The organism is Streptomyces sp. NPDC027189, from assembly GCF_055566975.1.
Map to the genome: position 1 here is coordinate 1 of NZ_JBVHRI010000037.1, position 57,671 is coordinate 57,671.

Annotated in this window: 43 protein-coding genes and 5 pseudogenes (1 of these 48 running past the window's edge); 23 read left to right on the forward strand and 25 right to left on the reverse strand. The window is 69.4% G+C overall.

Going from position 1 to position 57,671, the window contains the following annotated elements; genetic code table 11:
- Nucleotides 1-141: 141 nt before the first annotated feature.
- A pseudogene (locus ACZ4RZ_RS45080) lies at nucleotides 142-813 on the reverse strand (CoA transferase).
- Here ACZ4RZ_RS45080 and ACZ4RZ_RS45085 point away from each other — a divergent pair.
- Complete coding sequence (locus tag ACZ4RZ_RS45085) at nucleotides 722-3,946, forward strand: tetratricopeptide repeat protein (protein WP_467753379.1); 3,225 nt, start codon at nucleotides 722-724, stop codon at nucleotides 3,944-3,946. The pseudogene ACZ4RZ_RS45080 and the gene ACZ4RZ_RS45085 overlap by 92 nt on opposite strands.
- 68 nt (nucleotides 3,947-4,014) lie before the next feature.
- On the forward strand, nucleotides 4,015-5,427 hold the full coding sequence (locus ACZ4RZ_RS45090) for an FAD-binding oxidoreductase (RefSeq protein WP_467753380.1): 1,413 nt from the start codon (nucleotides 4,015-4,017) through the stop codon (nucleotides 5,425-5,427).
- 450 nt (nucleotides 5,428-5,877) lie between these two features.
- On the opposite strand, the pseudogene ACZ4RZ_RS45095 reads toward ACZ4RZ_RS45090, so the two are convergent.
- Nucleotides 5,878-5,968, reverse strand: a pseudogene (locus tag ACZ4RZ_RS45095) (IS5 family transposase); the annotation flags it as partial.
- A gap of 174 nt (nucleotides 5,969-6,142) precedes the next feature.
- Between ACZ4RZ_RS45095 and ACZ4RZ_RS45100 the strand changes: the two are divergent.
- Nucleotides 6,143-6,271, forward strand: coding sequence for a hypothetical protein (locus ACZ4RZ_RS45100; RefSeq protein ID WP_467753381.1), 129 nt, complete (start codon nucleotides 6,143-6,145; stop codon nucleotides 6,269-6,271).
- Nucleotides 6,268-8,427, forward strand: a complete 2,160-nt coding sequence (locus ACZ4RZ_RS45105) for a recombinase family protein (RefSeq protein ID WP_467753382.1) — start codon at nucleotides 6,268-6,270, stop codon at nucleotides 8,425-8,427. Before ACZ4RZ_RS45100 ends, ACZ4RZ_RS45105 begins: the two co-directional genes overlap by 4 nt.
- A gap of 142 nt (nucleotides 8,428-8,569) precedes the next feature.
- Here the strand turns inward: ACZ4RZ_RS45105 and ACZ4RZ_RS45110 are convergent, their stop codons facing one another.
- Nucleotides 8,570-8,770 (reverse strand): type II toxin-antitoxin system VapB family antitoxin, encoded by a 201-nt coding sequence (locus ACZ4RZ_RS45110; RefSeq protein WP_467753383.1) that lies wholly within the window; start codon nucleotides 8,768-8,770, stop codon nucleotides 8,570-8,572.
- A gap of 419 nt (nucleotides 8,771-9,189) precedes the next feature.
- On the reverse strand, nucleotides 9,190-9,873 hold the full coding sequence (locus tag ACZ4RZ_RS45115; protein WP_467753384.1) for a hypothetical protein: 684 nt from the start codon (nucleotides 9,871-9,873) through the stop codon (nucleotides 9,190-9,192).
- 657 nt (nucleotides 9,874-10,530) lie between these two features.
- Between ACZ4RZ_RS45115 and ACZ4RZ_RS45120 the strand changes: the two genes are divergently transcribed.
- A complete protein-coding gene (locus tag ACZ4RZ_RS45120; RefSeq protein WP_467753385.1) occupies nucleotides 10,531-11,496 on the forward strand; it encodes a nitronate monooxygenase in 966 nt (321 codons plus the stop codon).
- 160 nt (nucleotides 11,497-11,656) lie between these two features.
- Here the strand turns inward: ACZ4RZ_RS45120 and ACZ4RZ_RS45125 are convergent, their stop codons facing one another.
- From ACZ4RZ_RS45125 to ACZ4RZ_RS45140, 4 genes and pseudogenes are all read right to left on the reverse strand, one after another.
- Nucleotides 11,657-12,160 (reverse strand): hypothetical protein, encoded by a 504-nt coding sequence (locus ACZ4RZ_RS45125; RefSeq protein ID WP_467753386.1) that lies wholly within the window; start codon nucleotides 12,158-12,160, stop codon nucleotides 11,657-11,659.
- A gap of 281 nt (nucleotides 12,161-12,441) precedes the next feature.
- Nucleotides 12,442-13,295 (reverse strand): annotated as a pseudogene (locus tag ACZ4RZ_RS45130) (IS3 family transposase); the annotation flags it as partial.
- A gap of 43 nt (nucleotides 13,296-13,338) precedes the next feature.
- Nucleotides 13,339-13,662 (reverse strand): resolvase, encoded by a 324-nt coding sequence (locus ACZ4RZ_RS45135; protein ID WP_467753432.1) that lies wholly within the window; start codon nucleotides 13,660-13,662, stop codon nucleotides 13,339-13,341.
- Between the two features lie 199 nt (nucleotides 13,663-13,861).
- A pseudogene (locus ACZ4RZ_RS45140) lies at nucleotides 13,862-14,263 on the reverse strand (recombinase family protein); the annotation flags it as partial.
- A 282-nt stretch (nucleotides 14,264-14,545) separates the two neighbouring features.
- Between ACZ4RZ_RS45140 and ACZ4RZ_RS45145 the strand changes: the two are divergent.
- The 3 genes from ACZ4RZ_RS45145 (at nucleotide 14,546) to ACZ4RZ_RS45155 (ending at nucleotide 17,298) form a co-directional block, all read left to right on the forward strand.
- Complete coding sequence (locus tag ACZ4RZ_RS45145) at nucleotides 14,546-15,460, forward strand: NADP-dependent oxidoreductase (protein WP_356011282.1); 915 nt, start codon at nucleotides 14,546-14,548, stop codon at nucleotides 15,458-15,460.
- Nucleotides 15,461-15,496: 36 nt separating this feature from the next.
- A complete protein-coding gene (locus tag ACZ4RZ_RS45150) occupies nucleotides 15,497-15,976 on the forward strand; it encodes a MarR family winged helix-turn-helix transcriptional regulator (protein WP_356011279.1) in 480 nt (159 codons plus the stop codon).
- Between the two features lie 248 nt (nucleotides 15,977-16,224).
- Nucleotides 16,225-17,298: an alkene reductase gene (locus tag ACZ4RZ_RS45155; RefSeq protein WP_399095232.1), complete on the forward strand. Its 1,074-nt coding sequence runs from the start codon at nucleotides 16,225-16,227 to the stop codon at nucleotides 17,296-17,298.
- 58 nt (nucleotides 17,299-17,356) lie between these two features.
- Here the strand turns inward: ACZ4RZ_RS45155 and ACZ4RZ_RS45160 are convergent, their stop codons facing one another.
- Complete coding sequence (locus ACZ4RZ_RS45160) at nucleotides 17,357-20,482, reverse strand: Tn3 family transposase (protein ID WP_467753387.1); 3,126 nt, start codon at nucleotides 20,480-20,482, stop codon at nucleotides 17,357-17,359.
- 367 nt (nucleotides 20,483-20,849) lie between these two features.
- Between ACZ4RZ_RS45160 and ACZ4RZ_RS45165 the strand changes: the two genes are divergently transcribed.
- From ACZ4RZ_RS45165 to ACZ4RZ_RS45175, 3 genes are all read left to right on the forward strand, one after another.
- A complete protein-coding gene (locus tag ACZ4RZ_RS45165) occupies nucleotides 20,850-21,974 on the forward strand; it encodes a tyrosine-type recombinase/integrase (RefSeq protein ID WP_467753388.1) in 1,125 nt (374 codons plus the stop codon).
- Nucleotides 21,971-22,306, forward strand: a complete 336-nt coding sequence (locus ACZ4RZ_RS45170) for a helix-turn-helix domain-containing protein (RefSeq protein WP_467753389.1) — start codon at nucleotides 21,971-21,973, stop codon at nucleotides 22,304-22,306. Before ACZ4RZ_RS45165 ends, ACZ4RZ_RS45170 begins: the two co-directional genes overlap by 4 nt.
- Before the next feature lie 305 nt (nucleotides 22,307-22,611).
- A complete protein-coding gene (locus ACZ4RZ_RS45175; RefSeq protein WP_467753390.1) occupies nucleotides 22,612-23,838 on the forward strand; it encodes a hypothetical protein in 1,227 nt (408 codons plus the stop codon).
- 38 nt (nucleotides 23,839-23,876) lie between these two features.
- On the opposite strand, the gene ACZ4RZ_RS45180 is transcribed toward ACZ4RZ_RS45175, so the two are convergent.
- The 5 genes from ACZ4RZ_RS45180 to ACZ4RZ_RS45200 form a co-directional block, all read right to left on the reverse strand.
- On the reverse strand, nucleotides 23,877-24,512 hold the full coding sequence (locus ACZ4RZ_RS45180; protein ID WP_467753391.1) for a hypothetical protein: 636 nt from the start codon (nucleotides 24,510-24,512) through the stop codon (nucleotides 23,877-23,879).
- 496 nt (nucleotides 24,513-25,008) lie between these two features.
- Nucleotides 25,009-25,407, reverse strand: a complete 399-nt coding sequence (locus ACZ4RZ_RS45185) for a transposase (protein WP_467753392.1) — start codon at nucleotides 25,405-25,407, stop codon at nucleotides 25,009-25,011.
- Between the two features lie 136 nt (nucleotides 25,408-25,543).
- The gene (locus tag ACZ4RZ_RS45190) at nucleotides 25,544-26,407 is read right to left on the reverse strand and encodes a glycoside hydrolase family 16 protein (protein WP_467753393.1); all 864 of its coding nucleotides are present in this window, start codon (nucleotides 26,405-26,407) and stop codon (nucleotides 25,544-25,546) included.
- Between the two features lie 455 nt (nucleotides 26,408-26,862).
- Complete coding sequence (locus ACZ4RZ_RS45195; protein ID WP_467753394.1) at nucleotides 26,863-27,672, reverse strand: SAM-dependent methyltransferase; 810 nt, start codon at nucleotides 27,670-27,672, stop codon at nucleotides 26,863-26,865.
- Between the two features lie 602 nt (nucleotides 27,673-28,274).
- On the reverse strand, nucleotides 28,275-29,045 hold the full coding sequence (locus ACZ4RZ_RS45200; RefSeq protein WP_467753395.1) for an SDR family NAD(P)-dependent oxidoreductase: 771 nt from the start codon (nucleotides 29,043-29,045) through the stop codon (nucleotides 28,275-28,277).
- 203 nt (nucleotides 29,046-29,248) lie between these two features.
- Here ACZ4RZ_RS45200 and ACZ4RZ_RS45205 point away from each other — a divergent pair, with 203 nt between their 5' ends.
- The 4 genes from ACZ4RZ_RS45205 (at nucleotide 29,249) to ACZ4RZ_RS45220 (ending at nucleotide 34,879) form a co-directional block, all read left to right on the forward strand.
- On the forward strand, nucleotides 29,249-29,854 hold the full coding sequence (locus tag ACZ4RZ_RS45205; RefSeq protein ID WP_467753396.1) for a TetR/AcrR family transcriptional regulator: 606 nt from the start codon (nucleotides 29,249-29,251) through the stop codon (nucleotides 29,852-29,854).
- Between the two features lie 167 nt (nucleotides 29,855-30,021).
- A complete protein-coding gene (locus tag ACZ4RZ_RS45210; protein ID WP_467753397.1) occupies nucleotides 30,022-30,384 on the forward strand; it encodes a peptidase inhibitor family I36 protein in 363 nt (120 codons plus the stop codon).
- A gap of 1,178 nt (nucleotides 30,385-31,562) precedes the next feature.
- The gene (locus tag ACZ4RZ_RS45215; protein ID WP_467753398.1) at nucleotides 31,563-32,417 is read left to right on the forward strand and encodes a hypothetical protein; all 855 of its coding nucleotides are present in this window, start codon (nucleotides 31,563-31,565) and stop codon (nucleotides 32,415-32,417) included.
- A gap of 158 nt (nucleotides 32,418-32,575) precedes the next feature.
- Nucleotides 32,576-34,879, forward strand: coding sequence for an FUSC family protein (locus ACZ4RZ_RS45220; protein ID WP_467753431.1), 2,304 nt, complete (start codon nucleotides 32,576-32,578; stop codon nucleotides 34,877-34,879).
- Between the two features lie 21 nt (nucleotides 34,880-34,900).
- Here ACZ4RZ_RS45220 and ACZ4RZ_RS45225 read toward each other — a convergent pair whose 3' ends face one another.
- The 3 genes from ACZ4RZ_RS45225 to ACZ4RZ_RS45235 all read right to left on the reverse strand — a co-directional run bounded on the left by ACZ4RZ_RS45225 (nucleotide 34,901) and on the right by ACZ4RZ_RS45235 (nucleotide 38,360).
- Nucleotides 34,901-35,341 (reverse strand): Lrp/AsnC family transcriptional regulator, encoded by a 441-nt coding sequence (locus tag ACZ4RZ_RS45225; RefSeq protein WP_467753399.1) that lies wholly within the window; start codon nucleotides 35,339-35,341, stop codon nucleotides 34,901-34,903.
- Between the two features lie 44 nt (nucleotides 35,342-35,385).
- Nucleotides 35,386-36,735, reverse strand: a complete 1,350-nt coding sequence (locus ACZ4RZ_RS45230) for a transaminase (RefSeq protein ID WP_467753400.1) — start codon at nucleotides 36,733-36,735, stop codon at nucleotides 35,386-35,388.
- 638 nt (nucleotides 36,736-37,373) lie between these two features.
- Nucleotides 37,374-38,360, reverse strand: coding sequence for an LLM class F420-dependent oxidoreductase (locus tag ACZ4RZ_RS45235; RefSeq protein ID WP_467753401.1), 987 nt, complete (start codon nucleotides 38,358-38,360; stop codon nucleotides 37,374-37,376).
- 344 nt (nucleotides 38,361-38,704) lie between these two features.
- On the opposite strand from ACZ4RZ_RS45235, the gene ACZ4RZ_RS45240 reads away from it, so the two are divergent.
- From ACZ4RZ_RS45240 to ACZ4RZ_RS45250, 3 genes are all read left to right on the forward strand, one after another.
- On the forward strand, nucleotides 38,705-39,445 hold the full coding sequence (locus tag ACZ4RZ_RS45240; RefSeq protein ID WP_467753402.1) for a class I SAM-dependent DNA methyltransferase: 741 nt from the start codon (nucleotides 38,705-38,707) through the stop codon (nucleotides 39,443-39,445).
- Nucleotides 39,446-39,856: 411 nt separating this feature from the next.
- Complete coding sequence (locus ACZ4RZ_RS45245) at nucleotides 39,857-41,947, forward strand: SpoIIE family protein phosphatase (protein WP_467753403.1); 2,091 nt, start codon at nucleotides 39,857-39,859, stop codon at nucleotides 41,945-41,947.
- A 245-nt stretch (nucleotides 41,948-42,192) separates the two neighbouring features.
- Entirely contained in the window at nucleotides 42,193-42,408 is a 216-nt protein-coding gene (locus ACZ4RZ_RS45250; protein ID WP_467753404.1) for a hypothetical protein, read from the forward strand.
- Nucleotides 42,409-42,498: 90 nt separating this feature from the next.
- Here ACZ4RZ_RS45250 and ACZ4RZ_RS45255 read toward each other — a convergent pair whose 3' ends face one another.
- The gene (locus ACZ4RZ_RS45255) at nucleotides 42,499-43,047 is read right to left on the reverse strand and encodes a PP2C family protein-serine/threonine phosphatase (protein ID WP_467753405.1); all 549 of its coding nucleotides are present in this window, start codon (nucleotides 43,045-43,047) and stop codon (nucleotides 42,499-42,501) included.
- Between the two features lie 112 nt (nucleotides 43,048-43,159).
- Nucleotides 43,160-43,747: an RsbRD N-terminal domain-containing protein gene (locus tag ACZ4RZ_RS45260; protein WP_467753406.1), complete on the reverse strand. Its 588-nt coding sequence runs from the start codon at nucleotides 43,745-43,747 to the stop codon at nucleotides 43,160-43,162.
- A 222-nt stretch (nucleotides 43,748-43,969) separates the two neighbouring features.
- Between ACZ4RZ_RS45260 and ACZ4RZ_RS45265 the strand changes: the two genes are divergently transcribed.
- Entirely contained in the window at nucleotides 43,970-45,448 is a 1,479-nt protein-coding gene (locus tag ACZ4RZ_RS45265) for a glutamate-cysteine ligase family protein (RefSeq protein WP_467753407.1), read from the forward strand.
- 226 nt (nucleotides 45,449-45,674) lie between these two features.
- Here ACZ4RZ_RS45265 and ACZ4RZ_RS45270 read toward each other — a convergent pair whose 3' ends face one another.
- The 4 genes from ACZ4RZ_RS45270 to ACZ4RZ_RS45285 form a co-directional block, all read right to left on the reverse strand.
- Entirely contained in the window at nucleotides 45,675-47,633 is a 1,959-nt protein-coding gene (locus ACZ4RZ_RS45270) for a helix-turn-helix domain-containing protein (protein WP_467753408.1), read from the reverse strand.
- A 72-nt stretch (nucleotides 47,634-47,705) separates the two neighbouring features.
- A complete protein-coding gene (locus tag ACZ4RZ_RS45275; RefSeq protein ID WP_467753409.1) occupies nucleotides 47,706-48,737 on the reverse strand; it encodes a branched-chain amino acid ABC transporter permease in 1,032 nt (343 codons plus the stop codon).
- Nucleotides 48,734-49,600 (reverse strand): branched-chain amino acid ABC transporter permease, encoded by an 867-nt coding sequence (locus ACZ4RZ_RS45280; protein ID WP_467753410.1) that lies wholly within the window; start codon nucleotides 49,598-49,600, stop codon nucleotides 48,734-48,736. Before ACZ4RZ_RS45280 ends, ACZ4RZ_RS45275 begins: the two co-directional genes overlap by 4 nt.
- A gap of 77 nt (nucleotides 49,601-49,677) precedes the next feature.
- Nucleotides 49,678-50,925, reverse strand: a complete 1,248-nt coding sequence (locus ACZ4RZ_RS45285) for an ABC transporter substrate-binding protein (RefSeq protein WP_467753411.1) — start codon at nucleotides 50,923-50,925, stop codon at nucleotides 49,678-49,680.
- 158 nt (nucleotides 50,926-51,083) lie between these two features.
- Between ACZ4RZ_RS45285 and ACZ4RZ_RS45290 the strand changes: the two are divergent.
- Nucleotides 51,084-51,857: pseudogene (locus tag ACZ4RZ_RS45290) on the forward strand (RNA-guided endonuclease InsQ/TnpB family protein); the annotation flags it as partial.
- A gap of 47 nt (nucleotides 51,858-51,904) precedes the next feature.
- On the opposite strand, the gene ACZ4RZ_RS45295 reads toward ACZ4RZ_RS45290, so the two are convergent.
- Both ACZ4RZ_RS45295 and ACZ4RZ_RS45300 read right to left on the reverse strand, forming a co-directional pair.
- Nucleotides 51,905-52,597, reverse strand: a complete 693-nt coding sequence (locus tag ACZ4RZ_RS45295; RefSeq protein WP_467753412.1) for an ABC transporter ATP-binding protein — start codon at nucleotides 52,595-52,597, stop codon at nucleotides 51,905-51,907.
- Entirely contained in the window at nucleotides 52,590-53,348 is a 759-nt protein-coding gene (locus tag ACZ4RZ_RS45300; RefSeq protein WP_467753413.1) for an ABC transporter ATP-binding protein, read from the reverse strand. The genes ACZ4RZ_RS45295 and ACZ4RZ_RS45300 overlap by 8 nt, the downstream gene beginning before the upstream one ends.
- A 241-nt stretch (nucleotides 53,349-53,589) precedes the next feature.
- Here ACZ4RZ_RS45300 and ACZ4RZ_RS45305 point away from each other — a divergent pair, with 241 nt between their 5' ends.
- The 3 genes from ACZ4RZ_RS45305 to ACZ4RZ_RS45315 all read left to right on the forward strand — a co-directional run.
- Nucleotides 53,590-55,197 carry a long-chain fatty acid--CoA ligase gene (locus ACZ4RZ_RS45305; protein ID WP_467753414.1) on the forward strand — a complete coding sequence of 536 codons (1,608 nt, stop codon included), beginning with the start codon at nucleotides 53,590-53,592 and terminating at the stop codon, nucleotides 55,195-55,197.
- A gap of 82 nt (nucleotides 55,198-55,279) precedes the next feature.
- A complete protein-coding gene (locus tag ACZ4RZ_RS45310) occupies nucleotides 55,280-56,641 on the forward strand; it encodes a tannase/feruloyl esterase family alpha/beta hydrolase (RefSeq protein WP_467753415.1) in 1,362 nt (453 codons plus the stop codon).
- A 169-nt stretch (nucleotides 56,642-56,810) separates the two neighbouring features.
- Nucleotides 56,811-57,671, forward strand: the 5' portion of a protein-coding gene (locus tag ACZ4RZ_RS45315; protein ID WP_467753416.1) for an extracellular catalytic domain type 1 short-chain-length polyhydroxyalkanoate depolymerase. 585 nt of this gene lie beyond the right edge of the window; 861 of the gene's 1,446 nt are visible here — the first part of the coding sequence; the start codon lies at nucleotides 56,811-56,813; its stop codon lies off the right edge, out of view.

Consider the following 57,671-nt stretch of genomic DNA (forward strand, 5'->3'; position numbering starts at 1 on the left):
ACATCGCCCGCAAGGGCGAGGCTGTGTGGATCGCGGGGCGTGAGTCACGCGTCCCTGCCACCCCATAGGGGTGTCTGGACGGAGGAGCCCACCCAGCAGCCAGCTGGGCGCTACCTCCAAGCCCGGCCGTTCACGGCCGGGTCAAGTTGACTCCCCCTGGGTCTGGTGCGGAGTACGGTCGAGCAGACGGGCGATCTCCGCCTCGCCGTAGCCGAGTTCGGCCAGTACGTCCTGACTGTGCTGTCCCAGCGCGGGCGGCGCGGAGCGCACGGGCGGGCGCTCGCCGCGGAAGTTCACCGGGACGGCAACCTGCTGGAGCGGGCCGACGACAGGGTGGTCTGCCTTCTGGACGATGCCGAGCGCCTCTGTCTGCGGGCAGTCGTAGACCTCGTCGAGAGTGCGGATGGGGGTGACAGGCACGCCCGCGTCCGTTCAGCAGGCCGCACCAGTGGGTCGCGGTGTCGCCGGTCAGGACCGCGTTCAGCTCGGTGTTGAGGCGCGGCGGTTGTCGACACGGTCGCGGTTGGTGGCGAACCGCGGGTCGTCGGCCCACTCGGGGTGGCCGACGACCGCGGACAGCTTGCGGAACTGGGCGTCGTTGCCGACCGCGGTCACGAAGTGCAGGCGCGGCGGGTTGGCGTCGGCGAGCCTGGGTGGGCCGCCGGAGCTGGCCCTGCGGGACCTGAATCCGGTCAGGCGGTAGGTTGACCGTGAGGCAGCTATGGCCGATGAGGTACACATCCGGCTCCTCGGCGGTTTCGCTGTGACGGTCGAGGACCGCCCGGTCGCCGCCGGGGCCTGGCGGCTGCGCAAGGCCCGGAGTCTGCTGAAACTGCTGTGCCTGTCACCGGGCCACCAGATGCACCGGGAGCGGCTCTACGACCTCCTGTGGCCGGACCTCGATCGGACGGCCGCGTCGAACAACCTGCACCAGGTACTGCACGCCGTGCGGCGTGCGCTGGCCTCCACGGGGGCGCCGGGGGACGTCCTCGTGCTCCGCGACGACATGGTGCTGCTCGGCCCTGCCGGCGGCGTCCGGATCGACCTCGACGAACTCGACGAGGCGGTCCGGCGGGCCTCGCACGGCGGCGGGACGGCGGACTATCGTGCCGCGCTCACCCTGGCCGATCCCGGGCTGCTGCCCGAGGACCGTTACGAGCCATGGGCCGGTGAGGCGGCCGCGGCGCTGGAGATGCGGCGTACGACGCTCATGCTGGGGCTGGCCGAGGCGCTCGAGCGCGATCACCGCACGGCCGAGGCCGTTGACGTGCTGCGGGCCCTGGTCGCTCAGGACCCCCTGCACGAGCCCGGCCACCGGGCGCTGATGCGGGCGCTGGCCGACGCCGGGCGGCGGCGGGAAGCGCTCGCCACGTACGAACGTCTGCGGGACGCACTCCGCCGTGACACCGGTGCCGATCCCGACCCGCAGACGCGCCTCCTCTTCCGTGTCCTGCTGGCCGACTCGGTCGAGGCGCGGGAACAGCGGCTGGACATCCCGCGGCACAATCTGCCGGCGCCGGCGACTGCCCTCATCGGCCGGGAGCGCGAGATGGCCGAGGTGGAGAAGCTGCTCGGGCGCAGCAGGCTGCTGACCCTCACCGGGGCCGGCGGCTGCGGCAAGACCCGGCTCGCGCTCGCTGTGGCATCTCGTCGGGGCGACGACTTCCGGGACGGGGTGTGGTTCGTGGACCTCGCCGCGCTGACGGAACCGCACCTCGTCCCCGAGGCGGTCGCCGCGGTCCTCGGGCTGCGGCTCCCGCCGTCCGGCCGGGCCCGGGAAGCGCTGATCGCGCAGCTGGGCGGCCGGGACATGTTGCTGGTGCTGGACAACTGTGAACACCTGGTCGACGCGTGCGCCGCCTTGGTCTCGGAGGTCATGGCACACTGCCCGGGCGTCTTCGTGCTCGCGACCAGCCGGGAGCCGTTGCGCAACTACGGGGAACGTACCTTCAGGGTGCCGTCCCTGGGTCTTCCGGATCCGCGTCGGCTGCCGGCCGTGGAGGAACTGGGCCGGTTCGCTTCCGTGCGGCTGTTCGTGGAGCGGGCCGCCGACGCGGCCCCCGGATTCCGGCTGACCGCGGGGAACGCGGCGGCCGTGGCACAGATCTGCTTCCAGCTCGACGGAATGCCCCTGGCCTTGGAGCTGGCGGCGGCTCGGGTGCCCGTGCTGGCCCCGCGCCAGATCGCCGAACGGCTCGACGACGCCCTGGCCCTCCTCGGCCGGGGCAGCCGGCACGGCGTGACCCGCCAGGAGACGCTGCTGGCCACCTTGGAGTGGAGTCACCGGCTGCTCGACGACGAGGAACGGCGCCTGTTTCGCCGGCTCGCGGTCTTCGTGGGCGGGTTCTCCCTGGCCGCAGCCGAGGAGGTATGCGCCGAGGGTACGGCCGACAGCTCGGTGCTGGACCTCCTCGGGCGGCTGGCCGATAAGTCCCTGGTGCTGGCGGAGCCCCGGCAGGACGAGGTCCGCTACCGACTGCTGGAGACGATCCGCCAGTACGCCATGGACCGGCTGCGGGCCGCCGGGGAACTGGCCGCCACCGAGTCCAGGCACCGGCGTTTCTATCTGGCACTCGCCGAGGCGCGGGACCGCGAGCCGCCCACCGGCGTTTCGGGGGCGCCATCGCTGGAGTTGGAGGCCGACTACGGCAATCTCCGGGCCGCCCTGCGCTCGTCCCTGCGCCACGAACCGGAGAGCGCGCTGCGGCTGGCCGTGGCCCTGCGGTCGTTCTGGCCGGAACGGGGACGCCTCGCCGAGGGCCGGCGCTGGCTGGAGGACACGCTGGCCGCCGCACCGGAGCCCACCCCGCAGCGGGCCAGAGCGCTGATGGGGCGGGCCGTGCTGGCGATCCGCCTCGGTGACAGCGCCTCGCTGGAGGGCATCGCCGAGCAGATCGTCGGGATCCACCAGCGGCGACCGGACCCGGCGGCGCTGGCGTCCGCGCACTGTCAGCAGGCGGTCCTGCTCTGGATGGGCGGCGCGTGGGACCGCGCCCGTACCGCTCTCGACCTGGCCCGCGCCCTGGCACGCGACGCGGGCGCCCCCTCGGTCCTCGCCGCCGTCGCACACCTCGACGGAGTCTGGGCCGTCTGCCGAGGCGAGGGCTCGGTGGCGCGCGAGGCCTACCGGGAGAGTCTCCGGCTGCTGGAGGTCGTCGACGCCGAGAGCGCCCCGTTCTTCCCGGTCATGACACCGGGGTACGCGGTCGAGGTCGACGTGGCGGGGCAGGTGTCTCTGTTCTACGAGGAGACGGTGCTCGTCGGCCGTGCGGTCGGCCCGTCCCGCGCCCGCGGCCACGCCCTGGCGAATCTGGCGTGGGCGTGCCGCCTCGACGGCGACACCGACGCCGCCGCCCTGGCGGCCGAACGCAGCGTCGACTGCTTTCGCGCGCTCGCCGACCCGCACGGCGAATCCCTGGCCCTCAACACGCTCGGCAACCTCCACCGCTGCCAGGGCGACCGCGTCGCGGCACGGACGTACCTCGACGCGGCGCTGGCGATCAGGCGCCGACTCGGCGACCGCCGGGAGGAAGGCATCACCCTCGGTTGCCTCGGTCTGCTCCACCTCGCCGACGGGGACACCGAGAGCGCCGCGGCCACCCTCTCCCGCGTCCTCGCGGGCTTCGAGGAGACCGACGACATCCCGGGCATCACCAACAGCCTGCTGCACCTCGGGCTGGTGGCCCGGACCGCGGGAGACACGGCGCGAGCACGCACGCTGCTGACCCGCGCGCAGAGCCTGGAGCATGTCGCCGGGTCGGCCTGCGCCGCCGGATGGGTGGCCCTCATGCTGGCGCGGCTCCAGTGGCAGGCGGGCGACGACGGCGCCGCAGAGGCGACGGCCGCCCGGGCCGGTGACCTCTTCACCCGCCTCGGCGACACCCGCGGCCCGGCCGTCCTGCGGCGCACGCTGCCATCGGCGACCACCTTCCAAAGCGGCTGCTGAGTGAGTGCTAAGAGGCGCTGCCTACGGTCCTGACCATCAGCACAAGCACGCACACCGAGGAGCCGACCATGTCGATCGACACGGCAAAGGGCGTTCTGGGGGATGCCACCATCGCCGAGCTGGAGTCAGGCCTTCGCGGCACCGTTGTCCGCCCCGGCGACGCCGCCTACGACGAGGCCCGGGCGGTCTGGAACGGGGCCCACGACAAGCATCCGGCGCTGATCGTGCGTTGCGCCGGGACCGCGGACGTGATCCGCGCCGTCGAGTTCGCACGCAGCCAGGACCTGCTCGTCGCCGTGCGCGGCGGCGCTCACAGTATCGCCGGGTTCTCGACCTGCGACGGCGGCATCGTCATCGACCTGTCGCTCATGAAGGGCGCCATAGTCGATCCGGTGCGGCGCCGGGTCGTCGCTCAGGCCGGTATGACGTGGGGCGACCTCGACCATGAAACCCAGGCCTTCGGCCTCGCCGTGACCGGCGGACTGGTCTCTTCGACCGGTATCGCCGGCTTCACTCTCGGCGGCGGCGTTGGCTGGCTCCTGCGCCGCCACGGTCTGGCCTCCGACAATGTGACGGCGGCCGAGGTCGTCACCGCGGACGGCCGCGTGGTGCGTGCGGACCCGCGAGAGAACTCGGAGCTGTTCTGGGCCCTGCGGGGTGGTGGCGGCAACTTCGGTGTGGTGACCTCGCTCGAGTACCAGCTGCACACGGTCGGGCCACACGTCCTGGCCGGCCTGATCTTCTACCCCCTCGCCGAGGCCCGGCAGGTGATCAAGGGCTGGCGCGAGCTGACCGGAGACATGCCCGACGAACTCACGACACTCGTCAATCTGACGACGGCACCTCCGCTGCCGTTCCTGCCCGAGGAAGTCCACGGCACCCGCGTCGTGGTGCTGGCCGGCATGTACGCGGGCGACCCCGCAGCCGGCGAGGCGGCCGTAGCTCCGCTGCGTACGCTGGGGACACCTATCGCCGACCTCATGGGCCCCATGCCGTACATGGGCATGCAGTCACTGCTCGACCCGCTGTGGACAGCCGGTGCCCACAACTACTTCACGTCGGCGTTCATCGAGCCGACCGACGCCGCGATCGACGCGTTGCTGCGACACCACCTGACGACGCCCACGCCCTTCAGCGAACTGCATCTGCACCAACTGGGCGGTGCCTACGCCCGCGTGCCCGCCGAGGCCACGGCCTTCAGCCAGCGTGAGGCGAGCACCCTGTGCAACGTGATCGCGCGCTCCCCCGACGCGACGGGCTTCGACGCCCATGTCACCTGGGCCCGCAACGCCCGCCAGGAGATCGCACGCCACGGCCATGGGACCATGTACGTCAACTTCACCGGCGACGCCGCCGAGGACAAGGTCCACGCCTCATACCCGAACGCGGTCCACGAACGGCTCGTGAGAGTCAAGGACGCCTACGATCCCACCAATCTGTTCCGCCTCAACCAGAACATCCGCCCCTCGGCCGCGGCGTGACCCGGAGCTGGTGTTCGGCGGCGGGCGGCGAGCTGCCGCAGCCTGGTGAGCCACTCGGCGGTCTCGGGCAGGTTGCGGACCTGGACGAGGTCGCCTGCGGGGCTCATCTTGGTGGGCAGGGCCCACCTCGACTGCCCCAGGTTGAAGGGGGCAGGGTCCCCATCGAAAACGATGATGGTGTCGGCACAGCCGAGTCCGTGGAGGGGCCGACATCAAGCGCAAGATCGCGACCACCGCCCCTTCGGCGCTGCTCGCCCTGCCGCCACCTGTCCCCCGCGGCGGCGCCCGACTCCCGTACCGCTCATGCCCCCTGGCCGAGCGGGCCAACGCGCTCCAGGTGCTGGCCGCGGCCGTCCTCTGGGGAGAACTCGGTACTCGCATCAACTGCCTTTCCCTCGGCATCGTCATGGCTCCGACGGTCCGCGAAGAGATGAACGGCCCCTGCGCTCAGCTTGGCTTCGGAGCAGTGCGGATGGGTCTGGGAGTCACGAGCGAGACGGCGGTGGTGCATGAGCCGGCCGAAGGTCCGCTCCATCGCCCAAGCACACTGCGCTTATGGATAGTCAATGCAGTGAGCGGACGCCGATAATCGGCCGTGAGGGCCTGCAGCGGTTGGTCGCTGTGGCCCGACGGTTGCGGGGCCGGCTGGGCGATGAGGGGAACGGGTCGTCATGCGCGACGACAGTGACGTCGGCCCCAGACAACGATTCCGGTGGTGCCGGACGGGCAAGTGTGGGCGGCGCTGCCGGAGGTGAACCGGCAGGCGGTGGTGAGGCAGTTGGTGCGGCTGGCGAGCCGCGCGTTGTCGGTCATCGCGACGGCGAGTGAGCGGGACCGGCGATGACGTCGGTGATGCCGTGGGAGCGGCCCGGCAGCAAGATCGACGACCGTCATCTGCAGCGGCTCGCGGTGATCTATGTCCGGCAGTCCACCCGCCAGCAGCTCGTCGAGCACCAGGAGTCGACCCGGTTGCAGTACGCCCTGGTGGACCGGGCGGTCGCGCTGGGCTGGCAGGCGGACCGTGTCCTGGTGATCGACGAGGACCTGGGCAAGTCGGGGTCCAGCGCAGTGGCCCGCACCGGTTTCCAGCGGCTGGTCACCGAGATCGGCCTGGACCACGTCGGTCTCGTGCTGGGGATCGAGATGTCCCGTCTGGCTCGCTCCGGCAGGGACTGGTACCAGCTGATCGAGCTGTGCGCCCTGTCGGGTGCGGTACTGGCGGACACCGACGGGGTCTACGACCCGGGCGAGTACAACGACAGGCTGCTGCTGGGGCTCAAGGGCACGATGAGCGAGGCCGAACTTCACCTGATCAAGCAGCGGATGTGGAGCGGGCGCCTGAACAAGGCCCGCCGCGGCGAGCTGGCCTTCCCCCTGCCCAGCGGTTACATCCGCCGCCCGTCCGGGGAGGTGACTTTGGACCCGGACGAACAGGTGCAGACCGTGATCCGCCTGATCTTCGCGCAGTTCGAACGGCTCGGCACGTTGCACGGTGTGCTGCGCTATCTCGTCGAGCACGACATCCAGTGGGGCATCCGGCTGCGGGAGGGGCCGGACAAGGGCACCCTGGAATGGCGCAGGCCGAACCGGATGACGCTGCAGAACCTGCTGCACAATCCCGCCTATGCCGGCATCTATGCCTACGGGCGGCGCCGGATCGACCCGCGCCGCCAGGACCCGGCCCGGCCGAGCACCGGACGGGTCGTCCGCTCCCGGGACGGATGGCATGTGATGATCCCGAACGTCCTGCCCGCCTACATCACCGTCACCCAGTTCGAGACGAACGAGGCGAAGCTGGCGGCCAACCGCGCCCGCGCGGAAGCCATGGGCACGGTCCGGGGCGGCCCCGCCCTCGCGGCCGGGCTGGTGCACTGCGGACGCTGCAACCGGCGCATGAGCGTGCGCTACCACACCCAGCACAGCAAGGCCCTGCCCGAATACGTGTGCGCCCGGGACAAGACCAACTACGGCGCGGAGAAGAACTGCCAGCTGCTCAACTCCGCCTGCGTGGACGCCTTCGTCGAGCAGCAGGTCCTCGCGGCACTGACGCCCGCCGCCGTCGAGGTGTCCCTGCGCGCGGCCGACCAGGTCCTGGCCGAGCGCGCCGAGCTGGAACGGCTGTGGTCACAGCGGCTGGAACGCGCCGCGCAGGACGCCGACCGGGCCCGCCGCAGCCACCACCTCGCCGAACCGGAGAACCGCCTGGTCGTGCGCCAGCTGGAGAAGGAGTGGGAGGACGCACTCGCCGCCCAGCAGCAACTCCGCGAGGACTACGACCGCTTCACCCGCAGCAGCCCGCACGTCCTCACTCCGGCCGAGCGGCAGACCCTCACGGCTCTGGCCGGCGACATCGAGGGTTTATGGCGTGCGCACAGCACCACGACAGCGGACCGCAAGGAGATCGTCCGCGCGGTCGTCGACAAGGTCGCCGTCACCGTGCTCGGCACCAGCGAGCGGGTGAAGGTCACGATCGTCTGGGCCGGCGGGACCACTACGGCAGAAGAGGTCATCCGCCCGGTCCAGCGGCTGGATCAGCTCAGCTACTACCCGCAACTGACCGAGCGGATCCGCGAACTCGCAGGCCAGGGCATCGGCGCCAGCGGGATCGCCGACCGTCTGGAAGCCGAGGGCTTCCGGCCGGGCAAGGGCGGCAAACGGATCTCCGCGGCCACCGTCCGCGACCTCATGCGCCGCCTCGCCTGCCCCGCAGGCCGCGTCCACCGGCACCGTCCCGCACCACCCGGCGAAGAGCCCGGCCCCAACGAGTGGTGGCTCAAGCACCTGGCCGCCGAGCTGGACATGACCACCTCCACCCTCTACGCCTGGATCAACCGCGGCTGGATCACCACCCGCCGGGAGAGCCACTGGCCCCACCGGCTCATCGCCCACGCCGACCAGCAGGAACTCGCCGAACTCCGCGAACGCCGGACACGTCCGCCCGGCTGGTACAGCCGCCGCATCTGGACCGAGACCGCCGAAACAGAGCAACAGACTCCATGAGTGCACTGTGCTTGACAGATCTCGACGGCCCAGCGTCACGGGATCACCTGGAACGCAACCTGCTTGTCGCCCACAACTGCGCTGCTCCCGATCCTCGGACGCGTACCAGCGGAGCCGGAGTGACGTCACGTGATCACGGGGCTCAGCCTTGAGGCTCCTGCGGTTTGCCCTCGACCTCGCGCAGACTCTGGCCTGTGAGTTCGGTGCGTGCCTCGGTGCGGTGCCCCCGGGCGATGTAGTCACGCACGACTGCTTCGACGGCGTCCTGGGGCGACCCGATCCCGGCCAGAACCATCACTTCCACCACCAGTTCGGCATCGAGACTGATGTTGACCTTGGCCACGAGCGCCCCCTCCATCGGACCGGGACTCTAACAGCCACACTGCTCGCAGGGGCTCGTTCGAAAGACACCGCGCCGTAGCCGCGCGATGCGACAAGCTCGCGGTCCTCGCTGGTGACGCCGGAAGGCCGCGGCCACCTCGTGCTGGGCCGCGGTCCGGCCCGGGTACACCTCAACCACCTGTCCGCACCGGTGGATCGTTCGCCGGCCGGCGTCCAGCAGCAGGCTGTGGTCGGGCGCTGGTTTGCTGTTCGGGCCGGTCCTGGGTGTGGCGGGTGCCCTGGGTGTGGCGGGTGCAGCCATCAAACGGCCTGGGCAGATCGGCTTGCTTGCCGCGTTGACAGTGCTGGTGAGTGCTGCCGTGCAGACGGTCGTGAAACCGGGTGGAACAGGCGCAGTCGCCGACGATCGTGTACGGCCGGTCAAAACGGGCGTGATCTCTCCCAGCGAAGCATGGACGCGAGGGTCTGCAACCCTCTTCGGCAACGTCCGCGCAGCGCACTCAGGATGAGGGCGGTACCGACTGCGATCAGGTGCTCACGGCCGGCCAGGTTGGGTTCGGCGATTGACTCCCACACCATCGATCCACTGGTGAGCGCGAACACGATGGGGGCGCGCCGGATGACCGCGAGGTAGGTGAACAGGCCCACTACCGCGGCGGAGGGTCCGGTGTCGAGCACCTGCCCGGTCCCGGGTGGCAGACCCAACCCGCACCAGCTGGGGCCCATCGCGATCATCACGCGGACGGTGAGAGTGCCGGCCAGCGTCGTGACGTACGCAATGGCCAGCGTCCGGGCACGTCCGAGCGTGAGTTCCGCGAGAGCGAACGCGAGGAACAGCTGTGTGATGCCTGCCCACACCGGCAGGTCGAGGGCCGGGACGTACAACGACACCGGAGTGCGCAGCAGGGCCAGGGGCAACGGCAGCTCGGCCTTGACTCCGCCGACGAGCCGCACCACCACTGCGCCTGTCGGCCGTTGGGCAATCGCGTGAAAGAAGATGACCCCGAAGGCGGCCAGGAACGCCAACGAGAGTCCGGACAGCCCACGACGCAGGAGCTGCCGTACCGGCTCGACGGCCATGCCGTACCACTCGTCACGCAGCATGCGCCCGGTGAACCATGCGATCCGGCAGAACGCTGAGCGCAGTTGCGCTTGTCCGCCGTGGCTCATGGCCGGCGACAGCGAACGGTCACCCACTGCATCGCTACGCGCACGGTCCTCCCCCATACCGCTGCGACGCCCGTCCGCCGCCCGAAGCAATGGCTTCTCCCCCCCATACGCCCACAGGACGCTCACAGAACGCCCATCGTATAGATCGGAATCCCCAGCCCGATCTCCCCCTGGCGACCTCGTGTGGGGTGAGCGGTGAACGGCATGACACGTCGTCGTTGGCCCGGTTGTGGTGGGTAACCGGGCACGTACTGCGATCACCGGAGTCAGCGGATCACCGGCTCGTCACGGAAGTGATCGCTGAACTCGTCGTGAAGATCCATGTGTTGCGCCATGCGCGGCACCGAGCCGGGCTCGCGGCACGGCCACGACTTCGCACGGTAGCGGCCGGAGCGAGGCATAAGTCTCCGGACTCGGATCCTCACTCAACCGAGAGCTACATCGGTCGGCCCCAAGGACCAGTGTTGTGATTCCCCGCTCGTGGTCATTTACCGGGGAGTTGTCTGGCCGCGACTGTGACCGCGAGTGACCTGTGCGGCCAACTCACCTGTCCGATACCCCCGTACGCCGGCAAGGGGGATGATGGCGGTTGTGGCATTGTCGACGGCGTTCACGAAGTTGTTCGGTGTGCAGCACCCGATCGCGTTGGCGCCGATGGGCGGATCGGCCGGTGGTGCGCTGGCGGCGGCCGTCTCTCGCGGAGGCGGGCTCGGGCTGCTGGGCAGCGGCACCGGGGATCGGGACTGGCTGGCCCGCGAGCTGCCCATCGTCGCCGAGGGCACCGGAGAGCCGTGGGGGATCGGCTTCCAGACCTGGGCGGTCGATGTTGACGCGGTCGAGCGTGCGTTGGAGCACAACCCCAGCGCGGTGATGTTGTCCTTCGGGGACCCGAGCCCGTTCGCTGAGCGCATCCGCCAGGCAGGTGCGGCGCTGATCATTCAGGTCACGGATCTGGAGGAGGCCAGGCAGGCGGTGGACCTGGGCGCCGACGTCATCGTGGCGCAGGGAACCGAAAGCGGTGGGCATGGCGCCCGGCACGGGCGATCAACATTGCCGTTCGTACCGGTCGTGGTGGACCTGGCGGGAACGGTGCCGGTGCTGGCGGCCGGCGGGATCGCCGACGGCCGCGGCGTGGCCGCCGCCCTGGCTCTGGGGGCCGCCGGGGCGCTCATCGGCACCCGCTTCCAGGCCACGGCCGAGGCCCTTGTCGACCCCTCGATCGCCAAGGCGCTCGTCCAGGGACACGGGCAGGACACAGAGCGCAACCGCATCCTCGACATTGCCCGAAGCTCCCGATGGCCGTCGAAGTACACGGCTCGCACCCTCGGCCACCCGTATCTCGACCAATGGCGAGGCCGGGAAGCGGAACTCGCGGCGGACCCCGCGGCGGCCCGCCTGGCCTATCAGGCTGACGTGGAACGAGGCGATGTGCCCCCGCTGCCGGTATGGGCGAGCGAGGCCATCGACCTCATCACCGACCTGCCACCCGCAGCCGATCTCGTCGCCGCCTTGGCCGCGCAGGCCGAGGACGCTCTGGCCCGGGCGGGAAGGCACTGACTGGAACGGACTGCAATGGCCCGCCAACAGCGGCCACGGCCGAGCTCACACCGCCACGGGCATCCGGCAGAGAGATCCTCCAGCTCCAGATGATCGCTCAGAGTCACATCCGTAACTGGCCGTCCGTGGGGAATTCTTGGTCGCCGCTGTCAGACCGGCTTTACTGCCAGAGGTCAGCTCCGTCGCGTCCACTGGGATCCATCGTCAGGAGGTCTTCATGCAGGCCCGACAGGGGCCGCCCAGTCGGGGCGCCATCTTCGCTCGACTCCATGACCACCCAGCCGACATCCACACCTGACACGTTCACGTCGCCGCCGACGTCAAGCTCGTCGAGCGTCGCGAACACCGCCTCATACGCAACAGCTCGGGCCAGGCGAACAAGGTTCTCCCGGTCCGCCCCGGCGGCAAGAAGGCTTTGGGCAGCCGGCAGTTGATCGAGCGAGCCCGGGTCGGACCAGTCGCCAATCGCACCGCGCCACAGACTCCGCAGCAGCACGAATCGCGCGAGCTGCGGAAGGCCTTCTTCGATGTCCGACTTGATCAGGTCGAGAGAATCGGTCACTCCGAGGACACCGAACTGGGCACGCAGCGACTCCGCAGCAGCCTTCTGCGGCACGTCCAGGCTGTCCAGCCAAGCCCGCCATCCTGATTGAGGATCACTCACGGCACCAGCATGCCCTACGTCCAGGGCCACCAAGTGGTCGGTACATCGGGCTCCCGGCACAGCAATCCCTGCGGTTCACGGAGCTGCGGCCAGAGCCGAGTTGGTTGTGGCCACGCTTCGGTGAAGGATCAACCCGATGGGCTACGGCCGGACCATGCATCGGCCGTAGCGGTCATGGAAGCACCATCGACACCCGGTCGAGATCGGTCGGCATGGCGAGACATCCCGCCTTCGCTCGGTGCTGGGGCCTTCCCCCGTGAAGGTGGGCACGCGGTTATTGATCACGCGGCGAGCGTGAGTTTAGCGGTGTGGTGTCGGCGTTCGTATTCGTTGGGGCTGAGGTGGCCGTTGGCGGAGTGCCGGCGGCGGGTGTTGTAGCGGGTCAGCCAGGCGAAGACGGTCCTGCGGCAGGTGCCGGCGTCACCGTAGTCGTGGGCGCCCTGGAGGGTCTCGCGTTTCAGGGACGCGTGGAAGCTTTCGCAGGCCGCGTTGTCGGCGCTGGTGCCGACCGCGCCCATCGACCGGGTGACCCCGAGTTGGTCGCAGAGGCCGGCGAAGGCCCGGGATCCGTATTGGGCCCCGTGGTCGGAGTGGAACCATCCAGGCGGCCGCGGGTCGAGGCTGCCATCCGCAGTGCGTCGGCGACCAGGTCGGTGCGCATGTGGTCGGCGATGGACCAGCCGACGACCTTGCGGCTGAAGCAGTCCAGCACGGTCGCGAGATAGAGGAACTCCCCGCCTGCGAGCGGGAGATACGTGATGTCGCCCATGTACTTCCGCCCCGGCCCGATGGCGGTGAAGTCCCGCTGGAACAGGTCCGGAACCGGTGAGGCTGCCGGGTCCGGGACGGTGGTGCGCACGCGTCTGCGCAGGCGGATTCCGGTGATGGAGAACGTCCGCATGATCCGGGCGACCCGCTTTTCGTTGACCCGCCGCCCTTTCTCGCGGAGCTGGGCGGTCACTCGCGGGGAGCCGTAGGCGCCGCCGGACTCGCCGTGGACTGCGCGGATCTCCTCGGCCAGGACCCGGTCCTCGTGCTGCCGGGCGGCCCGGGCCTCGGCGCCGGCGAGCCACTTGTAGTAGCTGGACCGGTTCACGTCCAGGACGTGGCAGAGCCGCTTCACCTCGTAGGTGTCCGACCTCGGGGAACATCGGTACAGCCGTTGGCGCTGAGAACGATCATGGCCCGGCCGGTGTGAGCGCGCTGACGCGGTTCTCGTACTCGCGGCGGGCCTTGCGCTGCGCTGGGACCGCGGGGACTCCGCGGCCGCCGTCGAGGGGCTGGCAGTGGGCGAGGAGTCCGAGGTGCACGGCGGGGACGGTGGTGACGCGCAGGGTATAGCCCTGGCCACGTCGTACGGTCACGCCCTGGTCGAGCGCGGCCCGCTCGACGTCGTCCAGCTCGGCGGCGCGGAGGAAGTCGGCGACCTTGCCCGGCATGTCGAGGGTGATCGGCAGCTCCGGCGCCGGGACGTCCTCCTCGATGGCGGCGTGGTCGGGCATGAGGTCGGCGACGGCCGTACGGATCGCGCCGCGGCTCGCCGTGGTCGCGGGCGAGAGCGGCGATGGAGCGGCCTTCCAGGTACGCGGCGCGCACGTCGGCGGTCTTCGCGGCCGTCACGGCGGGGCGGCGCCCGCCCTTGCTCCCCTTGGCTTCGGCGGCGCGCAGTCCGTCGTAGGTCAGCTCGCGCTGGAGGTCGCGCTGAAGTTCGCCAGCGGCGGCGAGGGTCTGCACCATGAACTTCACGGTGGACAGCAGCTCGCCGGTGCGCGGGTGGCGGGCGGTGAGGTCCATCGCGGAGAACGCGCCGTCGTGGATGCGCAGCGCCACCTGGTAGCGGTGCAGGACGTCGAGCACGTCGAGGATGTGTCCGGTGCCGCGTACGAGGCGGAACATCTCGGAGATGTGCACGGTGTCGCCCGGCCGCGCGTAGGTGAGCAGCTCGCGGAACTTCGGCCGCTGGAGCGGGTGGAGGCGGCTGGATGTGCCCGGGTCCTCCTCGAAGGCGACCGGGTCCTCGATCCCGGCCTCGTCCAGGACGAGGTTCTGCCGGGCGGTGGACTGCTGGTCGGTCGAGACCCGCTTGTAGACCAGGTTCGCCACTGGGGGCCCCTTCCGTACGGAGGAGCGGACCCTATCTGTCGTCAAACCCTGTCAGCAATCACCATCGGATCTGATTGGATTCGCGCCGCCCCGAACCCCCGGATTGCACGGGTTCATTGGACGCCTCGGGCGCCCGTCGGCAAACGATCGTTTGACGACAGGCAGGCTCGCCTCTGGGAGTTCCTCAAACGATTACTTGGCCAGCCACATAATCGGTGCTACATTTATGTGGCTGGCCACGGAAGTTGGTCGGTGCGGCATCCCACTTCAAGGAGAGCAGTCATGAAGGCCATCGTTTTCGACACGTTCGGCGGCACCGAGGTGCTGCACGAGGCGAAGATCGACACTCCCCAGCCCGGCCCCGGCCAGGTCCGTGTGCGCGTCCTGGCTGTCGGCGTCAACCCGGTGGACGGCAAGATCCGCTCCGGCGGTATGGAGGCCATCTTCCCCACCACCCTCCCCGCCGTGCCCGGCGGCGAGATCGCCGGAGTGGTCGACGCCGTCGGCGAGGGCGTCGATCACCTCAAGGCCGGGGACGAAGTCCTCGGCTGGTCCGACACCGGCTCCTACGCCCAGTACGCCCTGGCTTCCGCGGCCGTCCTCGCGCCCAAGCCCGCCGGTCTGGACTGGACGCACGCCGCCGCCCTGCCCGTGGCGAGTGACGGCGCCGAGCGCGTCCTGGACCTGCTCGGTGTCACCTCCGGTGAGACGCTGCTGATCCACGGCGCGTCCGGGGCGCTGGGCACCATCGCCGTCCAACTGGCCGTCGCACGCGGCGCCCGCGTTATCGGCACCGCGGGCCCGGTCAACCAGGAGTACGTCACCTCCCTCGGCGCCACCGCACTGGTCTACGGCGACAACCTGGTCGAGCGTGTCCGTGCGCTTGCCCCCGAAGGGGTGGACGCTGTCTTCGACGCCGCCGGCAAGGGTGCGCTGGAGGACTCCATCACTCTGCGCGGCGGCACGGACCGGATCGTCACCACCGCCGACTTCCGCGCCGCTGAGCTCGGCGTCGTCTTCGCCGAGGGGCCCCAGCGCCGTTCCGCCGCTCGCCTCGCCGAGCTGGCCCAGCAGGCCGCCGACGGCACCCTGGTCACCACGATCAGCGCCGCCTACCCCCTCGCCGAAGCGGCCAAGGCCCAGCAGGCCAGCGACGCCGGCCACAACCGCGGCAAGATCGTCCTCACCGTCAACTAGTCCGCCAGCCCACGTGCTGTGTGATGAGGGAGAACCATGTCAGACCCCACCTCATCGGAGCTTCCGAACACGGCGGGAGCGGGGCCGTTGAGCTACGCCATCTTCCAGCTCGCCCGCACCCACCGCGCCCAGGCCGCCGGCATGCTGCGCGCCATGAACCTGCACCCGGGGCAGGAGCTGCTGCTGATGCAGCTCTTCGACCACGATGGCCGGACCCAGGCGGAACTGCTGGAGCGGGCCGGTCTTGACCACTCCACCGTTTCCAAGTCCCTGCGCCGTATGCAGGAGGCCGGGCTGCTCACCCGGGAGCCCGCCTCCCACGACCGGCGGGTCATGGTGGTCCACCTCACCGACGCCGGGCGTGCTCTCCAAGAGCCCATCGCCGACATGTGGCGGACTCTGGAACAGGTTTCCGTGCGCGACCTGACCCCCGACCAGATCCAGGCGTTCACCACATGCGCGCGCATCATCGAGAAGTCGGTCAGGGACCACAGCCGACAGCCACCTTGCGAGTAAGCGGGCACGGAGAGCCGGCTGACTTGCCGGCACCATCCGTGTCCTGAGGACATGCTTCAACTCCGCCCGTGATCGGCGTATCAGCGCGGCGGGAACGCACGAACACGCACGTGGGGCCTCTGCGGTCCCGTCGGCGCTACGCGGGCGCAGCCCCGTGCCCGGACCCGCGCGCAGTGATGCCTCGCAGGTCGGCGACGCAGCAGATGCCCCCGTTCTCTTCCATTTTTTGTGACAGCAGGGAGATTCTCATGACGAACGTATTCGCCCCGGTGGATGTGGCCGGCCGGTCGCTGGCCAACCGCATCGTGATGGCGCCGATGACCCGCAGCCGGGCCAACGGGCCGGGCGCCACCGCGACCGACCTGATGGCGACCTATTACAGCCAGCGAGCGAGCGCCGGCCTCATCGTCACCGAAGGCATACAGCCCTCTCCGGTCGGCCAGGGTTACCCCGACACACCGGGCCTGCACTCGCTGGAGCAGGTCAGTGCCTGGCGCAAGGTCACCGACGCCGTCCACGCCAAGGGTGGGGTGATCTTCGCGCAGCTGATGCACACCGGCCGCATCGGCCATCCCAGTCTCCTCCCCGCCGGTCTGCACCCCGTCGCGCCCTCACCCGTCGCCGCGAAGGGCCAGGTATTCACCCACCAGGGACCGGTGGACTTCGTCACCCCGCAGGAACTGGACGCCGACGGCATCGCCCGCACCATCGCCGACTTCGCCGACGCAGCACACAACGCGATCGCCGCGGGCTTCGACGGGGTCGAGATCCACGGCGCGAACGGCTATCTCATCCACCAGTTCCTCGCCCCCAACACTAACCAGCGCGCAGACGGCTGGGGCGGTGATGTGGCAGGCCGGATCCGCTTCGCTCTGGAGGTGACTGCAGCCGTCGCAAAGGCGATCGGCGGCCACCGCACCGGCTTCCGCATCTCGCCCTCAAACCCCTACAACGACATCGCCGAGCACGACGCGGTGGACGCGGAGAGCACCTACACCACGCTGGTCACCCGGCTCGGCGAGCTGAACCTGGCCTACCTGCACATGATCGAAGGAGCCGACCGGGAACTGACCACACGCCTGCGCAAGCTCTGGCCCTCGACGTTCATCCTCAACCCGCTCACCCACCCACAGCCCACCGGCCCGGACGCACTCACCCTCATCCATGACGGAACCGCAGACATGATCGCCTTCGGAGCACTGTTCCTCGCCAACCCCGACCTGCCCGCCCGCCTGGCCGCCCAAGGCCCCTACAACACACCGGACCCCGCCACCTTCTACGGCGGTGACCACCACGGCTACACCGACTACCCGCACCTGTAGGACACGCCCTCACCGCGGGACGGACTCTCACTCTGGTCGGCCGCTTGCATCCTCCGGTTCACGTTTCGTCGTCCTCATCCAGCTCCCGCGTGTCCGGGTCGCGCAGCGGACGCAGGGCGCCGGCGGCCGGGACGCTGGCGGTGAAGCTGTAGCGGCCGAGCAGGTTCAGGTTGCGGTGCTTGAGCGGGGAGAGCCGAGCGATGTCCTCCTCCCGGATCTCATGGCCCTCGGCCTGGAGCTGGGCGACGGCGGCGTCGATGTACTTCGTCGTCCAGAGCACGATGGCGTTGAGGACCAGGCCGAGCGCGCCGAGCTGGTCCTCCATCCCGTCCCGGTACGCCTGGTGGATGGTGCCGCGCTTGCCGTGGCACACGTCCCTCGCCAGCTTGTGACGAGACTCCTGCACGGTGAGCTGCCGGTTCATCTGACGGCGGTAGGTGTCGTCCACCGGGTCGACCACCCGCAGCAGGTGCTCGGTCTTCGCGATCCGCCCGTACTCCGCGAACGCCGTCCCCAGCGGAGTGGGGCGCCCCTCGCGCCCGAACATCCGCAGCAGGTCGTAGGCGCGGACCTGGTTGGTGACCAGGGAACCGGCGACCTTCAGCATGTCCGGCCAGTGCGTGATCACCTTGTTCAGGTTCACGCGGTTGCGGGCCAGGTCCTCCACCGCACCGTACGCGCCGGTCTCGACGCCGGGCATTGTGGCCCGCCAGAACCGCTGGTCGTCCAGGTCGCGGAACCGGGGTGAGAAGTTGTAGCCGAGGATCTTGAACAGGCCGAACACCATGTCGGAGTAGGAAGCGTTGTCGGTCGCGACCATCTCCGGCTTCACCCCGCCGTCCAGGTTCAGCAGCGCGTCCAAGATGTGCAGGGAGTCGCGCGGGGTGCCGGGGACGACCATCTGCCCGATGCCCGCGACCTGGTCGTTGACGGCGTTGAGCCAGGTGATGCCGCGCTTGAACCCGAAGTACTTCGGCGACGGCGCCGCGCTGATCGTGCGCACGGGCACGACGAACCGCAGTCCGTCCACCGAGGCGAGCAGGCCGTTGCCCCAGAACTTCACGATGGGCACGGCGGCCTGGGCCTCGATGAGCCGCGCATTCGCCGCGGCGATGGTCTCGGCGCGCAGGTAGTACTGGTCGACGTGCACGAGCCGGGCCCGCGTCAGGGCCTCGTGGCCGGGGTTCACCACCGGAGCCAGGCCGATGTTGCACGCCTCGGACACCAGCAGCGCGACCACCGAGGTGGACAGGTCCTTCATCCGGGTGGTGCCGTCCCCCAGGTGCACGAAGGCGTCCAGGAACCCGGTCCAGGCGTTCACCTCGAACAGCAGGTCCGGCAGGTCGATCTTCGGGAGCATCTTCTCGACCCGCTTGCGCAGCCAGGTCAACGACTTCGGCTCGCCGAGCGCGCCGAGCTTGTCGACGTGCAGCTTCACCCGCCCGTCGTCAGCCACCTCGACGGAGACCTTCGCCGCCGGCCCCGCCTCCTCAAGGCGCTCGGCGAGCTGCTTCCACCCGGCGTCCAGGCCCCGCACCAGCTCCGCCAGATGCTCCTCGACGGGCATGTCCAGGCTCAGGGCCGCCAGGACGTCCTCGCACACCGCCTCCCACTCGGGACCCTCCAGCAGGCGGGCCCGCGGGTTGGACCAGCGGTGCGAGGGCGAGGCAAACACGTCGCGGTTGTTCAGGCCCCGGTGCAGCTGCTCCAGCACGCACACCACGTACGCATCCCGGTCCACCGCGCCCTGCGGCAGGTCGGGGCTGGCGTACACCGCCTTGCGCCACGCCGGAGGCACCAGCTTGTCGTCCACCTCGCGCGGCAGCAGCGGCTTGACGCCCGTCTTCCGCCGCGCCAGCGCCGGCAGGCTGCGGACCCCGGCGAGGACCCGCTTGCCCGCGCTCGCCGCCTCCAGCGCCTTCGACTCGCCCAGCAGCGACAGGAACGGGCGCACCGTGGCGTACCGGGTCGCGAGCGCGGCCCGCATCGCGACCTCGGCCGAGCCCTCGTCCTCGGGCACCAGCGCGACCACCGTGGCCGCGGCGGTCATCACGGCGGCGCGCGGGGCGACTTCCTCCAGCGCCGCCCACAGCGCGGCCACGTCCACATCCGTGCCGTGCTCCTCGACCAGCTCCAGCTCCTCGAACAACACCTTCGCCGCCCGCGCGAGGGTCCGCGACGCCTTCTCCAGCTGAGGGAGCGTGGACAGGCGCTCCTTCTCCGTCTTCCGCTTCGCCGTGCTCAGCAGGCGGGTGGCCATGAGGACCTGGAACAGATCCAGCGCCTCGTCGATCGCCTTCGCCTCCAGATGCCGCATCACCGCGGTGAGCATCGCCGTACGCTTCGGCTCCGCCGCCCGCTCCAGCAACGCCGCCTTCGATCCCAGCGCGTACCGGGCCAGCGACGCCATCCGGTTCGGCGGGATCTGCGACAGCTTCAGCCGCCCGAGCTGGAAGGCGCCGATCTCGTCCACCCGCTCCAGCGCGCGGGCGAACGCCGTGCCCGTCGTCCGCGTCGGCGGCCGGCGCAGCCGCTCCAGCTCCGAGAACCGCGAGCCCTCCGGCGTCCTCAGCGTCGCCACCAGGTCCCCGGGCAACGCCGCATCCGCGCGGCGGGCGGCTCCCGCAACGGTGGCGTGCAGCCGCTGGTCCGCGACCTTGCGGACCTCCGACACCTGCCGGGCCAGCACGCTCACCCCCGGCAGCAGCACGCGGTTGCGGCGCAGCCAGCCCACCGCGTGGTCGAACAGCGCCTTCGGCCCCTCAGCGTGCGTCCACGCCCGCCCGTGCAGGAACGTACGGAACCGCCGCGACCACTCCGGGTCCTCGTACTCGTGGTACTCGTAGGCGTCCCGGATCTCCCACGCGTGCTCGTACGCCGTCTTCGGCCGCTCGGTGTACCGCTTCACCACCGACGGGTCCTCGATGCCGAGCTGCGCGGCCAGGTGCTCGACCACCGGCCACGGTGCGTCGAGCGGGTCGTCCGGGAGGAACCGGCCGATGTAGCGCACCGTGCACATCTGGAGCGCGAAGCCGAGCTGGTGGTGCGTCGAGCGCCGCAGCGCGATCAGATCCCGGTCGACGTCGTCCAGGAAGAAGAACCGCTCCAGCTCAGGGCAGGTCGGCTCCTCGGCGAACTCCCCGTACGCCTCGGCCTGCTCATCAGTCAGAAATTCCACCGGCACGAAGCGGACCGTAGCCAGCCCCGGCACCCGCCCGGCGATCTTTCCGCGAACCCCAACGGAGCCCCCAGCCCGTGTGCTAACCGACCATGATCGTTCTCAGCGCCAACGGCTGTACCGATGTTCCAAGCGCCGCCAATTGCATCGGATGCGAACTGGCGACGGTATGCGCGTCGCGGCCGGGTGGTGTGAGGCTGAGACAGCTGATCAGCGACATCAGGCGTCAGGGTGCCTTGTGACCGTAGCGCTTAGCGAGGGGTAACGGGGAGTCCTTGTCACTCGTGGGGGTGGATGGTCTGCGGTTTTGGCTCCGACTCGCACTCGATGCGGTTTTCTCGCATCAGATGCGAGTGACGGAGAGTGGTGGCCGGTGAGGTTCAGAGGGACGGTGCCGGGGGCGGCGACGCTGCACCTGGCGGACGGGGTCGCACTGCTGCGGCCGGAAGAGCAGGTGTTCAGCGCGATGCTGGGCGGATTCGCCAATCAGCAGCTCGCACGGAACCTCGCCCGCTCAACGGTCGAGGGCCGGGAGAACACGGTGAAGGCGTTCGCCGCCTACGTGAACGCCTTTCCGTGGCAGTGGACGCCAGCGATGGTCGACGAGTGGCTTGGTGACCTGCGGTCATTGCGTGACCTGAAGCGCTCGACGATCCGCTCGTACTCCGAGGCCGTCCGCTCCTTCTGCCACTTCGCCACCGATCCCCTCTACGAGTGGGCCAACACCTGCGAAGAGAGGTTCGGTTCCCATCCGGTCCAGGTCGTGCACGAGTGGAACACCGCCGTTCACGTCCAGGACAACGAAGCCGATGCGAAGAAGCGGGCCTTCACCAAGGCCGAGTTGCACGCCTTCTTCGCCCACTGTGATGACGAGGTCGCCCGCATCCGGGCTTTCGGCCGCAAGGGCTGGCTGCCGGCCTTCCGTGACGCGACCCTGTTCAAGACCGCGTACGCCTTCGGCACAAGGCGAAACGAAACGCGGATGCTGGACGCCGCCGACTTCGGCCGCAACCCGCACGGAGCCGAGTACGGCGAGTTCGGCCTATGCCGGGTCCGCTTCGGCAAGGCCAAGAAGGGCTCCCCTCCCAAGCGCCGTTCCGTGCTGACCGTGTGGGACTGGACTCCCGACATCCTGGACGAGTGGTTCACCGACGTCCGGCCGCTGTTCGGCGCCGAGGGCAACCCCGCGGCGTGGCCCTCGGAGCGCGGACTGCGCATCGGCTGCCAGCGGCTCAACTCCCGCTTCATTGCCTACCGCCAGGCCCTGGGCATGGACGAAGGGCTGGACTTCCACTCCTTCCGCAGGTCCTACGTCACGCACCTGATCGAAGACGGCTGGGACCCGCGGTTCGTCCAGGAACAGGTCGGCCACGACCACGCGAGCACAACCTCGATTTACACCTGCGTCAGCTCGGACTTCCGCACTCGCACGCTGCGGCGACACCTGGACGGCACTGTCGCCGCCGCGCTGGAGAGTCAGAACCGGAGGCAGTTGTGAAACGCAAGGTCGGCTACACATGGAAGCTGCGTGAGGTGATGGCCGCACATGGCATCTTCACCACCACCGAGCTGGTGCCGATGCTGCGCGACCGGGGCATCGAACTGTCCGCCTCGCAGATTCACCGCCTGGTCTCCGGCACGCCCGAACGGCTCTCCCTCCAGGTGCTGGCCGCGTTTTGCGACATCCTCGCCTGCACACCGGCCGACTTGGTCACGACAACCGCCGAGAACGCCGGAGTCCGCAAGGCCGCGACCGGTGACGTTCCGGCCCCGCCGTCAGCGGTCGCGAAATTGCGACCCCGGCCGGCCCGGATTCTGCCCGACGCATGAGCCCCACCTATACCCCGGAAGAGTGCGAGCGCTGGCACAAGAGGACCTGCGCCCGCTGCCGCCGGCGGGGCTGGTTCGCCGCCCGCTGGCCCGATGGCCACGTCTGCCGCACCTGCCACGACAAGGCCCTCCTTGTCCGCGGCACCTGCCCCAGCTGCGGCGACGAGCGCGCGCTGCCCGGCCTGCGGCCCGGGGACGGCACACGAATCTGCTCCGATTGCGCGGGCTTCATGATGTCTTACCGATGCTCTCGCTGCGAGAGGGAGGACAAGCTCCACCGGGCCCGGCTCTGCACTCGATGCACCATGGCCGACCGGCTCGACGAGCTGCTGGGTGACGGAACCGGCCGCATCCGTCCGGAACTCCTCCCACTGGTCGACTCGCTCCTGACCATGGACCGCCCCCTGTCCGGCCTCGCCTGGCTGAACAGGAACAAGGGGAAGCCCGGCTCCACGGCTGACCTCCTCCGGCGACTCGGTCAAGGCGACATCGAGCTGACCCACGAGGCCTTCCACTATCTCCAGCCTTGGCGGGCCGCCGCACACCTGCGGGAACTTCTCATGACCTGCGGCATCCTGCCTGCCATCGATAAACGGATCTGCTCGTTCGAACGATGGCTTATCGAGCACCTCGCCAGCATCCCCGACCCTGACCACGCTCAGATCATCCGCCGGTACGCCACCTGGGAAGTGCTGCCACGGCTACGCACTCGCGCCGCGAAGAGGCCGGTCACACCAGCCGCCCGCAGACGCGTCGCGGACCAGGTCAAGCAGGCCACCTCGTTCCTCGACTGGCTCGTCGACCGGGGCCACACCCTCGCCACCTGCGGCCAAACCGGCATCGACGCATGGCACGCCGAACACAACCAGCACGCTGGCAACACCATCCGGAACTTCCTGCTGTGGTGTTCGGCCAGCAAGCTCACCCGGCCCTTCCGGCTGCCTCCAATGCAGATCAGCCGGGCGGCACCGATGCCGCAGGCCGAGCGCCTGGAGCTGATCGGCCGCCTTCTCACCGACCCGAGCCTGCCTCTGCGAGTCCGGGTTGCTGGGAGCATCGTCCTGCTTTACGCCCAACCGCTCAGCCGCGTCGTCCGCCTCACTCTGGACGACGTCACCCGCACCGACCAGCAGACCCTCCTCCGGCTCGGCGAGCCGCCGTCCCCCGTTCCCGAACCGCTCGCGGAACTCCTGTTCCGCTGGATCGACAGCCGGGACAACATGAACACCGCGACCAACCACGCATGCCGGTGGCTGTTCCCGGGCCGCCGAGCCGGGCAACCGATCCATCCCGACGTTCTGGCAGCGCTCCTCAACGACATCGGCATCCCCGCCACCGCCGGTCGCACCGCCGCGATTCGGCAACACGTGCTGGAGATGCCCGCCCCGGTCGTCGCGGAGGCTTTGAGCTATCACCGGGTCACCGCGGCCAAGCTGGCCTCCGAAGCCGGAGGCACCTGGAGCCGATACGCCTCTGGGGACCACTGGCGGTCACCACCAGGCTGGACCCCTCGGAGAACTGGTGACAGTTGAATACCCGAGCCCACCAGTACCGAGGCCGAAGTTGGGGGCTATTTGCTGTCGGAGCCGCAGTCTTTCAGCGGCTTGGGTGCGGGGATCTCGCTGAAGACTGAACCGGGTCGTGCCGAGGCCATCCCTGGGGTGCCACTGCTCCCGAAGAGGAGCTTCCAGGTGTCCATAACGCGATGTTTTGTGGCCGATCGGGTAGTGATGGCAGGGGCGAGGTTCATGGCCTTCAGCGGTTTGTATCGGTCGCGCCCCCATCTTTGGCCGCGCACGTCCACGAACGAGAATCCGGCGATGGCGAAGTACTGCTCTCGTCCGATCACGCTATTCGGGATGGTGACGAGGCTGCACGGCGGTACGTCGCTGAGGTCGAGCAAATCCTTATCCCCGCGGTACAGGCCTTCCTGTGTCTCGCGATCTTTTCCCGAAGCAACACCGATGGTGACCTGGGAGATGGGGTCGAGCGACCGGTTCGCGAAGTAGCCCGTGGTTTGGCCATCCTTGCCGATCTGCGTCCAACTGGAGACGAGAGCGGCCTGAGACTGGAGCTCCTTCTCCGAGTCTTCCGCCGACTGGGCAAGTTGGTCTTTGGAGGTCTGCACCTGGTAGAAGCTCGTCCAAGCTGTGGCAATCAAGCCAATTGCCGCCACAAACGACGCGATCATCGTTGCGATCAGCATCCAGTCTCGCTTCCCGGGGGCTGACGGGGCAGGCGCTCCGGTGGACGGCTGAGGTGGGCTTCCTCCAGGCTGGCCCGTCTCAGGGACTGCTGGAGGCTGGGCTGTGGTTTCGCCGCTGGGTGTCGGCCCCGGAACGGCAGGCGGCTGGTGCGGCGTGGGATCGCTCGTTCCAGGCTGACTGGTAGATGTGGCGGCCCCTTGCCCCTGACTCACTGTCATCTCCGATACTCACAGTCGCTCGGCAGGGCGGATCCTCGCAGACATCCGAGGCGCCAGCAGGAGCCTCCACGGAATCTTCAACACTCGCTTTCCTGGAGGGTTTTACTGCGAGACGCCTCCCGGGGGGTCACCGCACCTGGAGCCGATACGCCCCCGGCGACCACACACGGTCACCAACAGGGTGGGTTCCGCGAGGAACTGGCGGCAGTTGAATAGGCGAACCCACCAGTACCGAGGCCGGTGTCCCGGTGGTCGTCGACGAACTGGAAGCGGCTCCTCACCAGTTCGTTTCCCCGGCGAAATACTTGGCCGCCTTGCGGAGGATGTCCCGCTCGGTGGCGAGCTTGCGCTCACTCGCCTCGAGTTCTGCCACCCGAGCCTCCAGCTGCCGGACCCGCTCGTCCGGATCGGCGGACGGTGCCGCCTGTCGAGGTCGGGCGGCCGGCTTCCCAGCCACGGCGGTGACGCCACGGCGTTCGCGGTCCCGCAGCACCCACTCGCGCAGGGTCGCCCGGTTGACGCCCAGATCAGCGGCGATGCTCTTGTAGGTCGCCCCGGGTGTGGACTCGTACAGGGCCACGGCATCGGCCTTGAACTCGTCCGAGTAGTCCTTCATCGCCATCGGCGGTCTTCTCGCTTCCTCCGGATCAAGCAGATCCAGTATCAGCGTGTCCACCACTCAGGGGGAGGCCCCCTGCCCCCACGGTCGCGCCTCTTGGCTACCCCCAAGTCGCAGAGACGGAGGCCGGGGGCTTCGACCCGTCTGCGGCCGGCAGCTACGACGCGGATCACAGTCGTTCGCACACGGCTGATCACTTCCAGCCGTATGCGTACGCAGCCACCCAGGTGATGTCGAGTTCGGCGCTGCTCCCCGGAGCAGCACCCGGTCCTTCGAGGGCGCTTTCGTTTTGCAGCACCCAAGAGAGCGGACGGTCCGGCACACTGCGGTTGTCCTCACCCGTCTCCTGGCCGTCCACGAAGAACCGCACATGTCCGGGTGTCCATTCCGTCGAGACGGTGTGCCACTCGGTCCAGTCATCGTTGCTGGGGAAGTAACCCTGCTCACCCCCGCCGCACGGATGATGGAACGCGGTGAGGGTGCCGGTCCACTCCCCCTCGGGGTGGTCCATCTCGCAGCCACCGCCATAGTGCAGCCAAGCGGACTTGTATCCGGGAGCCACCTTCGTCACCTTGATGCGAGCGCTGTACTTGCCGTATGCCATCTGCATGACGGCACGCGGTACGAGTGCCGCGGCATGTACAGGGCCGCCGTCGGCGGGTCGCCACATACGGACGTGCATCCTCCCGTCGCCATTCTCCGCGGGTCCCACGCTCACCGTGTCCTCCGGGTGGTATTCACCCACGACTTCACGGCCCCGGTCATTGGCCGTGTCACGCCAACCGGTCGGATACGCCCACCAGTTGTCCCGGTACGTACCGCTCAGGCCCCCGCAGTACGCGGCTGAGGTATCGACATGATGGTCGCAGTCGCTGAACGAACCGCGCAGTACACGGTCACCGTTGAAGTCCTCCGCAAGGACCTGCCAGAAGGGGCCGCAGTCGCCGCGAGGCAGGTCGGTGCCCGTGCTGTGGCAGGCATCGTCAGAGCGGGGCGCCCCATCAGCACGGGGAACGAAGAGAAATCCGGCCAGGAGCATGAGGCCAAGGGGCATCATCAGAGCACGTTTGCGCCGGCTCGGCGCCGCGTGTAGACCCATCGGAAGACTCCCCCGCTCCTCAGCGTGCAGGCGTCGTCGATCTCCTCCGCACAAGGCTGCGGGGACAACTCCTCAAGCCGTCTGCGGCAGCAAGCACCACGCGAAGGAGCATCCTCGCCGCACGACACGCGCAACGCCACCCCCCGAGCACCCCTCGTACCGGAGGGTCGCGCTCCGATGCCGCGAAAGGAGTGCATGCCGCCATCCAAGCCGACCCCTCTGACACTCATGCGGATCGCCCGCCGGCTGAACCGCTCAGACGGCCGACTCGTAACCCGTGCAGAACTCGGCACTGCGAGCATCAGGCGGGACGCTCGCAGTGCGGGGCGGGCGTGAGCGCTGTTCGTCGTGCGGACCGAGGGGAACGGGGGCCGCCGGGACGGGAGTACAAGGCCAACAGGGCTGTTGGCCGGTCAGCCGTTCTTGCGAGCCACTCCGCCGTAGATGCCGATGGGCGGGGCGTCACGTTTCGGCGGCTCGTCAGGGCGCCAGTCCGGGACCTGGACCAGACCGGGGTCCACCAGGGTGAAGTCGCCGAAGAAGTCCAAGACCTGGGTGTGGGGGCGGAGGTTCAGGGTGGCGGTGGCGCTGTTGTAGACGGCTGCGGCGTCCTCACGGCGGTCCTCGTGGATGTCGCCCGTCGCGTGCGACAGGACAAGGTAGGAACCGGTGGGCAGCGCGTCGCGGAGGGTGGCCACAATGTCCTCAGGGTCCTCCGCGTCAGGAATGAAGTGCACGATGGCCACCAGCAGCAGAGCCACCGGCTGGTCGAAGTCGATGACCTTGCGCACCTCGGGGTGGTCGAGGAGGGCTCGGGGATCACGCAGGTCGGCCAGGACGACGGAGGTGTCGGTGTCAGCCATGAGGGCCATCGAGTGGGCGCTGACGATCGGATCGTTGTCGACGTAGGCGACGCGGGTCTCGGGGGCGATGGCCTGCGCGATCTCGTGCACGTTGGGCTCGGTGGGCAGGCCCGTGCCCACGTCGAGGATCTGCCGGATGCCGCCTTCCGCGACGACGTGCCGGACGGCGCGCTGCATGAAGCGCCGGTTGGCGCGGACGCCGGCCCGCACCTCCGGAGCCACCTTCATGAACTGCTCGGCCGCCTCCCGGTCGACCTCGTAGTTGTCCTTCCCGCCGAGAAAGTAGTTGTACATCCGAGCCGGGTGGGGCTTGCTCGTGTCGATCTCTAATGGGTGGGCGCCGCTACTGGGGGAGGTCATGCTGCCTGGCTCCGTCCTGGAGTCGCATCTCGCCACCGAATGAGCTGTGGTGAGTGACTGTCAGAACATCATCCTGGCATGCCCGGGTTCCGGTCCATCCCGGGCCTTCCTTTCAGAAGACCGGGCCACCGAGGTCGTCCGGCGCCGAGGCCAACCGCTCGACCAGAACGCCTGATGGGCGCGGACAGTCCATCGCCCGCATGCCCGCGGGAACTCCGAAGCGCTTCGCGCCGATGCTCCGCAGTTACGAGACCGCCAGCGCCGCCCGCGGCCAACTCCCGCGTCTCCGCCCACACGCCGGTGTTGGGCAGCTCGGCGTTGACCTCGACCTCCTTGAAGGCGCCGTCGTCCAGCCACCCCGGACCGGAGTGCCGGCGAGAGGAGTTCCCCGGGTACGACGTATGGGGGAACCGACGACGTGCTGCGTGTGTGGGTGACGGAATAAGGACGGCGGGTCAGCGGGCGGGGTGACGTGGCGGGTTGTTGTCCGCCGACGTCGAACCCAGTCGGCGGGCTTCCTTGCCGTCCAATGCAGTCGCCGCAGGCCGCCGTCGCGGCGGAGCGCTGGACGCCGGCCCGCACCTCCTTGACATCACGGTGGGTCACGCGGCGACGACAGCGATGCCGGTGCGGCCTCCGTCGACGTCCACCACCGTTCCGTGTACGAAGGCAGCTTCATCACTGGCCAGCCAGACAGCGGCGTACGCAATGGCGTCCGGGCTACCAACCTCCCCGGCCGGAGTCCCCTTCATCAAGACCTCGCCGGGGTGAGGGTCACTTTCCCCCGCAGCACGGGTGACGATCACACCGGGGGAGATCGCGTTGACCCGCACGCCGGCCGGCCCGAACTCGGCCGCCCACGCCCGAGTGAGCGTCTCCATGGCACCTTTGGTCGAGCTGTAGAGAGCGCCGACCGGAATGCCCAGGCGGGCGATCCAGGACCCGAGATTGATGATGGTTCCGCCACCGGCCTGCGCCATGGCCGGGGCGACGGCGGCGGTCAGGAAGAACGGTGCTTTGACGTTCACCGCGTAGACCCGGTCGAAGGTCTCCTCGTCCGTGGCGGTGGTGGTGGCACCGGGGTAGATGCCGGCGTTGTTGACCAGGATGTCGATGCGACCGCCGAGCACCACACCCGCCTGCCGCGTCAGGTCCAGGGAGGCCCGCGCACTTCCGTCGAGGTCCGCCTCTACGAAATCGGCACGACCGCCGGCTGCGCGGATCCCCTCGACGACCTGCGCCCCCCGCTCCCGGCTGCGCCCCGACACGACGACATGGGCGCCCTCGGCGGCGAACGCCTCAGCGATCGCCTGCCCGATATTGCTCGTCGATCCCGTGACGAGCGCGGTCTTGTTCTGCAGTCGTCCACCCATGGTGCGTGTCCCTTGTCTCGTTCTCCGCGGCCGGTACCGACCGCTCTGCACGACTGTCCCGTGGACTGAGCCGTGAGATCGACTGTGCTCCGGCAAAAATGGACTGGCAAGTCCAATCGCTGGTGCCGGCGCACCCTGGGGCAGCGCCGCTCGCGACGACCGCCGTAAAATGGACCTGCGAGTCCAGTGAATGGGAGAGGTCGATGCCACACGCTCCGACCGCGAAGGGACGGGCCACCCAGGCCCGCATCGTCGAGGGCGCCGCCGAGGTGCTCCGCGACAGGGGCGTCGCTTTCACGACACTCGACGACATTCGCAGCCGCACCAGGACGAGCAAGAGCCAGCTCTTCCACTACTTCCCCGGCGGCAAGGACGAACTGCTCCTGGCGGTAGCCCAGTTCGAAGCGGACCGCGTCCTGGACGACCAGCAGCCGTTCCTGGGGAGCCTGGACTCCTGGGAGTCCTGGTACCGGTGGCGGGACGCGGTGGTGGAGCGCTACGAGCTGCAAGGCGATCACTGCCCGTTGGGATCGTTGTTCCTGCAGGTCGGGCGCTCCGAACCGGGAGCGCGGGCGATCGTGGTCGAGCTGATGCGCCAGTGGCAGGAGCACCTCGCCGCCGGCATCCGGTCGCTCCAGGCCCGCGGCCTGGTGGCGCCGTCCCTTGACATCGACGAGACGGCCGCAGCACTGCTGGCCGGAGTCCAGGGAGGCGTATCGATCATGATGTCCACGGGCAACTCAACGCACCTCAAGGCCGCACTCGACTCCGGCATCGCGAACCTCCGCGCGACTGCGAGCAGCGCCTGAGCCGCCCCATCGGCCTCCACGAGCTGCCTGCTGCCTGATGAGCCCCGCTCGGGTGTCAACCTCGCATCTGCGAGGTGCCGCAGGGGCGCGGTCTGCGGCAACGTGGTCTCCCGGCCGCCTGCCCCGGGGGAACGAGACGGAGCGGCCGTCAACGGGAGGAGAACACCATGCTCACCAGGACCAAGGCGGGCCTGGCCGCCCTGCTGGCCGTGCCGGCACTGACCGTCGGCTTCGCCGGCGAAGCGCAGGCGGACGGTTACTGCGGGGCTGGTCGCGTCTGCATGTGGGAGGACGGCAACTTCGAAGGCAGCCGGTACGTGGACGTCGTCGCGGGCGGCCCGTACGACATCGACGGCTGGGACGGCGACAACGAAATCAGCAGCGTCGACAACGCCTCCGACCTCTACATCGTGATGTTCGACAACGACAATCTCACTGGCTTCATGGGCTGCGTCGCGCCGCACCAGCGCATCGCCGAGCTGTGGCGGAACGACGAGATGGAGAGCTTCATCGCCCGCTCCTTCTGCTGAGACTGCCCGCGCGGCCGCGGGCCGGTCATCATCCTCGCATTCGCTCCTGATGTCGGGTGATGGCAGCCTCTGCGGGCGGGCCCTCACCGGCATGATGCCTCCCCCAGGGCTTCACCCCGGCCTCAGTCGGACAGAACAGGGTCCCGGCCGACCGGCTGTCGTGGTCTGCCCCGCCACTCAGAGCACAGGCACGAACACGCCTTGGACGTCGTGGTCTTGCCTGCCATCCCTATTGGCCACCGCTGCGTCACAAGCGGGGCGCTGCATACCCAAACGCAGCGTCAGGGAGCGCACCAGAAGGCTCCGGTGCTCCTCCTGCTTGTTCTTGTGGTGCTGTGCAGGTCTCGTGCGCTCAATGGCGTCGCGCCGGGCGGACCCACCGCGTACTGCCCCTCCTCGGCGGGGTGCTGATGGAGGAGCGCGGCCTTCTCGGAGGACTGCCCGGCGCGAATCTTACTGTCCTTCAGCGTGGCGCCCTGGTTGGCGCCCGTTCGACGCGGCCAAAGCCCTTCCGCCTGCGTGTGGCTGAAGTCAGGCACCGCGTATCGACTAGGCAAAGAGCCAGAAGATCCAGCTGTGAGACTCAACTCGGATCACCCCCTTCCACTTTCACAAGCACTGTGGGTCCGGTGCTTCCATGCTTATGCAGGCGCGGATGCCGGACCGGCATCGGTTGCAGCGGCCATCATCCGCATGAGATTGGGAATCGAGTGTTCCGTGCGGTCGTACACCCTGCTGGCCTGGAAACTCGCTCAGGTTGTCTGCGTGCCGTCCGGTGTCCGGGGAGCCAGGCGAAATATCGCCCGGGATGAGAGCACCGCCGGCTAACGCGGCAGCCGTCGGCGCCACTTCCCGAAGAAGTCCGCCACCAGCCGATTCCGCTGGCGGGCCGCTGACCATTAGTAGCGGCCCTGTTGGCGCCCCGCCACTGGGACGGGCCCATCGGTGTGAGTGCGCCGTCGCCGATGCAGGACCGACGGCGGTGCGTCGGGCTCGTCCCGGTCGGTGGTCCCGAGGCCCTCTCGACGACGATTGGACAACGGTCCTCCGCCGCCCTGGAGTTGGCCACTCGCGGGGTGTGAAGGCGGGGCACATGAAGTCCCGCACCACCTGTCCAGCTATGGCTGTCTGCGTCCTGGTCGCTGCGCTCGCCGGATGCGGCAACGACACGACGCGTGATGAGCCGTCCCCCTCGCGAACGTCGGCAGCCGGGGTGCACGGCGCGCCTCCCGCGAGCGGCACTCCGGCCCGCGGGAGGTGAACCCTTCGACCGGTCCGGTGCGCCGACTCGTACCGACACCACCCTGCCCTGGTCGGACGGCGCGCTCGTCGCCGATGACATCGACCCGTCCGGCACACCGCGCGCGACCTCCCTCCTGCTGCACACCGTGAGCGACGGGAAGCAGTCCGACAACACCCTTTACCCGGCCCACCAGGGCACCGGCCTGTCCGCGAACGGCAGGCAGCTGCGCCGCGGCAACGCCCATGCGTTCGGCAACTTCGACGGGGACGGACTGCACGACCTGGCCGTCGGCGACGACGACAGCCGCAACGACGAGCCCGGCTACGAAACGGAGCCGCCCGACGTCGACGGATCGCTCGCCGTCTACCCCGGCAGCGGCGGCCAACCGGTCACCTACCGGCTGCCCGGGACGGCCCAGGACGCGCGCACGGACTTCGGCCCGGGTGGGTTCACGGCGGCCGACCCGGACGGCGACGGCCGCGACGGGATCCTGGTCGCCACGTACGAAGGCGGCACGCTCATCGACGGCTCCGAACGCACTCCCGTTGTGCGCGAAGGACCCGCGACGGCGAACGGCGAGAAGACTCCGACGAAATGGCGGCACGCCCGGCCCGTGGGAGCAGCCGACTTCGACCATGACGGCAAGGACGAGCTGATCTTCAACTGGGCGTCCGGCTCCGTGTTCGGCTTCTACGGCCGGCACCCCACGCACTGGTGGATCACCGACGGCACGACCTCCCGCGACAAGATCTCCTTCACGACCACGAGGTTCGCGCCGCACGGCGCCTGACCGCCTCGGGACCGGCAGCGGCCTCGCCGGGATCGGTCTCAGTCGTTGGAATGACGATCTTCGTCACCCAGCGGCCCGTCCGGGGCGCCTGCCATGGCCCGGCCGACGTCATCCGGCGCGGCGCTGCACGGGCGCGTGCGATGCTGGGACTGCGGATCATGACGGAGAGCGGGAAAAGCGACAGCGTGAGGACAGTGGCGCGGCCGAATTGGACGGAGATCTGGGACCGGTTCGAGGCATCCGACCCCGGGCTGTTGCGGCTCATGGCCGGGTTGCGGACCGTTGGTGCCATCGCGCTCACGCTCGCGGTCCTGGCCGTGCTCGGGGCCGATGTCAGTCACATGGTGACCGGTGCCATGGCGGCCATGGTCGCGACCTTCGCCATCAAGGAGAAGCAGCGGCACGAACAGGCCCTCACTCTCGCACTCGGCCTGCCCGTGGCGGTGGTGGCGATGTCGCTGGGGGCACTGTTGAACACCCGGGTCGTCGCGGGGGATCTGTTCTTCATCGCCCTGATCTTCGCCGCCGTATACAGCCGCCGCTTCGGAGACCGCGGCACGGCGCTGGGCCTCATCGGGTTTCAGATCTACTTCGTCGCCCTGTTCGTCAGGGCCACCTCCGCCGCCCTGCCGGGGCTGTGCGGAACGCTGGCCGTCGCGTTCGCCTGCAGCGCGGTGGTGCGGTTCGGGCTGGTCGTGGAGACGCCCGAACGCATCCTGCTGCGACTGCGCGAGGCCTTCCGGGCCCGGCTGGCCCAATTGGTGTCCGCCCAGACCGAGTTGCTCGATGCCGGGCCCGACCGCGTCGAGAAGGCCTTGGAGGACGTGCGCCGGCACACCGCACGCCTCCACGAGAGCGCGATGATGATCCAGGGGCGGCTGGAGGAGGGAACGAGCAGCCCCGCCACCGCCTCGCTCGTCCAACGGCGCGTGGCCGATGCCGAGATCGCCGCCGAGCGGCTCGGCGTTCTCCTGCTCACCGCGCGCAGCGCCGAGCGCGCCGACACGCTCACCCTGCACCTGCCGCACGCGCCGGTGCCGCCTGCCGGCGACCGGCTGCGCGCCCAGGACGACACCACCGCGACGCTGCGCCGCGATCTCGACGCGCTGCGCCTGCTCGTGATCCGTCCGGTCTCGAACGACCGCGGCGCCGCGATGGCCCACCTCCGCAACCGGCTCCTCGGCTATCGGGACGAGGAGAATCTGCCACGTGCCTCGGCCGTCGTACAGGACGTCTTTCGCGGCATCGGAGAGGCGGCGCGCTCGGTCCTGGGCCTGCGGCTGGCCCTCGACGGCCCCCAGGACGAGTCCGACGACACACCCGCGACGACCCGTTCCCGGGAGGAGTTCGATGCCGAGGACGTCGCCATCGCGGGGGCCGAGGAGTCCGGGCCGGGCGGGGACGACCGCAAGGGGCTGGAGCGGCCCACGACCCGGGCCGCGGTCCAGGTGTCGGTGGGTTCGGCCCTGGCCATTGTCGGCGGGGAGTTCCTCTCCAGCCAGCGCTGGTACTGGGCGGTGCTGACCTGCTGGGTCGTCTTCTTGAACACGGCGTCCACCGGGGAGATCCTGGTCAAGGGCTACCGTCGGCTGCTGGGCACCGTTCTCGGCGTGGTCGCCGGTGTCGGTCTCGCGGGCCTGGTGGGCAACCACACCTGGACGGCGTTCGCACTCGTACTGCTGTTCATCTTCGCCATGTTCTTCACCGCGCCGCTGTCGTACGCCCTGATGTCCTTCTTCGTCACGGCGATGCTGGGCCTGCTGTACACACTGCTCAACACCTACAGCGCCTCGGTTCTCGTCCTGCGCATCGAGGAGACCGCGCTCGGCGCCGTCTGCGGCGTGATCGCGGCCGCCGTGATCCTGCCGGTGAACACCGATCGCCGTACCGACGAACTGCTCGGCACGGTGCTGACCCGGCTCGGTGACGTCACCGGTGCCGCGGTGGAGCAGCTGAGCGGCGGTCCCGCACTGGATCTGCTGGACAGGGCCCGGGATCTGGATTCGGCACTGGACGATCTACGGGCCTCCACGCAGCCGTTGACCCATCCGATCACCCCGCTGCGGTCCCGTCGCCAGACCGCTCGCTACGTCGTGGCCCTGCTGGAGACGTGCGCCTATCACGCGCGTTCTCTGGCGGCGACGGCCGAACTCCTCCCGTACAGCAAGACGGTCGCCGCTGATCCCCGTCTCAAGGGTGCGGGGCGGCGCATCGCCCACAACATCGACGTACTCGTCGCCCGCGTCGAGGACGACGACAGCGACGGGGTGGCCGAGACCGGTGCGAGCCTCGCTTCCATGCTCGAGACGGACACGCCGGGTTCCCCTCGGCACGACCGCGTCACGGGTCGGGTGCTACGGCATCTGCAGCGCCTGGACGAAGGGGTGATCGGTCTCGCCCGTCCCCTGGGAGTGACCGTCTCCACACCCGACAAGGCATCGTCTCAGGGTCGGGTCTCGTAGCCGATTTCGACGTCGTGGCCCTCACCCCACATTCCAAAGGAACCGGTGCGTGTGGATCCCGAAGTACGGGAACGACTGCACTTGCCGGACGCCTTCGATCGGTCGCACGACGTCGTTGACGAAGTCCAGCAGATCCCGGGGGCCCGGGCAGACGACCTCGGCGAACAGGTCGAACCCGCCGGAGGTCAACACCGAGTAGACCACCTCGGCCCGCCGGGCCAGTTCGTCGGCGACCGCTCGCGGGTCACCGTCCACCGCGATGCCGAGCAGTGCCATCGACTGTCCGCCCATGCCCATCGGGTCCGTGACGCCGACCACCTGTACGGCCTGGGAGTCGAGCAGTCGTTGCAGCCGCTGGCGGGCCGCCGATGCGGACAGGCCGACCTTCGGGCCCAGTTCGGCATACGCGATACGGCCGTCGACCTGCAGTTCGCGCAGGATGGCCCGGTCGATCTCGTCCACGCTGCTCCTCTCCGGCTCGCCCGTACCAAGATTAACGGCGCGGTTCAGCCGACCATTTCGGACAGGGCGGCCGCGAAGACGTCGGTGTGTGTGTCCACGTCCTCCTCCGTCGTCGCGGGGCACATGAGCGCCATGTTGTGGAACGGGGTGAGCAGGATGCCCCGGTTGGCGAGGTAGAGGTGGAGGTAGTCCTCCAGCTCCCCATCGGCAGCGGCGGCGGATTCGGTTCCGGTGCGCGGCGCGGAATCGGCGAACCGGTACTCGGTCCGGGCGCCGAGCCTGCTCACCGACCACGGCAGGGCCCACGCGTCGATGCCCGCACGCACCCCGGCCTCGAACCGCTCCGACAGCTTCGACATCCCGTCGAAGGCCCCGTCGGTGAGGACGTGTTCCAGAGTCGCTCGCATCGCGGCCACGGAGAGGGCGTTGCCGGCGAGGGTGCCGCCGACGCCGCCCATGTCGACCAGATCCAGGTCGTCACGGTCGAGGAGCTTCTCGGCGAGCTCGGCCGAGAGCCCGTACGCACCGGCGGGGATACCGCCGCCGATCGCCTTACCGATGGTCAGCAGGTCCGGCTCCAGGCCCCACGCAGCGGTGCAGCCACCGGGACCGGCGGAGAAGGTGTGCGTCTCGTCGTTGATGAGGAGCGTGCCGTACTGGCGCGTCAGTGCCCGCACACCTTCCAGGTAGCCGGGTTCGGGCAGCACGATGCCGATGTTGGTGAGCGCGGGCTCCATGAGGACGGCGGCGACGTCGCCGTGGGCGAGTTCGCGCTCCAGCTGTGCCAGGTCGTTGAACTCCGCGACCCTGCTGGTGAGCGTGACGTCGCAGGGGGCGCCGACGTTGCCGGGGCGGGCGGTGCCGCGTCCGTCCGGGCCGACCACGATCAGCGACTCATCGACGCTGCCGTGGTAGCTGTAGCTGTTCACCAGGATCTTCGGGCGTCCGGTGACCGCCCGCGCGAGCCGGATGGACCAGCGGTTGGCGTCGGTCGCGGTCAGCGAGAGGCTCCAGCGCGCGAGCCCGAAGCGGCGGGTCAGCTCGGCGCCCACCCACTCGGCGTCCTCGGTGGGCAGCATCGCGGTCGCGCCGCCGAGTTCCCCGAACCGGATCCGCACCGCCTCGGCCACCACCGCGGGTGAATGACCGGCCATCGCGCCCGTGTCACCGAGACAGAAGTCGATGTACTCGTGGCCGTCGACGTCCGTGATCCGGGCGCCGCGCGCCGTGTCCAGGTAGCGAGGGAAGGCACCCGCGGTCTTGTTCATCCACGTCATCGGGACCCGGCCGAAGAGGTGGTCGGCTCCTTCGTAGGCGGCCTTGGACCGCGGGTTCCGACGCTCGGCCTCGGCGATCTCACGGGCCAGGAGCTGCTGCAGGCGGGTGCGGTTCATCGGGTGCTCCTCCACTGGTGACCGAATGCAGCGATGCTACGAATGAAAATGATGTGGACGCAAGCTTTGACGATCGATTCAGCTGTGTGCGCGATCGAATCGACAGGCTGAAGTGATCGCTCCTCACCCGGCCCGAGGGATCCATCACACCCGGTCGCAATGAGTCACGAAGCGACATCCTCCGTATCTGTTCTGTGGATCAGAGCGGCGTCACACGACCGGCAACGACGCAGAGCGAGGAGCCGGGCATGGCAGGCATCACGGGGGCATCCACCTGCATGGGGCGATACGGATCACGGCTCGCCACCGACGCGCCCACGAGCGCCCGCCGACGCGTGAGCCTGGCCAAGTCGTCTCCCCAGGGCGCCCAGGAGCGCCAAGTGCCCGCGCCCGAAGTGTCCGGACACCGGGCCGTGTTCGTCGACGACAGCGGCCGTCGGCGCTCATGGCTGCGCAGGATGGGCTGGGTCGTCACGGTCTCCTGCGTCTGCTTCGCAACGGCGCTCGCGGCTCTGGTCAGCGGGGAGTACTCCCGCGCGCTTCATCCCAGCTCACTACGACCTGCTACGACCAGAGGAAGACGCAAGCATGCGCGGCGGCCCACTGGGCGAACATCTGCGGGGGCCCACCACGCACATTCAGGTGCCGCTCGGTCGCGGTGCGTCCGTCCCCCGTCCCTCCAGCGCCGTAAGCGTGCGTTCCCCGGCCGGGTCGCCGGCTGTGGCGGGGACCACGGCGATCTCGTCGAGACCGGAGGCAGCGTACGCGTCGAGGCGGGCGTGAACGGCGGTGGCGTCGCCCACCAGGGCGACTGTGGTCGCGGCCTCGGGCGGGAGCGCGGCGAGCAGCACGTCGGGGGCGGCGCCGGAGCGCGCCAGCTCCACCGCCTCGCCAAAGCCGGCCGCCGTGAACATGTCGCTGTATCCCGGCACCGTCAGGTAGCCGACGACGCTCCGCAGAATCTGGGTGAGGGACTCCGGCTCGGGATCGACCGCCACGGGCAGCCATGCGGCCAGCCGTGGCGGTGTGCGGCCCGCGCGTTCGGCGGCCTCGATGAGCTTGGCCCGCAGTGCGCGGACCTGTTCCGGGGAGACGACGTCGAGCAGCATCCGGTCGGCGTGTTCGGCGGCCGCGGCGATCGCCCGGGCGCCGAACGCCGCCACGGTGAGCGGGCCTCCGGGCGGCCGTTGACGACGGCGGAACGCGCTGCCGGGCACGACCTCCTCCCCCGGCTCGGCGTGCATGAGTGCGCGCACCGCTTCCGCGCTCCGCGCCAGTTCGGCCGCGGGCCGGGTGCGGGGGCGGCCGTGCACGCCTTCGACCACCCGCTTGCTGGAGGTACCCAACGCCACGCCGACGGGGCGGCCGATGGCGGCTGCGGTCGATGTTGCACCCCTGACGATCGTGAACGGGTCGCGGACGGAGACAGGCACGGGTCCGGCCGTCACAGCGACACGTTCGGTGACGTGTCCGATGGCCGTGGCGAGCACGAACGCGTCCCATGTCGGGCCCTCACCCGCCCACACCTCGTGATACCCAAGTCGGTCGGCGAGGGCCGCGACCCGCAATGGCTCGTCGAGCGGGCTGTCGTCCTCTCGCGCCGCGGCGACAACACTGATCCTCATACGAGTCACCGTAGACATCGGCGGCACGGTTTCAAGGCTGCCTCCAGCCGACCAGGCAGCGCGTGCACCCTTGCCGTCGCGGTCGCCTCGCAGTTCAGGAAGCGTGCGCCGCGGTAAGTCGTTCGGCGGCGTCCCAGAGTTGGCGTTCGCGCTGCGGGGCGTAGGACTCGTCGGACGACTGGGCCACGCGGCCACGGTCGACGTAGTCATGGCAGCGGCCGGAAGCAGCGACGCGGGCACGCTCGACCTCCTCCGCGTCACAGGTGGCCCTACCCCTCCGCACGCCCCTGACCCGGCCGACTATTCGCGCGCGCCACAACAGGCTTCCCCAGTACGGTCGCACGATGGACGATGAGGACGGTTACTTCGGAGAACAGGTCGCGGCCACCTACGACGAATCGTCGGCGGACATGTTCGCTCCCAGCGCCGTAGAACCGGTAGTTGACGTTCTGGAGGGGCTGGCCAGCGGTGGCCGCGCCCTTGAACTGGGCATCGGCACGGGGCGTATCGCGCTGCCGCTGGCACATCGCGGAGTCCCGGTCCACGGCGTGGATCTGTCACGAGCGATGGTCACGCGGCTGCGGGCGAAGCCGGGCGGCGACGCGATCGGCATCACGATCGGCGACTTCGCGACGACGAGGGTGGACGGGACGTTCTCCGTCGCCTACCTGCTCTTCAACACGATCATGAATCTGACGACGCAGGAAGCCCAGGTGGCCTGTTTCCGCAACGTCGCGGCGCACCTGGAACCCGGAGGCTCCTTCGTCATCGAAGTCATGGTCCCCGAGTTGAGAAAGCTTCCCGCCGGGCAGAACGTCGTGCCGTTCCACGTAAGTCCGACGCGGTGGGCATTCGACGTCTACGACGTCGCGACACAGGCGACGAGTTCGAATTACGTCGAGGTCGTCGACGGCCGTGGCACATACCGGTCCATCCCCTTCCGGTATGTGTGGCCCTCGGAACTCGACCTGATGGCCCAGCTCGCCGGGCTGCGGCTGCGCGAACGGTGGGCAGGATGGACAAGGGAGGCCTTCACGAGCGAGAGCCCCCGGCATGTCACCATCTGGGAGAAGCCCGCTGACTGACCACTACGGGGGGCCGCGGCGTGCCCACGGCTCCCCCGCCTCGGTTCAGGCGAGGCTCAGGTTTCGGCGGGGAGGTGGCATTCTTCCGGGAGTTTGCCCTACGCGCCGGGAGCCTACGGCCGTGATCACCTGCGCCGAAGCACAGCGGTACGAACGACTGGTCGGCCGCGCCACCACCCACACGAAGGCCCGGAGTAGAAGCCCCCCAGGTGCAGGGGAGCATGCCCGGGGGCGACCCGGAGTCCATGGGGAGCATCGAGCCCGCTTACCTCGGCTTGAACATGCCGACACGCTGCCGTTGGGCAATGTGCGGGGCCAGAGGGAGCATGGAAGCACGGGTATGCAGAACCGAGGCGGGCGGCGTTGCCTGCAGAGGCCGGCATGTCCTGCCCTGGTGGAGGATGATCTGGGATGACGGCAGAATCCTTCCAGTTCAGCGGTGACGAGTCGGGCCTCGAGCCGTCCCGGCCGATCGGCCTGCTGGATGTGCTGAGCGTGGCCGCGGTGGTCCTGGACGCCGGCGGGCGCATTGTGTTCTGGACCCCTCAGGCCGAGGAGCTCTTCGGCTACACCGCGGAAGAGGCCCTGGGCAAGTACGCAGCGCGACTGTTCATCCACCCGGAGCATCTGGAGGCTGTCCAAGGTCTGTTCGCGGAGGTCCTGGCGACTGGCCGGAGTTGGGCCGGCGCCTTCCCCATCCGGCACAAGGATGGCAGCACCCGCGTGATGGAGTTCCGCAACATGCGGCTGCTGGACGATCGCGGGGATGTGTACGCCCTCGGCATCGCCGCCGACCACACCCTGCTCCAGCGTGTCGAGACCGACCTGGCCCTGTGCGAGCGGCTGATCAACCAGTCCCCGATCGGCTTGGCCCTCATGGATCCCGACCTGCGCTATCTCTTGGTCAACCCCGCGCTGGAGCGCATCGACGGCATACCCGCCGAAGACCACATCGGCCGCCACCTGAGGGAGACCCTGCCCTTCCTGGACGTCGACACCATCGAGTCCGCCCTGCGCCAGGTGCTCACCACCGGAACCCCCCTGCTCGACCAGTTCCACGTGGGCCGCCCCCCGGTCGATCATGACGATGAGCACGACCACGAGCACGAGCACGACCGCGCCTGGTCCCTCTCCTTCTACCGGCTGGAGGACCCCGGCGGGCGGGTCCTGGGCGCCGCCACCTCGGTCGTCGACGTCACCGAGCGGCACCGCGCGGCTACCGAGGCCGACCGGGCCCGGCGCCGCCTGGCTCTCATCGCCGACGCCTCCATCCGCGTCGGCACCACGTTGGAGGTGGAGCAGACCGCCCACGAACTGGCTGAGATCGCCACCCCCGAGCTCGCCGATGTGGTCGCCGTGGACGTTCTCGACTCCGCCCTGGCCTGCCGCCGCTCGCGCAGACCGGACAACGGCCCGGAACTCTTCCGCGCGCTGGCCCTCAAAGCGGCGCATCCCACGGTGGCCCTGCGTGCCGCCGACCCTCCCGGTGACCTCGCCACCTACGGGGGCGACCGCCTGGTCACCCTGTGCGTCCACACCGGCCGACCGGTGCTGGTGCGCCATGTCGGCGACCACGATCTACAGCGCATCGCCCGCGACGCCGAGGCCACCGCGCTCCTGGCCCGCGCCGGCGTCCACTCCTATCTCGCCGTGCCGTTGATCGCCCACGGCGAAGTGCTGGGCGCCCTTGACCTCAAACGCACCCGCAACCCGCTCGCGTTCGACCAGGACGACGTCATCCTGGCCAGTGAGCTCGCCAGCCGCGCAGCCGTGGCCATCGACAACGCCCGCTGGTTCCAGAGCGTGCGCAACACCGCCCTGACCCTCCAGCGCAGCCTGCTGCCCGACCATCCGCCGCACCACACCGGCCTGGAACTCGCCTCCCGCTACCAGCCTGCCCAGAGCACCAGCGAAGTCGGCGGCGACTGGTACGACGTCATCTCGCTGTCCGACGACAGGACCGCGCTGGTCGTCGGCGACGTCATGGGCAACGGCATCGACGCAGCCGCCACCATGGGCCGGCTGCGCACCGCCACCTGCGCCTACGCGGACCTCGACCTCGCCCCGGACGCAGTGCTCCAGCACCTGGACAAAATCACCTGCGATCTGGAGCACTACATCGTCACCTGCCTCTATGCCGTGTACGACCCCCACACAAGGCAGTGTCATATCGCCAACGCAGGACACATGCCGCCCGCGCTCGCCCGCCCCGGCCAGGCCCCCGCACTGCTCGACCTGCCCTCCGGAGCGCCGCTCGGCGTCGGCGGCATCTCCTTCGAGACCACGACGGAGGACCTGGGCCCTGGCGACCTGCTGGTCCTGTACACCGACGGGCTCGTCGAAACCCGGCAACACCCCATCGACGACCGCCTGAACGTGCTCCTCAGCTTCCTCGACGAACCCCACCGGCCGCTCGAAGAGACCTGCGACCTCCTGCTGCACGGCCTGCGCCACCCCGACGACCACGACGATGTCGCCCTCCTCGTCGCCCGGGCCCTCTAGCCGATACGGCCGCCCACCCCGCTGCACGTGGAGCCACAACGTTCTGTACAACACCGCCAACACGGGAAGGGACGATGCCTGTTGACCGCACGCGAATCCAGCGCATCGAGCGCCCACCCAGGCTGATGACCTGGACTGCGTCCGTTCGGGGCCAAGTAGGCCCGGCGCCGATAGCGCAGCGTCTGTGCCGATCACGCTTGGACAGTGTCCGCAGGAGCGGCACCTCCGTGATCAAGGAGAAAAGCATGCCCATCGATACCCTCGAACGATTCCTGGCCGCTCTGAGCCCACGCGCCCGAGAACATGTCCAGCAGCAGCCACGCGAGGAGCAGGAAAAGCTCGCCACCGCCTGGGAAGCAGAGCTGATGCAGGACACTGACCTCGACACACTGAGCGAGCTGTCACCCGCCGCCGCCGAGAGCGAGGCAGCCACACGGGTCTTCAGGAAGCTCTTCGAATAGGTGACATGCGACATCCTGGCGGCCCGCCTTGTACTCTCCGGCCGCCAGGATGCGTCTCACGCGACGCAGCCGCTCGAGCTCGTGACACCATCACGGCAGCAGCCTGTTGATCTCCGCAGTCGCGACGGGCGAGGCCTGGGCGATTTTCCGCGTCGGGGTCGGCGGTGGCCTCGGCGGAAAGACGGACGACGACGTCGTCCAGGTGCGTGAGCAGTTCGTCGGGCGGCAGTCGATGTCGGCCAGGGTGCGTACCGCTGTCCGCAGTCGGCCCATGGTGGCGGCGGCATGGATGCCGTGGCCGACCACGTCGCCCACCACGAGGGCGACCCGGGCACCGGACAAGGGGATGACGTCGTACCAGTCGCCACCGACGCCGGCCTCGGCGCAGGCCGGCAGATAGCGGCAGGCGACCTCCACGGCGGACTGCCGCGGCATATTCCGCGGGAGCAGGCTGCGCTGGAGGGCGAGGGCGGTGGCACGCACGTGCGTGTAGCGCGAGGCGTTGTCGACGGCCACGGCCGCCCTGGCGGCGATGTCCTGAGCAAAGAGCAGATCGCCGTCGTCGAAGAGTTCGGGGTTGCGGTGACGGAAGAACTGGCCGAAACCCAGGGTGATGCCTCGGGCGCGCAGAGGTACCACGAGCCTTGAACGGATTGGGTGGGCACCGACGGCGAGGCCGGGATCAGCGACCGCCGCCGATCCATCCGGGAGGTGGGAGGCGTCGAGGTGGTGGCGAGAGGGCGCCCAGTGTTCAGAGCGCGGTCCGGCGGGGATCCGACCGGGTAGGTGTGGAGCTGCTGCGGGGCAATCGTCGGTTCCGGGGAGCCCTCGGCCACTGACCGCTGGGCGGTCCGGCGCAGCACGAGCGGGCCGGCCGCCGGGGTGTCGTGTCCGTGGAGCGCGTGGTCCAGCAGGTCGACGGTGCGAGGTCGCCGAAGTCCTCGGTGGTGAGGTCCGCCAGCTCCTGGGCAGTGCGTGCGATGTCCAGGGTCGTCCCGATGCGCATGCTCGCCTCGTTGACCACCGACAGCCGCCACCGCAGACGGCGGTCCCGCTCCTCCTGGAACGCCACGACACCCCGCTCCGACGTGCGGTCCACATACTCGGTCGCTATCGCGATCAGCTTGCGTGCCGCCTCGCTGATTAGTTCGGGATCGTTCGTCAGCCGGGGCAACTCCTCGAGCAGCCTGTCGAGGATCACACCCTGCCCGAGGCGAAAGGCCCGCAGCATCGCGCTGACGGGCTTCCCGTGCCGAGCCAGCCGACGCGCACGCTCCGCGTCGGCGACCGGCGGTTCGATCTCGCCAGTCTCGATGCCGCGCTCAAGGGCGACGAGCACGCACGCACGACGGCGGAGTCGACCGCGATGTCCCCGTCGATCTCACCGGTCGTTTCGACGGCGGCCCGGACCGGGTGCGACAGCGGTTCACAGGTTCCGTCGGCCGACCGTGGCCCGTGGCGATCAGCCCGTGCGGCTATCCCCGTCCCGCCTGGTCAGGGCTGCCCGGCGGTGCGACGCTGGGGTTGAGAGGTGTCCGAGGAGGGAAACCCGGGAGGGCCGATGGGACGGGACGTCCCGGCGCTGGTCTTCACCCGCGAGGACCGCCGCCGGTACCGGATCAAGATGCAGGAGTGCCTCGACGCCTTCGCGCAGATGCTGCGCGAGTCACGGTTCGAATCCGAACGGCCCCAGGTGGGGCTGGAGATCGAGCTGAACCTGGTCGACGGCGAGGCAGAGCCGACGATGTGCAACAGCGATGTGCTCGAGGCGATCGCGGACCCGGCCTGGTCCACCGAGTTGGGCCGGTTCAACCTTGAGATCAACATTCCGCCCCGCCGTCTGACGGCGGGCGGCCCCGACGCCTGGGAGTCCGAGATACGCGCCGCGCTGAATCACGCGGAGCAACGCGCCAGGTCGGTCGACGCACATCTGATCATGATCGGAATCCTGCCTACCCTGCGGGAGGAGGACATCGGCGAGGCGGCGCTGTCGGAGAACGCGCGCTACCACCTGATCAACGAGCAGGTCTTCGCGGCTCGGGGCGAAGACCTCCTCATCGAGGTGGACGGCGTCGACCGGCTGCGGACCTACGCGGACACGATCACCCCCGAAGCCGCGTGCACCAGCACCCAGTTCCACCTCCAGGTGTCCCCGGAGGAGTTCGCCGATTACTGGAACGCGGCGCAGGCGATCGCCGGGGTCCAGGTCGCGCTGGCGGCCAACTCCCCGTTCCTGTTCGGCAAGGAACTGTCGCACGAAACCCGTATCCCGCTGTTCGAGCAGGCGACCGACACCCGCCCACAGGAGATCAAGGTGCAAGGGGTGCGGCCCCGGGTGTGGTTCGGAGAGCGATGGATCAACAGCGTCTTCGACCTCTTCGAGGAGAACGTGCGCTACTTCCCGGCGCTGCTGCCCCTGTGCGACAAGCAGGATCCCGCGGAGACGCTGGACCGCGGCGACATCCCCGAGCTGGCCGAGCTCACCCTGCACAACGGCACCATCTACCGCTGGAACCGCCCGGTCTACGCCATCGCCCACGACAGACCTCACCTGCGGGTGGAGAACCGTGTGCTGCCCGCCGGCCCGACCGTCGCCGACACCCTCGCCAACGGCGCCTTCTATTACGGGCTCACCCGAGCCCTGGTGGAGGAAGACCGGCCCGTGTGGTCACGGATGTCCTTCTCGGCCGCCGAGGACAACCTGCACACGGCGGCGCGGCACGGCATTGATGCGCGGCTGTACTGGCCAGGGATGGGCGAGGTGCCGGTGCCCGAACTCGTCCTGCGCCGTCTGCTGCCTCTGGCGCATCGGGGGCTGCAGCACTCCGGCATGGACGAAGCCTGGCGCGAGCCGTTGCTCGGCATCATCGAGCAGCGGTGCGTCACCGGACGCAACGGAGCGGTCTGGCAGAAGGAGATGTTCCACCACATCGACGCCACCACCCATGCCGGCCGTCACGAGGCCCTGCGGCGGATGACGCAGCAGTACATCGACTACATGCACCTCAACGCCCCGGTCCACACATGGCCGGTCGACTGACGGAAGTCACTGACGGAGTTCATCTCCGCGGCGGCGGTGGTCGATTGTGGCCGTGAGAAGCGGCAACGCCCGACGGTGAATTCTGGCAACCGTCGAGCATGGCCTGCCGGTGCTCAAGGACCGGATCCGGGGCCTGGTGCCGGCCTCTCGGCCGACCGGCCGGCGAGGGCGAGCCGGTGGCGCCCTCGCCGGCCATCCGCGCGACGAGGTGCGCGCCGACCGTTGATCACGCGGCGGACAGCACCGTATGGATTTTGAGGGCGAGGTGGACCTGCAGCGCCTGGTCGCCGTGGCGCCAGTGCGGGCCGAGCAGCGAGGTGACGCGGTCGATGCGCTGGTAGAGGGTGTTGACGTGGATGTAGAGCTCGGCAGCTGTGCGGCCCAGGCCGGTGTCGCAGGCGAAGTAGGTGAGCAAGGTGCGGGCGAGCTCGCCGCCGCGTGCGGTGTCGTAGTCGAGGACGGGACCGATGGTGCGGCGCACGAAGCGGTGCAGCTCGTCGCGGCCCGTCTGATGGAACAGCAGGCCGTAGACACCGAGTTGGCTGGGAGAGGCGCCTTCCCCGTCGCGGTCGAGCGCGAGCAGGACATCCAGGCAGCGGGCCGCGTCGTGGTGCGCTTCGACGATGGCGTCGACGCCGGGCGCAGCCGTCGCGGCGCCGACCGTGACCGGGCTGTCCACGGCCCGTGACAAATGGTCGGCCAGGCTGCGGGCGGCCTCGTCCGGGTCCGGGTCCTGCGGCAGGAGGACAACCGTGTCGCCCCGGTATTCGCCCGCGAGACCCCGGGCATGGGCGGCGTACGAGGCGGCGGCATCCGCGATGCGTCGCCGGTGGGTGCTGTCGCGGCAGCGGGCGGCGAACACCGTGTGCGGCCGGAGGAGGTCGAGGCCCACCAGGGTGGCCCGGCGCCACAGGCCTTCCCGGTTCCGATGCGGGGAGCCGAGGAGGTCCTCGAGGATCTCGCCGCGCAGCCGGTGCTCGGCCTCGGCGACGGTGCGTTCGCTCAGCAGCATCAGCGCGGTGACGAGCGCGGCGCGCTCCAGGGAACGCACACCGGAAGCGTCCAGGTGGTCGCGGACGAGCAGCAGTACGCCCAGGAGTTCGCTGCCGGCGACGATGGGGGTGGCGCAGGCGGCGGATCCGTCGGCGCCGGCCGGGATACGGCGGGTGCGGCGGGCGTCCGTGCTCAGCACCCGGGCGTCGCGGACGGCGTGGGCGGCCGGGCACGGATCCGGGAGCGTTCCTTGGCTGCGGGCCTGTTCGACCAACGGGTCGTCGCCGGCGGCGGCCATGGTGCGGCCGCGAGGGTCCAGGACGAGGATGCTGCCGCCGAGGACTTCGGCGAGGGTCTGGGCCACATCGGCCATCCCACCGCCGTCGAGAACGATGGTGGTGAGCCGCTCGTGCAGGGCGGCGGTGCGCTCGATCGATTCGCTGTGGGCGCGGATGACGCCGTTGGCTTCGGTGAGTTCGTCGACGGCTCTGCGGACGTCCTGGAAGAGGGTGGCGTTCTCGATGGCGATGGCGGCATGGTTGGCGAGCGAGACCAGCAGGGCCACTTCGTGGTCGGAGAAGGGACGGACCCGGCGGTTGGCGGCGAACAGGACACCGATGACGTTCTCGCCGAGTTTGAGGGGTACTCCCTGGATGGAGATCAGCCCCTCGCCGCGCACGACGTCGTCGATGCTGTGCTCGAAGCGCAGGTCGCCGAAGTAGTCGGGGGTGTTGTAGGGAACCGCTGTCTTGGCCACGAGCCCGCCGAGGCCTGCGCCCATGGCCAGCCGGGCCTGCTTGAACGCGTCCGTGCGGATTCCGTCGGTGACCCGCATGTAGGTGTCGCCGCGTTGGCTGTCGTTGAGCATCAGATAGGCCACGTCGGTGCCGAGCAGCGCGTGAGCCCGGCGGACGATGGCCTGGAGCACGGCCTCCAGATCACGCAGTGAGGACAGGTCGCCCGCAGTCTCGTAGAGCGCACCGAGTTCGTCCTCCCGGCGCCGGCGCTCCTCCAGACGACCGCGTACCTGCAGGGCGTCGTCGACCAGCGGGGCCAGCCAGGGCCGGTCCTGCTCGGGGCATCGCTCGAGGAGGGCTTCGTACTCGCTCGGCGCGGCGTCTTCGCGCAGCAGGCGCAGCAGCCGCGCCGCAGGCTCCACATCGGCCCGACTGTGTGTGGTCGTCGAGTGCACGGATGCCTCCTGGGTGTTCCGATACGCGTTCCCGCCTGCGATGTTCGCTGTCCCGGCCTGGTCTGCACAGATCTACGACGACACCGGCTGCGACGAGTCGTCGTGGTCGTGCTCCAGGCGTGGTTCCGGGTCGGGTGTCGGGGACCCGGCCCGGGGGCGAAGCACGTGCGCGAGCGTGCCCCACACTCCTCGGCGGAAGAGCAGGACGACAACGATGAAGACGCCGCCGGTCACCAGGCCGGTCTCCTCGAAGCCGGAGGTGGACAGCCAGTCCTCCAGACGGACGATGGCGCCGGCTCCCAGCAGGCTGCCCCACAGCGTGCCCATGCCGCCCAGGACCGTCATCACGACGACTTTGCCGGAGGTCGTCCAGTACACCTCCTGCAGTGAGGCGAAACCGTGGTTGACCGCGTACAGTCCGCCCGCGAGGCCGGACAGGAACGCGGAGACGGTGAAGACGACGAGCTTGTAGCGGTCGGCGGGATAGCCCAGGGCACGCGCACGGGCGGGATTGTCGCGCACGGCGGCGATCACCCGGCCGAACGGCGAGTGGGCGATCCGCCAGGCCGCGGCGAGGCCGAGCAGCACCACCGGCAGGGCCGCGTAGTAGAAGACGAACGAGTCCGACAGGTCGAAGCCCGGCAGGTCGCGCGGGATTCCCTGCAGACCGTTCTCGCCGCCCGTGACATCGCCCCACTGGTTGGCGATGAAGTACACCATCTGCGCGAAGGCCAGGGTGACCATGGCGAAGTAGATGCCACTGCGCCGGACCGCGAGAAACCCGATGGGCAGGGCGAGCAGCGCGGCGGCCCCCGCGCCACCCACGACGGCCACATAGAACGGCAGTCCGCTGTGCAGGGCGATCAGCCCGGTGACGTACGCCGAGCTTCCCCAGAACGCCGCGTGACCGAAGGACAACAGCCCGGCATGACCGAGCAGCAGATCGAACGCGACGGCGAACAGGCCCCAGCAGAGGATGTCGGTGGCGACCGGCGGATACAGGCTCCAGGGCAGGCCGAGGGCAACGAGCAGCCCAGCGGCGAAAAGGCCCCACCGGATCCAGGCCGGGCGGCCGTGCAGCTTGTCGAGGAGGGTGAGGATCATGCGTGTTCCTCCTTGCCGAACAGTCCGGCGGGCCGGACCAGCAGCACGACGGCCATCAGCAGATAGACCGAGGTCTGGGAGAGGACGGGGACGTAGAGGTTGCCGAGCGCCTGGAGCATGCCGATGGTGAAGCCGGCGAGCACCGAGCCGAAGACGGAGCCGAGGCCGCCGATGACGACGACCGCGAACACCGTAATGATCAGGTCGCTGCCCATACCTGTGTTGACCGCCCGCATGGGTGCGGCGAGCACCCCGGCGAGGGCCGCGAGCCCGACGCCGAAGCCGAAGACCGGCGTGACCCAGCGTCCGGTGTCGATGCCGAACGCCCGGGTGAGCTCGGGGCGTTCGGTGGCCGCGCGCACGATGGTCCCGATCCGGGTGCGGGTGAGCAGCAGCCACACGGCCAGGCAGAGGGTGACTGAGACGGCCAGGACGAACACCTGGTAGCGCGGGAAGTCGAACAGGCCCAGGTCCATCGAGCCGGTGAAGGGACCACGCTCGTACGGCTGGGAGTGCGCGCCGTACTTCATGCGCAGCAGGTCCTGGCAGACCAGTGCGATGCCGAAGGTGAGCAGGAAGTTGTAGAGCGGGTCGAGAGCTGTCAGGCGGCGGATCAGCAGCCGTTCGAGGAGGGTGCCGGTGACGGCGAGGGCGAGGGGGACGAGCAGCAGGGCCCACCAGAAGCCGAGCCCTGTGGTGTCGGCGAGGGCTACCGCGCCGAACGCGCCGAGCATGTAGAGGGCGCCGTGGGCGAAGTTCACCACGCGCAGCATGCCGAAGATGACGGCGAGGCCGAGCGCGAGCAGGGCGTAGAAGCTGCCGCTGACCAGCCCGTTGAAGGCCTGTTGGAGGAACGAGGTCATGGGTGGGTCCCGTCTTCGGCCGGTGGCCTGCCCGTGGGGCTCTGTCGTGCGGCGGGCGGGCCACCGGGCCCTGGTGGTCAGCTGAGGTGGCAGTCGGGGGAAGGCTTGTCGAATGCCTCGGCCGCGGGGATGGTCTTGACCGGCTCTGTGTAGTCACCGGGTTCGCTCGCCTTGGCCGGGTCCTTGACCTTGGCCAGGTAGGCGTCGTGAACGATCCGGTGGTCCTCGGCGCGGACGGTGGCGTTGTGGGCGAAGAAGTCGCTGAACTTGGTGCCGTCCAGTTCCTTCGAGACGTCGGCTGCCTTGTCACTGCCCGCTTTCTGCGCGGCCTCCAGATAGTGCGTCGCTGCCGAGTAGTCGGCCGCTTGGACGAAGGTGGGCCGCTGTCCTGTGCGTTCCTTGAATCGGTCGGCCCAGGCCTGCGCCTTGGGGTCGACATTCCAGAACCAGGCAGTGGTGAACATCGTGCCGGCCAGTTTGTCCGCGCCGATGGCCTTGATGTCGCTGTCGAAGAGCAGGCCGATGGCCAGCTCGATTCCTTTGTCCTTCAGTTTGAACTGCTGGTACTGCTTCACGACGTTGGCCAGATCACCGCCGGCCTGCAAGGCTCCGAGCACGTCCGGCTTCGGCTTCAAGCGCGGTGCCTTGAGCAGGAAGGTGGAGTAGTTGTCGCTGGGGAACGGCGTGGGGTCCTTGGCGACGATCTTGCCGCCCGCGCCCGCGATGGCCGTCTCGAACTTCTTCTGCATGTCCTGCCCGAAGGCGTAGTCCGGGTAGATCGTGTACCAGTTCTTGCCGCCCTGTGCGGTGACGGCGTCGCCGGTGCCGTGCGCCAGCATGTAGGTGTCGTAGGCCCATTCGTAGGTGTACGGATTGCAGGTCTTGCCCGCGAGTTCCGTGGTGGCGGCCCCGGTGTTGAAGTACAGCTTCTTGGCCTGGCCGGCGACGGTCTGCACGGCGAGCGCCGCCGACGAGGTCGGCACGTCGAAGAGCGCGTCGGCCTGCTTGCGGTCGTACATCTCGCGGGCCTGGGTGTTGGCGATCTCCGGCTTGTTCTGGTGGTCGGCCTTGATGACCTCGATGTTCTGGGTGACGGCCTTGTCGCCGTACTTCTTCTTGAAGTCGTCGACGGCCATCTGCACGGCCTGTACCGAGTTCGGTCCCGCAATGTCCGCGTACACGCCGGACAGGTCGGTCAGTACACCGAGCACGATCTTGTCGTCGCTGACCTTCCCGCCGCCCGAGCTCGGTCCGCCGCCCCCGCAGCCTGCGAGCAGTGCCCCCACGGCGGCTGTGGCCACGACCGTCGACAGCCTGTGCTTCATCTGATTCCTCCGTGGATACTCCACCCTTTTTGGGCGGAAGGGAACGGGACTCCTACGGAGCTGAGGGAAGGAATAGCTGATTCGCCGTCAGGGCAGATCGGCGTCCACCTTCCAACTGCCCGCAGGGAGTTACGAGTTGGTTTGCTAGTTTGTGGGATGTGGCCACTCACGTGAGGCGGGCGTATCGGTACCGCTTCTATCCGACTGATGTGCAGGCGGCTGAGTTGTCGCGCACGTTCGGGTGTGTGCGGAAGGTCTACAACCTGGCGCTGGCCGCCCGTACCGAGGCGTGGGCGCGCAAGGAGCGGGTCAGCTACAACGCCACGTCGGCGATGTTGACGGCGTGGAAGAAGACCGAGGAGCTGGCCTACCTGTCCGAGGTGTCCTGCGTGCCGTTGCAGCAGTGCCTGCGGCATCTGCACGGGGCGTTCGTCAGCTTCTGGGAGAGGCGGGGCAAGTATCCTCGTTTTAAGTCCAGGAAGAAGTCGCGCCGCTCGGCCGAGTACACGTCGTCGGCGGTCGGGTACCGCAACGGCGTTCTGACGCTGGCGAAGATGACGGAGCCGCTGGATATCGTGTGGTCGAGGCCTCTGCCCGAGGGGGCGGTGCCGACGACGGTGACCGTCTCGCAGGACGCGGCGGGCCGCTGGTTCGTTGCGATGCTGTGCGAGGACCTGAACCTGAAACCGCACGCCGTTACAGACGCGGTCGTTGGGGTCGATGCGGGGATCACCAGCCTGGTGACGCTGTCCACCGGGGAGAAGGTCACCAACCCGACGTTCGAGCGCAGGGACCGGGCGCGCCTGGCGAAGGCGCAGCGGGAGCTGTCCCGCAAGGCCAGGGGCGACGGCGCGAACCGGGCCGAGGCGCGCCGCAAGGTCGCCCGGATCCATGCCCGTATCGCCGACCGGCGCCAAGACCACCTGCACGAATCCATCCTCCTCATGCGTACGTCCCGAATGAGCGGGGTGACGGGGTGTCACAGTCCGAGATAGGCGAGGAGTTCGCCCTCGCGCCGGCGTACGTCGGTGTTGTCGAGCGACTCGACGACGCGGCCCTGCGCGAGGAGGTAGTGCCGGTCGGCGACGGTGGAGGCGAAGCGCAGGTTCTGCTCCACGAGCAGAACCGACACTCCGTGCTCCTTGGCCCCGCGCAGAATCTCGCCGATCTGCTGCACGATCACCGGAGCCAGGCCCTCGGTCGGCTCGTCGCACAGCAGTACGCGTGCGCCGGCGCGCAGGACCCGGGCGAGCGCGAGCATCTGCTGTTCACCGCCGGAGAGCTTGCCGCCGGGGAAGCGGCGGCGTGCGGCGAGCACCGGGAAGGCCTCGTAGATCCGGGACAGTGGCCACGCGGAGCGTGGGGCGGCCGGCGGCAGGGTCAGGTTCTCCTCGACGGTCAGGCCCGCGTAGATGCCTCGGTCGTCGGGCACATAGCCGAGGCCGAGCCGGGCCCTGCGGTGCGCGGGCGCCGTCGTGATGTCCCGGCCCGCCAGTGCCACCCGGCCGGTCATCTCACGGTGCAGGCCCATGGCGCAGCGCAGCAGGGTCGTCTTGCCCGCGCCGTTGCGGCCGACGAGGGTGACGACCTCGCCCTCGCCGACCCGCAGGGACACCTCGTCCAGGGCCGTGGCCTCGCCGTACTGGGCGCTGAGGTCCTTGATCTCAAGCAACGTCGGCCCCCAGGTACGCCTCGACGACCCGTGGATCGGTCTTGACCCGGTCGTAGGGGCCCTCCACGAGCACTTCGCCGCGCTGCAGGACCGTGACAGTGTCGGCGAGCGAGCCGACGACGCTCATGTTGTGCTCGACCATCACCACGGTGCGTCCCTCACGGATCCGGTCGACGAGGGCCACGGTGCGGTCGATGTCCTCCAGGCCCATGCCGGCCGTCGGTTCGTCGAGCAGCAGCAGCGCGGGATCCAGGGCGAGGGCGAGGGCCAGTTCCAGGGCGCGCTTTTGTCCGTAGGGAAGGTTTCCGGCGGGCCGGTCGGCGAGATGCGCGAGCCCTACGTCGCCGAGGAGTTCCAAGGCACGGCCGGAGAAGCGGCGCATCAGTTTGTCCGTGCGCCAGAACCGGCGGCCGAGACCGGTGCCGGACTGGAGCGCGAGCTCGACGTGTTCCCTCGCCGTCATCTGTTCAAAGAGGCTGGTGACCTGGAAGGAGCGGGCGACGCCGAGGCCGGCGATACGCTCCGGCGGCTGTCCGGTGATGTCGTGTCCGTCGAAGGTGATGTGCCCGCTGGTCGGCTTGAGAAATCCGGTCAGCAGGTTGAACAGGGTTGTCTTTCCTGCTCCGTTGGGGCCGACGAGCGCGTGGACCGTGCCCTCGGCGACGCTCAGGTCCACCGCGCTGACGGCGCGGAATCCCTGGAACTCCTTGGACAGGCCTTGGGTGACCAAAATGGCGCGCGGTTGTCTCATGACGCCTCGGATGGGCAGCGGATGCACCGGCGGATGCCGATGTGGGGCAGACGTTAAGTTCGGCCATGAGCAGCGGCTACGGAGAGAATCTCCACAAGCCACCCCTGCGCGGGTGTGGGTTTTCTCCCTTCCCGCGTCACGCCGCCCGTCGCCGGTGTGGGTACTTGCTCCACTGAGGTGCGGGACGGTCTGGAGTCTTCCTCCGTCGCTAGGCTCCCGCACCGCGGTGACGATGTGCGCCATGGCGATGATGGAGACCCCGCTCAACACCTGGCTGCTGTTCGGCCACGCCCCGCGCTACTTCCCCGACACCGAGGTCGTCACGCGACTTCCCGACGGCCGTGTGCACCGTTACACGTACGCCGAATTCGCCTGCCGCGCCCAGCAGTTGATGCACGCTCTGGACGCCCTCGGTCTGGCGGCCGGTGACCGGGTGGCCACCCTCGCCTGGAACGGCTACCGGCACCTCGAGGCCTACTGGGCCGTGCCGTGCACCGGGCGGGTCCTGCACACCCTGAACCTGAGGCTCTCCCCCGAGGACCTGGCCTACGTCATCGGCCACGCGGACGACCGCGCCGTCCTGGCCGATCCCGATCTGCTGCCCCTCCTGGAGAAGGTGCACGAGCGGGGCGGCCTCGGCGGCGTGCGGCACGTCGTCGTGCTCGGCGACAAGGTGCCCGACACCGCGCTGCCGGGGGTGGTGGCATATGAGGAGCTGATCGCCGGTCTGCCGGACGCTTACGCCCCTCGCGACATCGACGAACGGTCGCCCCTCGGTCTGTGCTACACCTCCGGCACCACCGGACGCCCCAAAGGCGTGCTCTACACACACCGTTCGACTGTGCTGCACGCCATCGCCGCGTCCTCGCAGGCCGCCATGTCCATCGGCCCCGGTGACTGCGTGCTGCCGGTCGTGCCGATGTTCCACGCCAATGCCTGGGGCGTCCCCTACACCGCCACTCCGTACGGTGCCAAGCAGGTGTTCCTCAGCGGCTCGCTGGACCCCGCGGCCCTGGTCGAGCTGATGGCCGCCGAGCGAGTCACGGTCGCCGCCGGCGTGCCCACCATCTGGATGGCGGTCGCCGACGAGATCACCGCCCGCGGCGGCCTGCCCGAACTGCGGCATCTGCTGTGCGGCGGGGCCCGTCCGCCACGCGCCCTGATCGAACGCTACCGGCGCGACTTCGGCATCCCTTTGGTGCAGGTGTGGGGCATGACCGAGACCTCGCCACTGGCCAGCCTGGCGTGGCCGAAGGAACGGATGCGTGACTGGGACGAGGAGCGGATCACCGACGCGGTGCGCACCCGGGCGGGCCTTCCACTGCCCGGCGTGCAGATGGACATCCGCGACGAGGCAGGCAACTCTCTGGACTGGGACGGCATTTCGATGGGTGATCTGCTGGTGCGCGGCCCGTGGATCGCCGATTCCTACCTGGGCGGCGAGGGCGCCGCCCAGTTCACCGAGGACGGCTGGTTCCGTACCGGGGACATCGCCGTCGGCTCACCGGACGGCTATGTCGTCATCGCCGACCGCGCGAAGGATCTGATCAAGTCGGGCGGCGAGTGGATCTCCTCGGTGGACATGGAGTCGGCCGTCATGGCCCTGCCCGAGGTCGCCGAGGCGGCGGTCATCGCCGTCCCCGACGAGAAGTGGCAGGAACGCCCGCTGATCTGCGTCGCCCCGCGCCCGGGCTCCACCGTGACCCTCGAACGCATACGGGCTCACCTCGAGGCCGGGGGTTTCGCGCGCTGGCAGCTCCCGGACCGTATCGAGGTCGTGGAGGCCATCCCGCGCACCGGAGTCGGCAAGTTCGACAAGAAGGCGCTGCGCGCCCGCTTCGACTCCTGATCCAAAAGCCCCTCTGTCCGAAGCCGCTGGTCGGACAGCTCGCGACCCGATGTCCCCTTCTCCCCCGCCCGGAGGCCGAACCATGCACCTCAGACGCCCCCTCACCCTGTTGTCCGCCGCGCTCCTGTCGACGGCGGGCGTGTCCGCGAGCGCCACCGCGGACTCGGCGCACCACTGCGCCGGCCAGGCCCACATCGCCGTACCCGGCGCGGAGTTGCAGACCACGGCCTGTCTGCCCGACATGACCACGGCCGCGACCGCCGATACCGCCTACACCGACCCCGCGGACTGGGCCTCACTCGCCGCGAAGGGCACCAAGAACCCCACCGGTGTCCCCGGCATCCAGGTCGACGGCTACTTCCCCGACTCCTCGCACCTCAACAAAACCCACGGCTGGAACCACGACTCCCAGTTCGTCATCCGGCTGCCCGAGCGCTGGAACGGCGGCCTCGTGGTGACCGGCGCGCCCGGGACGCGCAAGCAGTACTCGCTGGACACCCTGATCTCCGACTGGGCCATCGCCCAGGGCTACGCCTTCGCCTCCATCGACAAGGGCAACAGCGGCCCCGACTTCTACACCGACGGCAAGCGGCCAGGTGACGCGATCGCGGAATGGAACCGGCGCACCACCGAGCTGACGCGCGCCGCGAAGACCGTCGTCCGGCAGGCGTACGGGCATCAGCCGCGCCGCACCTACATGACCGGCATCTCCAACGGCGGCTATCTGACCCGCTGGCAGCTGGAGAACCGCCCCGAACTGTACGACGGCGGGGTCGACTGGGAGGGCACGCTCTGGACGCCTGGCGGGCCGAACCTGCTCACCTATCTGCCGACCGCGGTCGCCTACCAGGCGGGCCGGGCCACCCACGACGACATGCTCGCCGCCGGATTCGCCCTCGGCACCGAGTTCCTGTGGCCCTACCACGAGGCGGCCTACTGGGGCCTGACGCAGAAGGTGTACCGCGCCGAGGTCGACCCTTCGTACGACCCGAAGTGCCCCGGGGCGTCAGCCGGTTCGACGACGGCCGAGATCCTCGCGCCCTGCGCCTCGGACGCCTCGTACGACTACGCGTCGCGGCCGCTCTCCGTACGCCGGGCAGTCGAGCGGATCTCGCTCACCGGCCGGATCGGCAAACCCATGCTCACGCTGCACGGCTCGCTCGACGCGCTGCTGCCGATCGCGACGGACTCGGACGTCTACACGCGCATGATCGCCGACAGCCACCGCGGCCGTCTGCACCGCTCTTACACGATCGAGGGCGGCACCCATGTCGACGGCCTGTACGACGCCTATCCGGACCGGCTCCGCCCGATCCTGCCCTGCTACCGCTCCGCCTTCGGCGTCCTGACCGACTGGGTCGAGCACCGGGCGACCCCGCCGGCGAGCGGTGTCGTGCCCAGGCCCGCATCCGGCGACCTGGTCAACTCCTGCGTGCTGCGCTGACGTCGACGTGATGCCCAGTGGAGGCGGCCGACACCCGCGGTGATCGAGATGTGTGGTCCGCCTCCGCTGGCGGGCAGCCGCTGCGGTTCTACGGTGCAGCGGACCGCCCGCTCCGGAGGGACGACCGGAGCGGCGTCCACCCCCCATCCCCTCACCACGGGAGGACCGCATGTCGGTTCGTGACCGCGCCCGTATCTCCTGCTGGGCCGGGCTGCTGGCCCTGCTCCTCGCCCTGTTCGCCGTGCCGCAGAGCGCATCGGCGGCGTCGCTCACCCAGGTGACCGGCTTCGGCTCCAACCCCGGCAACCTTTCGATGTACACCTACGTCCCCGACAATCTGCCGCCCGGCGCTCCGGTGGTCGTGGCGCTGCACGGCTGCACCCAGAGCGCGAGTGACTACTACAGCCACTCCGGCTGGCCCAAGTACGCCGACGCCTACGGCTTCGCACTGGTCTTCCCGCAGACCTCCAGCACCAACAACGCCAACTCGTGCTTCAACTGGTACCAGTCCGGGGACTACACCCGCGGCCAGGGCGAGGCCCTGTCCATCAAGCAGATGGTCGACTACGCCAAGTCCCAGTACGGCAGCGACCCCGCCCGCGTGTACGTGACCGGGCTGTCCGCCGGCGGCGCCATGACCTCCGTGATGCTCGCCGACTACCCCGACGTCTTCGCCGGCGGGTCCATCGACTCCGGCATCCCGGCCGGCTGCGCCACCGATCTCAGCAACGGGCTCACCTGCGAGTACAACCCGGTCAGCAAGACCCCGCAGCAGTGGGGCGACCTGGTCCGCAGCGCGTCCGGCGGCTGGAGCGGGCCCTGGCCGCGGGTGGCCATCTGGCACGGTTCCGGCGACTCGACGGTCAACCCCGCCAACGCCACCGAGTCCCGCGACCAGTGGACCAACATCTGGGGCATCGGCCAGACCCCGTCCTCGACCACCACGCTCACCGGGGGCACCACCCAGGCCGTCTACAACGACGCCGACGGCAAGCCCGCCGTGGAGACCTTCACCATCTCCGGCATGGCG

Bases quoted from the DNA above. Each gene is read 5' to 3' on its own strand.
- ACZ4RZ_RS45085 (WP_467753379.1), top strand. From the start codon at position 722: ATGGCCGATGAGGTACACATCCGGCTCCTCGGCGGTTTCGCTGTGACG.
- ACZ4RZ_RS45090 (WP_467753380.1), top strand. From the start codon at position 4,015: ATGTCGATCGACACGGCAAAGGGCGTTCTGGGGGATGCCACCATCGCC.
- ACZ4RZ_RS45105 (WP_467753382.1), top strand. From the start codon at position 6,268: ATGACGTCGGTGATGCCGTGGGAGCGGCCCGGCAGCAAGATCGACGAC.
- ACZ4RZ_RS45115 (WP_467753384.1), bottom strand. From the start codon at position 9,873: ATGCTGCGTGACGAGTGGTACGGCATGGCCGTCGAGCCGGTACGGCAG.
- ACZ4RZ_RS45135 (WP_467753432.1), bottom strand. From the start codon at position 13,662: ATGCCCGACCACGCCGCCATCGAGGAGGACGTCCCGGCGCCGGAGCTG.
- ACZ4RZ_RS45145 (WP_356011282.1), top strand. From the start codon at position 14,546: ATGAAGGCCATCGTTTTCGACACGTTCGGCGGCACCGAGGTGCTGCAC.
- ACZ4RZ_RS45150 (WP_356011279.1), top strand. From the start codon at position 15,497: ATGTCAGACCCCACCTCATCGGAGCTTCCGAACACGGCGGGAGCGGGG.
- ACZ4RZ_RS45155 (WP_399095232.1), top strand. From the start codon at position 16,225: ATGACGAACGTATTCGCCCCGGTGGATGTGGCCGGCCGGTCGCTGGCC.
- ACZ4RZ_RS45175 (WP_467753390.1), top strand. From the start codon at position 22,612: ATGGCCGACCGGCTCGACGAGCTGCTGGGTGACGGAACCGGCCGCATC.
- ACZ4RZ_RS45180 (WP_467753391.1), bottom strand. From the start codon at position 24,512: ATGCTGATCGCAACGATGATCGCGTCGTTTGTGGCGGCAATTGGCTTG.
- ACZ4RZ_RS45190 (WP_467753393.1), bottom strand. From the start codon at position 26,407: ATGATGCCCCTTGGCCTCATGCTCCTGGCCGGATTTCTCTTCGTTCCC.
- ACZ4RZ_RS45195 (WP_467753394.1), bottom strand. From the start codon at position 27,672: ATGACCTCCCCCAGTAGCGGCGCCCACCCATTAGAGATCGACACGAGC.
- ACZ4RZ_RS45200 (WP_467753395.1), bottom strand. From the start codon at position 29,045: ATGGGTGGACGACTGCAGAACAAGACCGCGCTCGTCACGGGATCGACG.
- ACZ4RZ_RS45205 (WP_467753396.1), top strand. From the start codon at position 29,249: ATGCCACACGCTCCGACCGCGAAGGGACGGGCCACCCAGGCCCGCATC.
- ACZ4RZ_RS45210 (WP_467753397.1), top strand. From the start codon at position 30,022: ATGCTCACCAGGACCAAGGCGGGCCTGGCCGCCCTGCTGGCCGTGCCG.
- ACZ4RZ_RS45215 (WP_467753398.1), top strand. From the start codon at position 31,563: ATGAGCCGTCCCCCTCGCGAACGTCGGCAGCCGGGGTGCACGGCGCGC.
- ACZ4RZ_RS45220 (WP_467753431.1), top strand. From the start codon at position 32,576: ATGACGGAGAGCGGGAAAAGCGACAGCGTGAGGACAGTGGCGCGGCCG.
- ACZ4RZ_RS45230 (WP_467753400.1), bottom strand. From the start codon at position 36,735: ATGAACCGCACCCGCCTGCAGCAGCTCCTGGCCCGTGAGATCGCCGAG.
- ACZ4RZ_RS45235 (WP_467753401.1), bottom strand. From the start codon at position 38,360: ATGAGGATCAGTGTTGTCGCCGCGGCGCGAGAGGACGACAGCCCGCTC.
- ACZ4RZ_RS45240 (WP_467753402.1), top strand. From the start codon at position 38,705: ATGGACGATGAGGACGGTTACTTCGGAGAACAGGTCGCGGCCACCTAC.
- ACZ4RZ_RS45245 (WP_467753403.1), top strand. From the start codon at position 39,857: ATGACGGCAGAATCCTTCCAGTTCAGCGGTGACGAGTCGGGCCTCGAG.
- ACZ4RZ_RS45250 (WP_467753404.1), top strand. From the start codon at position 42,193: ATGCCCATCGATACCCTCGAACGATTCCTGGCCGCTCTGAGCCCACGC.
- ACZ4RZ_RS45265 (WP_467753407.1), top strand. From the start codon at position 43,970: ATGGGACGGGACGTCCCGGCGCTGGTCTTCACCCGCGAGGACCGCCGC.
- ACZ4RZ_RS45275 (WP_467753409.1), bottom strand. From the start codon at position 48,737: ATGATCCTCACCCTCCTCGACAAGCTGCACGGCCGCCCGGCCTGGATC.
- ACZ4RZ_RS45280 (WP_467753410.1), bottom strand. From the start codon at position 49,600: ATGACCTCGTTCCTCCAACAGGCCTTCAACGGGCTGGTCAGCGGCAGC.
- ACZ4RZ_RS45285 (WP_467753411.1), bottom strand. From the start codon at position 50,925: ATGAAGCACAGGCTGTCGACGGTCGTGGCCACAGCCGCCGTGGGGGCA.
- ACZ4RZ_RS45300 (WP_467753413.1), bottom strand. From the start codon at position 53,348: ATGAGACAACCGCGCGCCATTTTGGTCACCCAAGGCCTGTCCAAGGAG.
- ACZ4RZ_RS45305 (WP_467753414.1), top strand. From the start codon at position 53,590: ATGGCGATGATGGAGACCCCGCTCAACACCTGGCTGCTGTTCGGCCAC.
- ACZ4RZ_RS45310 (WP_467753415.1), top strand. From the start codon at position 55,280: ATGCACCTCAGACGCCCCCTCACCCTGTTGTCCGCCGCGCTCCTGTCG.